The sequence below is a fragment of the Luteimonas sp. KH_071 genome, from assembly GCF_057838005.1.
The window spans coordinates 1190431-1247299 of sequence record NZ_CM174458.1; the positions used below are offsets into that span (position 1 = coordinate 1190431).

Here is a 56869-nt window from a genome sequence, read left to right on the forward strand (position 1 = left end):
TTCTTCTTCGGCTGGAACCGCCTGTCGAAGCTGCAGCATCTGGCGATCACCTGGCTGGTGGCGCTGGGCGCGAACTTCTCGGCGTTGTGGATCCTGGTCGCCAACGGCTGGATGCAGAACCCGGTCGGCGCGGTGTTCAATCCGGACACGATGCGCATGGAAATCACCGACTTCATGGCCGTGATCTTCAACCCGGTCGCCCAGGCCAAGTTCGTGCACACGGTGTCGGCTGGTTACGTGACCGGCGCGATCTTCGTGATGTCGGTCAGCGCGTTCTACCTGCTGCGCGGCAAGCACAAGGACATCGCACGGCGCTCGATCGCGGTCGCGGCGAGCTTCGGCCTGGCGTCTGCGCTGAGCGTCGTGGTGCTCGGCGACGAGAGCGGCTACGCGGCGACCGAACACCAGAAGATGAAGCTCGCCGCGATCGAGGCGATGTGGCACACCGAGCCGGCGCCGGCTGGCTTCACCGTGATCGGATTGCCGAACCAGGCGGGTCAGCACAACCGCTTCGAAATCAAGATTCCGTGGCTGATGGGCCTGATCGCGACGCGTTCGCTCGACGGCGAGATTCCCGGCATCCTGGAGCTGGTCGAGCGCGCCGAGCACCGCATCCGCGGCGGCCAGCTGGCCTACGCCGCGCTCGAGCGCCTGCGTGAAGACCGCACCGATACCGTTGCGCGCGCGGCATTCGATGCGCACTGGAGCGACCTCGGCCATGCGCTGTTGCTCAAGCGCTATCGCGACGACATCGTCAACGCCACCGAGCAGGAGATTTCCCAGGCCGCGCTCGACACCGTGCCGCGGGTCGCACCGCTGTTCTGGACGTTCCGCGTCATGGCCGGCATCGGCTTCTACTTGATCGCGTTCTTCGCCTTCGCGTTCTGGGTGGTCACGCGCAACCGCATCGAGGAGAGCCGGCGTTTCCTGTGGATCGCATTGTGGAGCCTGCCGCTGCCGTGGATCGCGATCGAATGCGGCTGGTTCGTCGCCGAATACGGTCGTCAGCCCTGGGCGGTGGAAGGTGTGCTGCCGACGTTCTATGCCGCGTCGGGTATCGCGCTCAAGGACATCCTGATCTCGCTGGCGGGCTTCGTGATCATCTACACGGGCCTGGCGATCGTCGCCGCGAAGCTGATGCTCAAGGCCATCGGCAAGGGGCCCGATGTGCTGGCACCGCCGGCGGGCGACGACGCGCCGGCCGCGATCGACGACGTTGCCCCGGACCTTGACGGTCGCGCGCTCGATCCCGCACCCGCCGCGCGCGCCTGACGCACCCACGTTTCCCGAGGATTTCCCATGGACTTCATTCCCCTCGACTACGCCACGCTGCGCCTGATCTGGTGGCTGCTGCTGGGCGTGTTGCTGATCGGCTTCGCGGTGATGGACGGCTTCGACCTCGGTGTCGGCACATTGCTGCCGTTCGTTGCGAAGACCGATGCCGAGCGTCGCATCGTCGTCAACACCATCGGCCCCGTCTGGGAGGGCAACCAGGTGTGGTTGATCCTCGGCGGCGGCGCGATCTTCGCCGCGTTTCCGCCGCTGTATGCGGTGAGTTTCTCGGGCTTCTATCTGGCGATGTTCCTGATCCTGTTCGCGCTGATCCTGCGGCCGGTCGGCTTCAAGTTCCGCGGCAAGGTGGAGGACCCGCGCTGGCGTGAGACCTGGGACTGGGCGCTGTTCGTGGGCGGCGCGGTGCCGGCGCTGATCTTCGGCGTCGCTGTCGGCAACGTGCTGCTGGGCGCGCCGTTCCACTTCACCCCCGAGCTGCGTGCGATCTACACCGGCGGCTTTTTCGATCTGCTGACGCCGTTCGCGTTGCTGGCCGGCCTGGTCAGCGTGAGCCTGCTGGTCGCCCACGGTGCGGCGATGCTGGTGATGAAGACCGACGGCCCCATTGCCATGCGCGCGGCGCGTTATGGCAGCGTTGCAGGCGTGCTGGCCGCGGCGCTGTTCGTGGCCGCCGGCGTGTTGATCGCGACGGGTATCGCGGGCTTCCGCGTGGATTCCGTGGTCGACACCGCGCTCGCGTCGAATCCGCTGCACAAGACCGTCAGCACGGCGCCGGGGCTGTGGATGGACAACTACCGCACCATGCCGTGGACGATGGCCGCACCGCTGCTCGGTGTGCTGGGCGCGCTTGCGTCGGCAGTGTTGCTGCGGCTGCGCCGCGGCGGTCTCGCGTTCGTCGCCTCGGGCGTCTCGATCGCCAGCGTGATTCTGACGGTGGGCTTCGCGATCTTCCCGTTCCTGCTGCCCTCGTCGACCATACCCGGCGCCGGGCTCACGCTGTGGGACGCGTCGAGCAGCCGGCTGACGCTGTGGATCATGCTGCTGGCGACCATCGTGCTCCTGCCGCTGGTGCTGCTCTACACCGCGTGGGTCTACCGCGTGCTGCGCGGCAAGGTCACAGACGCCAGCATCGCCGACACCCCCAACGCGTACTGAGCGCGCACCCAAGGAGCATCACCATGTGGTATTTCGCCTGGATTCTCGGCATCGGCCTCGCGGCAACGTTCGCGATCCTCAACGGCATGTGGTTCGAAGTGCGCGAGCAGCGCCGGGATGCGGCGCGCGGGGACTGAGCGGTTCGGCGGCAGTTCTTCCGCCCGCGGCTGGTGCAGGCCAGTGGCGTCACGCGTCGACGCCCCTCGGTTGCGCAGACTGTCGTCACCTACCAAGGAGGCACGACGATGAGCCGGGATCACACCCCAGACACCACGCGCGGCCCGCTGGAACAGACGCGCACGCCCGATGGTCCGAAAGCGCCGGGCGAATCGTCCGAGAAGCGCGATCAGGACCAGCGCAACGATCCGGAATCGATGCCGGGCGCGCTCGAAGGCAATCCGACACGGCGGGGTGGCGAAGGCTCGCCCAACAACCCGGGCAATCGCAGGCGCGACTGACGGCGCGTCTGCTGCGCGGTCATCCGGCGTGCGCGATGCACGTGTGCGCTGCGCAGCCGCTGGACGGCGAGTGCAGAGCGCTGGGTGCGATCTCCGGCGCCGTGCCGGAAGCACGCGCGGAGAAGTCGTCGCCATACAAAGGGGCACAAAAAAACCCGCGATTGCGGGTTTGATGTTCACGGCTGGTAAGGCTGTGATGACCTTGGTGCCCGGGAGAGGACTCGAACCTCCACGGAGTTGCCCCCGCTAGCACCTGAAGCTAGTGCGTCTACCAATTCCGCCACCCGGGCAGGTCAGGTCGACAATTCTGGGGTGCGGCCCATCGCCTGTCAATGCAACGACGGCCGTTGCGCATTCTCCGCGCCGCGCGACTCAGAACGGCTTGGTCAGGCCCAGCACCCCGATGCACAGGCCGACGAGGAACGTCACGGGCGCGGCGAAACGCAGCAGGGCGCGGGGCCTGGGCGGAGGTTCGACGGTCGCCAGTCGCCGCAGCGTGCGGCTCAGCCATGCGTGCAGGAACACCAGCGCACACACCATCGCAATCTTGACCCGCAGCCACGGCATCACCAGCCAGCCGGCCTGCAGCGCGATGGTCAGGCCGGCGCCCAGCGTGATCATCAGTGCAGGCGAGGTGACCCAGCGGTTCCAGCTGCGAAGGCTCGCCAGCAGCGATCGACCGGTGGGCGAGTCCAGCACATCATGGAGCGCGACCGCGATGCCACTGCCGACCATGCCGGTGAGCCACGTGGCCGCAGCCAGGATATGGAGCATCTTGAGCGTCAGGTAATCCATGCAGCGCTCCGCAGGCGGCGTACCCGTCGACAATGGCGCAAGGCAGGCGGAAAGAACATGCGCGATCGTACGGCGCATTCGGGAGATCCCGGTGAGGTGGCCCGCGAAGGCCTCGGCCCGAAACGCAGGCACAAAAAAACCCGCGATTGCGGGTTTGATGTTCACGGCTGGTAAGGCTGTGATGACCTTGGTGCCCGGGAGAGGACTCGAACCTCCACGGAGTTGCCCCCGCTAGCACCTGAAGCTAGTGCGTCTACCAATTCCGCCACCCGGGCAGGTCAGGGCGCGTATGTTGTCGATGCCCCCGGCGCTTGTCAACGGATTCGTGCACGCGATTCTCCGGGCATCGACGCCGGCCTCGCGGGCGAGCCTGTACCATTCCCGCAATGGCTAAACCTCCAAGCAAGCGCGGCAGCAGCCGCGGTACGCCCGGACCCGAGACGCAGGGGGCCGGCAAGCGCGGCACCGCCGCTCCGGCCCGCCCGAAATCGCACAGCGACCGCAAGGACGCCCTGCCGCCGTGGATGCCCGATCCGGCCCTGCAGCGCGCGCTGCGTTCCGGCGGCCCCAAGACCGGCGGACCGGCGCCGGCCGATCGCCGACCGGCATCGCAGGATCGCCCGCCCGCATCGCGCGGTGGACGCTTCGAAGACCCGCATGCCAACCGCGAGGCAGCGCGCTACGCGAACCCCATCGCGAGTCGCGAGGCAATCCTGCAGGTGCTCGTCGATGCCGACGGCCCGATGACGCCCGACGAGCTCGCGATCAAGCTCGCGCTCACCGAGCCCGACCGCGCCGATGCACTCGGCAAGCGCGTGGGCGCGATGCTGCGCGAAGGCCAGCTGCTGCAGAACCGACGCGGCGGCCTCGTGCCGGCCAAGCGCATGGACCTGATTCCGGGCACGGTGATCGCCAACCCGGAAGGCTTCGGGTTCCTGCGACCGGATTCGGGCGCGGGCGAGGACCTGTTCCTGCCGCCGGCCGAGATGCGCAAGGTCATGCACGGCGACCGCGTGCTGGCCAGCCTGACCAACGTCGATGCGCGCGGCCGTCGCGCCGGTGTAGTCGTGGAAGTGCTCGAGCGCCGCACGACGCGCCTGATGGGGCGGTTCTCGATCGAACACGGCATCAGCTACGTAGTGCCGGACGATAAGCGCATCCAGCGCAACATCCAGATTCCGGTGGACGCGCGCCAGGACGCGACGCACGGCCAGCTGGTGGTCTGCGAGATCACCGCGCCGGGCGATGCGCACCGCCCGCCGATCGGCCGCGTGCTGACCGTGCTGGGTGATGTGCTCAAACCGACGCTGGTGGTCGAGGCCGCCATCCACGGCCACAACCTGCCGCACGAGTTCTCGCAGGAAGTGCTCGACGAAGCCGCCGCGGTGCCGGTCGATGTCGAGGAGCGCATGGTCGGCGGTCGCGTCGACATCCGCGCGTTGCCGCTGGTGACGATCGACGGTGAGGACGCCAAGGATTTCGACGATGCCGTCTACTGCGAACCCAACCGCGACGGTTTCCGTCTCGTGGTGGCGATCGCCGACGTGTCGAACTACGTGCGTCCCGGCACACCGCTCGACGATGAAGCCCAGCTGCGCGCGACCAGCGTGTATTTCCCCGGTTTCGTCGTGCCGATGCTCCCCGAAACACTGTCCAACGGCATCTGCTCGCTGAAGCCCAAGGTCGATCGCATGTGCTTCGTCTGCGACATGCAGGTGATGCGCGACGGCTCGGTGTCGGAGTCGAAATTCTACGAAGCGGTGATGCATTCGCATGCGCGCCTGACCTACACCCAGGTGTGGAAGGCGGTCGGCGAACTCGACGAGGACACGCGCGCTGCGATCAAGCCGGTGCTGCCGCAGGTCGAGCGTCTGCACCAGCTCTACGCAGTGCTCGCCAAGGCGCGCGCCAAGCGCGGCGCGATCGAATTCGAATCCTCCGAAGTGCGCTTCGTGCTCGACAACACCGGCGAAGTCACCCAGGCCGGCATGCTCCAGCGCAACGACGCGCACAAGCTGATCGAGGAATGCATGATCGCGGCGAACGTCGAGGCCGCGCGCTTCCTGCTCGAAGCCGGCATTTCCGCGCCGTACCGCGTGCACGACAAGCCGCCGGAGGCCAAGTACGCCGACCTGCTGGAATTCCTCAAGGAGTTCTCGCTGCGTCTGCCGCCGTGGCCCAAGGTGCAGCCCAAGGATTTCACCGTCCTGCTGAAGAAGATCCGCGAACGCCCGGATGCGACGCTGCTCGAATCGGTGCTGTTGCGCAGCCAGAGCCAGGCGGTCTACACGCCCGAGAACATCGGCCATTTCGGTCTGGCGCTGGCGTCGTACGCGCATTTCACCTCTCCGATCCGCCGTTATCCCGATCTGCTGGTGCATCGCGCGATCAAGCACGTGCTGTCGGGCCAGCCGCTGGCGAAGTTCATGTACACGCCGCGTCTGATGGAAAGTCTGTCGCTGCAGTGTTCGGAGCGTTCGCGCCGCGCCGACGAGGCCGAGCGCGAAGTCGACGAGCGCTATCGCGCCGCGTGGATGGAGCAGCATGTCGGCGGCCAGTTCGACGGTGTGATCAGCGGCGTGACCAGCTTCGGCCTGTTCGTCGAACTCGACCAGTCGAAGGTCAACGGTCTGGTCCACGTGACCCAGCTGCCGAACGACTTCTACAGCTTCGATCCGATCCGCCGGATGCTCAACGGCCAGCGTGCCGGGCGGCAGTACCGCCTCGGCGACCGGGTGCGGATCATCGTGCTCAAGGCCAGCCTGGAAGACCGCAAGATCGACTTCCGTCTGGTCGATCCGGACTCCACTGTGCAGGGCGGCCCGAAGCCACTGCCGCCACGCGGCAAGCCGGCCAAGCGCGAGAAGAAGCCTTACTGATCAGACCGTTTCGCTAGAATGGCCGTCGTTCGCGGGGCCGGCGCGCAGGTGCCGGCCCCGTCGATGTTTCCGGACTCCAGCATTCCTTTCTTCGAATTCCCAGCCCCATGACCAATAAGCAGAACCAGTGGATCGTCGGCATCAATGCCGTGGCCGCGGCCGTCGAACACGACGCCGAGAACGTGCGCGAGGTGCTGCTGGAAGCCGGCGCGAAGAATCCGCGCATCGTCGAGATCGAATCGGCCGCGCGCCGCCGCGACATCGATGTGCGCCGGGTCAACCAGCAGGCGCTCGACGGCGTCGCCGGTGGCCTGCGGCACCAGGGCGCGGTCGCACGCTACGCCGCGGCGAAGACCTGGGACGAGAACGAACTCGAAGGCCTGGTCGAGGCTGCCGAAGGCAAGGCATTGCTGCTTGTGCTCGACGGCGTGCAGGACCCGCACAACCTCGGCGCCTGCCTGCGCAGCGCAGCCGCCGCCGGTGTCACCGCAGTCGTGATTCCGAAAGACAAGGCGGTGCAGGTCAATGCGACCGTGCGCAAGACCTCGGCCGGCGCCGCGGACAGCGTGCCGGTGGTGCGCGTGACCAATCTGTCGCGCACGCTGCGCGACCTGCAGAAGCTGGGCGTGTGGATCTACGGCCTGGCCGGCGAGGCGACCGCGACACTCTATGCAACCGACCTGCGCGGCAATGTCGCGCTGGTACTGGGCGGTGAGGCCGACGGCCTGCGCCGCCTGACCCGCGAACACTGCGACGGCCTGGTGACGATTCCGATGCCGGGCGGCGACGCACTGGGCGGCGTCGAAAGTCTCAACGTCTCGGTGGCGGCCGGCGTCACCCTGTTCGAAGCCGTGCGCCAGCGGCTGGGCTGAGCCCGCCGCTTGCCGCGGGCGGGGCATCGGCGGAAGATGCGCCGAACCTCTTCCCGTGGAGTACGCGATGGATCTGCAATGGCACCAGTGGTGCGGCATCGTCGGTGCGTTTCTTGTCGTCCTCGCGTACTTCCTGCTTCAGGTCACGCGCTTCTCGGGCGCGGGGCTGCCGTATCTGCTGCTGAACCTGTTCGGCGCGATCGGCATGGCGGTATCGCTGTATGGCACTTTCAGCATGCCGGTGTTGATCATGCAGTTGGCGTGGATTGCAATCAGCTTGTTCGGGATCGTCAGGACGCTGGGCGCGCGGGGGCGGATGCGCTCTGGCGTGTCATCCAGGTAAACGGCCCGATCGGCAGGCGTTGAGATCTGCGGGATGCCTTGGCTTTCCGCTGGGCGCGAGATGTCCTGCACTAGTGCAGGTGAGCCGAGAGACCGGGCAGACCTGGATAGGCGGCAGGCACAGCATTGCGCGTCCTGCTCCGCAGACACGCCCGGCGCGTCACGCGTTGCGGGTTACATCCCGGTAATCCGGACCCCCGAACCAGCGGCGATAATTTCCCCATACCAGGAAGCGGGGACGACCCCGCCACTCCATTCCACACAAGGGGACGGCCCCATCGCAAAGATGGAGGCATTCCCATGTCCTGGATCATTCTCGTGCTCGCCGGCCTGTTCGAAATCGGCTGGGCGATCGGTCTGAAGTACACCGAAGGGTTCACCAGGCTTTGGCCCACCGTCGGCACGGTCGCCGCGATGGCGATCAGTGTCGGTCTGCTGGGCATCGCGATGCGCGAGCTGCCGGTCGGAACGGCGTACGCGATCTGGGTCGGGATCGGCGCGGTCGGTACCGTGATTCTCGGCATGGTGCTGATGGGCGATGCCGCAAGTCCGGGGCGTCTGATCAGTCTCGGCTTGATCATTGCCGGCATCATCGGTTTGAAGCTCGCGAGCTGAGCGGACTCGATGCGCGCCGCGATATCGGCGCGCACCCGCCTGTCCCTGCCCAGGTGCGCGGACGCCATCGTAGCGGGCACGAAACGCATCGTTCCGTGACGAACCCGTACGCCGGTTCAGGCTGCGCTGGCGCGTGTGATCCGCATCGTCGACCATGGCCGACCCCACGTCGGTCCGTCGCGCACGGACTGCCCGTCCACGTCTTCGGAAATGCCTGTGCTGAGTGTCGTTGCGATCGTCCTTGCGTCCTATCTCGTCCTGCGTGTGGTGTTCCCCTTGCGCCTGCCGTGGCCGGTGCGGACTGCGCTGGCGTTTCTTGTCTACGGCCTGGCGTTGCACCATCGCATCGTCGCGCGCTTCGCCGGCAGCATGGCGTCGCCGGAGCTGCCGAAGCTGGTGCTCGCCGCGCTCGGCACGGGCTTCATCGCACTGCTGCTGACCGCAGTGTTCGTGTTGCTGCTGGACGTGGCGACATTGCTGGTCTGGGCGCTGCGTCGCCGGCGTGCGCTCGCGACCCTGCGCGAGCCGTGGCTGCGGCCGGGCGCGGCGATGCTCGCCCTGCTGCTGTCGGCCTATGGCACGTGGCAGGCGATGGTGGTGCCGCAGGTGCGGCAGATTGATGTCGCGATCGCCGGCCTGCCGGAGGCCTTCGATGGCTACCGCGTCCTGCAGCTGACGGACATCCACGCCAGTCGGCTGCTGACCGGTGACTGGGTCGCAGGCGTGGTCGCCGAATCCAATGCGCAGCAGCCCGATCTGATTGTCATCACCGGCGATCTCGTCGATGGCAGCGTCACTGCGCGCGCCGATGACGTGCGTCCGCTGGCGGACCTGCGTGCGCCCGACGGCGTCATCGCGATCACCGGCAACCACGAGTACTACGGCGACTATCGCGACTGGATGGCCGCATTCCGCGCGATGGACATGGCAGTGCTGGAGAACACGCACGTCCGTGTGGAACGCGACGGCGCTGCGCTGACCATCGCGGGTGTCACCGATCCGGTGGCCGGACGCTACGGTCAGGCGCTGCCGGATCTCGATGCCGCGCTCGCGGGTGCCGATCCACAAGCGCCGATCATCCTGCTCGACCATCGACCGGTCGAGGCGCGCGAAAGCGCCAAACGCGGCGTCGCGCTGCAGCTGTCGGGCCACACGCATGGCGGCCACATCACAGGCATGCACCGGTTGGTCGCACGCGCGAACGGGGGCTTCGTCTCCGGCCTGTATCCGGTAGACGGCATGCAGCTCTATGTCAGCAACGGCGCCGGTCTATGGCCGGGGTTCGCGACCCGGATCGGCGTGCCGTCCGAGATCGCGGTGATCACACTGCGACGCGCGGACGGCTGAGCACTGCGCGATTCAGTCGTTGGCGGCGGGCGACGCCATCTTCGGCCAGGCGTTTGCGATGCGGCAGAACAGCTGCGCGGTCAGCGTGGTGTCGTAGAGCGCGGAATGCGCCTGCGCCTGGTCCCACTGCAGGCCGGCGGCCTGCACCGCGCGCGCCAGCACCGTCTGCCCGTAGGCGACACCTGCAAGCGTGACGGTATCGAAGACGCTGAAGGGGTGGAACGGGTTGCGCTTGTGCTGCGTGCGCGCGACCGCGGCGTTGATGAAGCCGAGGTCGAAATGCGCGTTGTGGCCGACCAGGATCGCGCGCTGGCACTCGTGGTGACGCACGGCGTTGCGCACGTGATTGAAGATGTGCTCCAGCGCTTCGCGCTCGGGCTTCGCGAACCGGAACGGATGGTGGATGTCGATGCCGGTCACTTCGAGCGACTGCGGGTCGATGTGCGTGCCGTCCGCCGGCTCGACATGCGTATGCGCGGACGCGCCGGGCACGAGATTTCCGTCGGCGTCGATATTGAGCGGGATCGCGGCGATTTCGAGCAGCGCATGACGCCGCGACTCGAAACCACCGGTTTCGACATCGACGACCACCGGCAGGAAGCCGCGGAAGCGTCGGGACATGGGGATATGGGGCGTCGCGGCATCGTCGACCGATGCGCAGGCGGATATTGCGGCTTCACTCATGCGTGCAAGCCTAGCAGAGCCGGATGATATGGCTGGGTTCTCGAGGCGCTGGGGGCGTACGGATGAATCTCTGTTCCCGGGGTGGCACGCGCATCAGCACGGCAGAGACTCGGCTGTTGCAGCCCGCTTTTGTGGATTGACCAGCGCTGGAAGTGCGGCGAGGTGCTAGGCGCTTCCAGAGACGGAGGTTCATGCGGCAGCCTCTGTAGGCGGGCTCGCGGAGCCGGCACCTCTCACTCCAAGACAGGTCGACGCGCAACGCGCATCGGGTGAGGGTCTGCGCCCTGTACGCGCCCGCGCGTGCGCTACAGGCGGGACAACCCTTCGAAGCGGACGGGCGGTGCCCGCCGTTCGCAGATGTCGCCTGTTCCCCGCAAGACACGATCCACGCCGCCAACACCGCAAGCGGCGCGCCTCAATGCATCCGGATCAGCTCACCGTATTCGTGAAATCCCGCTTCTCGCGCGGCGGCAGCGGCTCGTCGCCCTTGACCATGAACCAGATGTTCTCCGCGATGTTCGTCGCGTGGTCGCCGATGCGCTCGATGTTCTTGGCCATGAACAGCAGATGCGTGCTGGGGGTGATCGCGCGCGGGTCTTCCATCATGTAGGTCAGCAACTCGCGGAACAGGCTGGTGTAGACCGTGTCGATCTCCGCATCCTGCGCGCGCACGCGCTGTGCGGCGTCCGGGTCGCTGTCGCGGAAGGCGACCAGGACTTCGCGCACCTGGCGTACTGCCAGCTGGCCGAGCACGGTGAGGCCACGGGTATAGGGCAGCGGCGGTGCGAGGTTCAGCGCGGTGGAGCGCTTGGCGACGTTCGCGGCGTAGTCGCCGATGCGCTCGATGTCGGCGGCGATGCGCAGGGCCGAAAGGATCTCGCGCAGGTCGCGCGCCATCGGGCCGCGCAGCGCCAGCTTCATGACGTCCTGGCTGACCTCGTGCTCGAGCGCATCGATCGCCTCGTCGTTGGCGATGATGCGTTCGGCGGCCTTGTCGTCGCGGCGCTCCACGACATCCAGTGCCGATTCCAGCTGCGCGGCGGCCATCTCACCCATCCGCAGGATCTCGTTGGTCAGACGACCGCGCTCGTCGTCGTAGCTCTTGACGATGTGGTCGTTCAGTTGGTTGGGCATGGTGACGTACCTGGAGAGGAGGTGGCGGCAGTGGAAGGAACTGCGATGACACGGAGGTCCGATAGTGAGCGCTCGTCCGGCCGCGCGCAGCGCGTGCGGTGTTCGGCAGGGCGCGCGGCAGTGCCGCGCAAGCAGCCCTGCCTCACCCAAATCGACCGGTGATGTAATCCTCGGTCTGCTGCTTCGAGGGATTGGAGAAGATCGTTTCGGTGGTGTCGTGTTCGATCAGGTCGCCGAGGTACATGAAAGCGGTGTAGTCCGAAACACGCGCAGCCTGCTGCATGTTGTGGGTCACGATGACGATCGTGTACTCCGTCTTGAGTTCTTCGATCAGCTGTTCGATGCGGCTCGTGGAGATGGGGTCGAGCGCCGACGTGGGCTCATCGAGCAGCAGAACATCAGGACGCAATGCGACGGCGCGCGCGATGCACAGGCGCTGCTGCTGGCCGCCCGACAGGCCGAGCGCGCTCTGGCCGAGCTTGTCCTTGACCTCGTTCCACAGCGCGGCCTGGGTCAGCGCCTGCTCGACGCGCACGTTGAGCTCGGCCTTGGACAGTTTTTCGTGATGGCGGATCGCATAGGCCACGTTCTCGAAGATCGTCATCGGGAACGGCACCGGCTTCTGGAACACCATGCCGACCTTGCTGCGCAGCCGGTTCATCGGGTACTTCGGCGACAGGATGTTCTCGCCGTCCAGCAGCACTTCACCGCTGGCGGTCATCTTCGGATACAGCGCGTAGATGCGGTTGAAGATGCGCAGCAGCGTCGACTTGCCGCAGCCCGACGGGCCGATCAGCGCGGTCACCCGCTTCTCGGGAATCTCCAGCTCGATGCCCTTGAGCGCATGGAAATCACCGTAGTGGAAATCCAGGCCGCGCGCGGCGATCTTCACCGGCGCCGGCGCCAGCACTTCACGTGCATGGGCGGCCAGGTGGATCCGTTGCGTCGGGGCGGTATGCAGGTCGTTCATGGACGGTCCGTTCGAAGAAGGGGCAGTGCGGGTCAGTCGTGGCTGATCCGCTTGCGCAGCAGGATGGCGCGGGCGAGGAGGCTGACGATGAGCACGAAGCTCGTGAGCACCAGTGCGCCGGCCCAGGCCAGCTGCTGCCAGGATTCATACGGGCTGCCTGCGTACTGATACATCACCACAGGCACGCTGGCCATCGGCCGCATGATGTCGCTGTTCCAGTACTGGTTGCCGAACGCGGTGAACAGCAGCGGCGCGGTCTCGCCGCTGATGCGGGCCAGCGCGAGCAGGATGCCGGTGACGATGCCGGCCGACGCGCTGCGGTAGAGCACCTGCACGATCACCTTCCAGTGCGGCACACCCAGTGACAGCGCGGCTTCGCGCATCTGGATGGGCACCAGCTGCAGCATCTCGTCGGTCGTGCGCACCACCACCGGCAGCACGATGAAGGCCAGCGCGATCGCACCGGCCAGCGCCGAGAAGCGGCCGCCGGTCTGCATCACGAACGCGGTGTAGACGAACAGGCCGAGCACGATCGACGGCGCGGACAGCAGGATGTCGTTGATGAAGCGCACGACGGTGCCGATCTTGCGGGCACGGCCGTACTCGGCGAGCCAGGTGCCGGCGGCCACGCCCATCGGCGTGCCGATGGCGATCGCCAGCGCGCACATCACCGCGCTGCCGAAGAAGGCGTTGGCCAGCCCGCCTTCCTGCATCGGCGGCGGGGTCATCTGGGTGAACAGCGCCCAGTTGATGCCGCCGGCCGCCTTGGACACCAGCGTCCACAGGATCCAGCCGAGGAAGAACAGGCCGAAGGCGGCGGTCAGGCAGCCCATGACGATGGCGACGCCGTTCTTGATCCGGCGTCGGGCATGGAGGCGGTCGGCGACCTGGCGCTCGCGTTCGGTGACGACACTGGCCATCACTTGCCCTCCTTGCGAGCGAGCTGCATCAGCATCAGGCGTGCGATCGCCAGCACCACGAAGGTCACGAGGAACAGCACGAAGCCGAGCAGCAGCAGCGCGGAGCGATAGGTCTCGGTGGCTTCGCCGAAATCATTGGCGATCAGCGCGGCGATCGTCGTGCTGGGCTCGAGCAGCGACGGGGTCAGGCGCACCGAATTGCCGATCACGAACGCGACCGCCATCGTCTCGCCGAGCGCGCGGCCGAGGCCGAGGAAGATGCCGCCGATCACCGCCGAGCGGGTGTAGGGCAGCACGATGTCCCAGCTCACTTCCCACTTGGTGGCGCCGAGTGCGTAGGCCGATTCCTTCAGGCGCGTGGGCACGGTCAGGAAGACCTCGCGCATCACCGACGAGATGAAGGGAATCACCATGATCGCGAGCACGAAGCCCGCGGTCAGCGTGCCGATGCCCAGCGGTGGGCCCTGGAACAGCAGGCCGATGCCGGGGATGGCGCCGAAGTAGTCATTGAGAAACGGCGTGACGTAGGTCGTCATCACCGGCACCAGCACGAACAGACCCCACATGCCGTAGATGATCGACGGAATGCCGGCCAGCAGCTCGATCGCCGTCCCCACCGGTCCGCGCAGCCAGCGCGGCGCGACTTCGGTGAGGAAGAATGCGATGCCGAAGCTCACGGGCACCGCAATGATCATCGCGATCAGCGCGGTGACGATGGTGCCCAGGATCGGCACCAGCGCGCCGTAGCGGTTCTCGACCGGATTCCAGTCGGCGCTGGTGAAGAACGACAGGCCCTGGGTGGCCAGCGCGTCGCGCCCGCCCCACAGCATCGACAGTGCGGCACCCGCGAGCGCGAGCATCGCGAACACGACGGTGGCGGCCAGCAACCAGCGGAAGATCCGGTCGTTGCGTGCGTCGCGGAGGTCGCGTTGCCGGGGAGCCGGCGTGGCGGAAAGGGTGGCGGCGGTCATCGGATCCCTTGTGTTCCGTCAGTCCCGCCGTGGCGGGACGTCAGTGCCATCTGTCTCGGTGCGATCGCGCGGCGCGCCGCCGGGCAGGCGACACGCCGCGCAAGGCATCACTGGTACTGGTACTCGGCGGCCCAGTAGGCCTCGATCTGCTGCACCAGTTCGGCGGGCAGCGGCACATAGTGCAGCTCGCTGGCCTGCGCCTGGCCGGACTCGAACGCCCACTTGAAGAACGCCAGCGTCGCCTGGCTGCGCGCGGCGTTGCGCGGCTGCTTCGGCATCAGCATGAAGTTGGTCGCGGTGATCGGCCACGCATCATCGCCCGGCGCATTGGTGATGACCAGGTTGAAGTCGGGAGCGCTGGCCCAGTCGGCATTGGCGGCCGCTGCGGCGAAGCTTTCCTCGCTCGGCTGGATCCAGTTGCCGGCCGCGTTCTGCATCGACGCGTACGGCATGTTGTTCTGCATCGCGTACGCCAGCTCGACGTAGCCGATCGAACCCTTGATCTGCTGCACGTAGGACGCCACGCCCTCGTTGCCCTTTCCGCCCACGCCGACCGGCCACTGCACCGAGGTGCCTTCGCCGATGCGCGACTTCCAGTCCGGGCTGACCTTGGACAGGTAGTTGGAGAAGTTGAAGGTGGTGCCGGAGCCGTCCGAGCGGTGGACCACGCTGATCTTGCCGGAGGGCAGGGTGACGCCCGGGTTCAGCGCCGCGATCGCGGGGTCGTTCCAGGTGCCCACCTTGCCGCTGAAGATGTCCGCCAGCAGCGGACCGGTCAGGCGCAGCTGGCCCGGCTGCATGCCGTCGATGTTGACCACCGGCACCACGCCGCCGATCGCCGACGGGAACTGGCCCAGGCCCGCGGCCTGCAGTTCTGCGCTGTCGAGCGGCTTGTCCGACGAGCCGAAATCCACGGTGCCCGACTTGATCTGGGCGATGCCGCCACCAGAGCCGATCGACTGGTAGTTGACCCGGTTACCGGTCGCCGCGTTGTAGTCGGCCGACCACTTGGACACCAGCGGGAAAATGAAGGTGGCACCAGCCCCGGTGATTTCCGCTGCGACGCGGTCGCTGCTGCCCTGTCCGGACGCGGCGCTGCCGTCGGCCGTCTGGCCGGAAGGCGTCTCGTTGTTGCCGCCGCAGGCGGCAAGGAAGAACAGGGAGGCAAGGGCGAGCGCACCGATTCGAACCGTCTGACGAGGCATCTGGAAACTCCATGAGGGATTGGCAACGCACGGCGTTGCCCGGTACGCGCATTTAATGATGTTTTTATTTCAGTCGTATGACGGTCAGTGACTGCAGCGCGACGCGCCCGGACGCGCCTCCCGCGCCATCGGCCGTCGCGGCCCGCTGTGGACGCGCACTTGACCTGAATGTCGCCGGATCCAGCCGTATCTCAGCTGTCTGACCGGCATGCTGTCAAGGTGGATTCGAGGCGTTTTACGCGCCGATGGGGCACATGCCACGCGTCGCCGTCCAGGGAGAGGATGGAGCGGCGCGCGCGGCATGCCACAGAGATTGAAGCGAAATGTGATGGCAGCCGTATGGAGCCCGTGTTGCACTCCCGTGACGTCGGGCCCCGATGGTCAGACCCTGCGGTTGGGTGCGCGTCAGGGTGGGTGACTCGGGAATGTCATAATCGCCGCCCCGTCTTCTGCGATGTCGAGTCCGTCGTGTATCGAGCCCCCCTCATGCGAACCATGCCGGCCCTCTCGTGTCTGGCCATCGGCATTGCGGTCTCCGGCGGTGTCCAGGCGTCCGAGCAGGACGAGCTGGCCGAACTCAAGGCGCAGTTGGCCGCGTTGCAGGCCAAGGTGGACGCCTTGGAGCAGCGGTCCGCGCAGCGCGAGCACCAGGAGCGCTCCGGAGTCGAGGCGTCCAGCGCGTCTCCGTCCGGTGCGCCGCTGCCGAACGATGCGGCGGCAGCGTCCGGGCCGTCGACGACCGTCGACACCCGCGGCGGTCTGGATGTGGCGAGCGCCGACGGGAATTTCGAGATGTCGCTGGGCGGTCGCATTCATTTCGATGCCTACGCCTTCGACCGCGACACCGCCGACGTGACCGGCACCAGCGATTTCCGCCGCGCGCGCCTGACCCTGCAGGGCAAGGCCTACGGCTGGGACTACAAATTCGAGCAGGATTTCGCCGCCGGCACCGGCCTCGAAGGCTTCCGCGACGTATTCATCGCCACGTCGGCGCTGGGCGGCAAGGTCACCATCGGCCACTTCAAGCCCTATCGCTCGATGGAGGAACTGACCAGCTCCAACGAGATCCTGATGATGGAGCGGCCGTTCGCCTCGGCCACCGGCCTGTTCAACGGCCGACAGTTCCAGCAGGGCGTGGGATACCTGCGCGCCGACAGCGGTTACACCGCCGGTTTCTCTGTGTTCAACCTGCGCAGCGCCTCGGGCACCCGCAACGAGGGCGTCGGCGCTGCCGGCCGCGTGACCTTCGCGCCGATCAACACCGAGACGAGCACGCTGCACGTCGGCGGCTGGGCCAGCCACGAGAACGTCAACCAGGGCTCGGCCGACATCGCCGCAACGGCCAACTACGCCGGGCGCCGTGGCCCGTCGCAGACCATCGCCACGACGACGTCGGGCAGCCGCAGCACCGTCGACGCCTACGGTCTGGAAGCGGCCGGCGCGTTCGGCCCGCTGTTCTTCCAGAGCGAATACGCCATCGCCAGCTTCGGGCAGCCGGCGGCGGCCGATCAGGACGTCACCACCTGGTATGTGCAGGGCAGCTGGCTGATCAACGGCGGCCACAGGGCCTACAAGGCAGGGACCGGCATCTTCGGCGCGCCGAAGGCTACCGACCGTGGCCTGTGGGAACTGACTGCGCGCTACGACACGATCGAGAACAAGAACCTGCTCGATCGCGAGGCGACCAGCTGGATCCTGGGCATGAACTACTACGTCAATCCGGCCTTGCGCTTCATGTTCAATTACACCAACGGCGACAACGACGTGACGGGCGACAAGACCAGCCAGTACGCGCTGCGGACACAGTTCGCGTTCTGATCGACACCGCTGTTCGTTCCGAAAGGCCCGCGGCCATCACCGCGGGCTTTTTGCGTTGAAGCGCGGTCGAAGTCGGAACGGCGCGATCGACCCGACGGGTGCCGGATGCATCGGCTCGCGAGGCGATCGCCGCGGTCCCGTCCGTGCAGGCGCGCGGCCGTTGCGTCCTTCTCTTGCATGCCGGCCCGGTTCGAACCCCGTCCTCCTGCAGGACGGTCGGCGCTCAGAGGACCGATGCCCCGCGCATGCCCACCGGGGTCATCGGGCGACGTCGAACCCGGCCTGCACCCGAAGCTGGCCCTCGCTTCTCGCCACGCTGAGCGTGGCCGGTGCCAGGCCGTGTCGCAGCCGCAGGTCGTCCAGCCAGCCGAACAGCTGCGGCGACGTGGCGGCGTCGGATTCGATGCCGAAGCCGTCGTCGCCGTGCGCGCGCTCGCGGCTCACCGCCAGGCCGGCGGTCTGCGCCGACGCCAGCACGGCGGCTTTCAGTGCGGCGGTGTCGACCGGCGGCGCGATGTCGCGTTGATCCAGCGTGCGCAGTTGCGCCAGCTGCAGCTCCGCCTGCAGCAGCGCCAGCGTGGCGCGCTCGTGGCGCAGCTGCGCGGCATCGGCCGCCTGGCGCACCGGCAGCATCACGCCGTACCAGAGCACGAACGCGGCGATCGCAGCGGTCATCAATCCCAGCATCCAGCGTTCGCGTGGCTCGCGCTGCTGCCACCAGCGCTGGACGCGCGACATGTCGATCTTCATCAGAGCGGCTCCACGGCAACGAGGCTGCGCAGGCCGGCCTCGACCGGCTGGCTGTCGAGCGGCACCAGCGCCAGCCCACGTTCGGCCAGTGGCTGACGCAACAGGTCGAGATCCTGCTCGCTGCCGTGGACCAGGCCGGCGCGCACGCCGGTGTCGGGCGTGAATTCGTAGCTGTCGAGCCGGGTGCCCGGCACCGTGCGCAGGGCGTCGAACAACGCGGCCGAGTGCGCGGCCAGCAGGTCCGGCGCCAGGCGCTGGCGGTAGTGCGCGCCGAGGGTGGCGCCGGTGAGGCCGGGGCGGTACGCGGCGGCGAGCGTGTCGGCGCGGTGTTCGAGCGAGCGCGCCGCCAGGCCGTGATACATCGCCTGCGCGCCGACCAGCAGTAGCGGAGACAGCAGGGCCAGCGCCGCCAGCCGACGCAGGCGCCGGCGTTGCCGGGGCACCGTCTCGTCGCGGCGCGCGTAGGGGCCCTGCAGCAGGTCGAGCGCGGGGACGGCCAGCGCATTGGCGGCGAACCGCGCGTCGCAGGCCGCCGGGTCCAGCCGGCGCAGGGGCCGGTCGCCGATGACCTGGAGCACCAGATCCGCTTCGGCGGCGAGCGCGAGGCGATGCCCGCGGGCCAGCAGCAGACCGTCGCGCTCGCAGACCTGCACGCCGTCGTCGTGCGGTGGATCGAGCAGCAGGCAATCGGGCACGGCGGCCACCGGGTGCAGCCCGAGCTGCGCTGCCTGGGCGAGCCATCCGCGCATCCGGGCATCGTCGACCGCGCCGAGCAGACGCTGCGAGTCGCCGGCCTCGGCGGCGCCGACCGCCACGTGCAGTGTGCCGACCGGTTGGGCGACGTGGTCCTGCAGCAGCAGGCGCGCGGCCGCGGCGGCCTGGGCCGCGCTGTGAGCAGGAAGATCCAGCCACAGCAGCCGCAGCGCGTCGGCCGGGACGACCAGGATGTCGCGCGCGCCGGGCTCGGCCGGCAGCGGATCGGCGGCATCGCATACGCGACGCGCACGGATCTGGCCACTGCTGTCGACGCTCAGGCAGACCGGGGCACGTGACGGATCGGCGCCCAGCAGCAGCAGGCGGAGGGGAGAGGACGGGGTGTTCATTCGTCGGGAGTCCAGCGGCGGACGATCAGGCGGGCGCGGTCGCCGTCGGCGTGCAGCAGTGCGCTGAGCACCGCCTGGGCGCCGGCGTACTCGACTTCGGTCTGGAGGGTGAACCAGCGGCTGCGCAGCTGGACCTGGTCATAGACCTCGCGCGGCAGTTCAGCGTCGCGCAACGCAGGCTGCGCCCAGAACACGGTCGCGTCCGGCCAGCCGCCGTCCGGACGCGCGGCGATCACGCGGCGCGCCTCGGCCGGGGTCAGGCGCCCCAGGCTCAGCATGCTCAGCACCGGGGCCTGGTCGAGGTCCAGCGCGTTGACGTTCACCGGCGACAGCTCGGCGCGGGGCAGGGCGCACACGTAGGGACGCAGGCGCGCGTAACTCGCGCCGTCGTAGCCGCGGATCGCACGCAGTTCCGACGGTTCGGCGAGCAGGGCACCACTGGTCCGGTAGCCGGGCTGCAGCGCGGCGTAGGTGGAATCCTCGGCGCCCAGCGGCGCGCGCTGCGCATCGCTGTCGATCCAGTCGGCCAGCGTGTCGGCCAGTGCCTGAGCCTGGGCGGCGGCGAATCCGAGCGCCTGCAGCAGCGCCACGTACTGGCTGACGCCGAGCTCTCGCCGTTGCCACTGCTCCGGTGCGCCGGTGACCACGCTGTTGAGGTTGAAGCAGGTGCTGCCGTCGCCCAGCCGTGCACGCACCAGGCCGAGGCTCTGGCCGTCTTCGACGATGGGGAACAGCAGCGGTTTGCCATTCCATTGCGCGGCATCGACGCCGCCGCGTTGCAGCTCGCCCAGCCGCTGCCGGGCCAGCGCCTCGCTGCCGAGCGCGTAGCGCTGCGCCTGCGCGATCGCATGCGCATTGCCGGTGCGGCGCAGACCGAAGCGGATGTCGTCCAGCATCGCCACCGCCAGCACGGTCATCACCGCGGTGAGCAGCAGCACCGAAAGCAGGGCCATGCCACGCTGTCGCACCGGCGCGCTCATTCCGCTTCGCCCGGCAGCAGGAACACCTGGCGCACGTGGCCGAAGTCGCGGACCTCCATCTCCAGCGCGACTGCCTGCGGCAGCGTATCGAGACCGCCGCCCCAGCCGTCGCTCCAGAAGCCGCGCGCGTAGTACGACGCACGCACAGACTCGACGCCGTCCAGCAGCACCTGCGGCGCGCCGGCCGACGTGCCGTCGAGCGCGGCGCGGGTGCTGCGCTGCAGGCTGCCGTCGGCGACGCGGTATTCCACGTACTGCATCGACGCGCGCGGCGCGCCATCGGTGTTCTCCCAGCCGCGGCGGACGAAGCCCAGCAGCGGTCGGCTGCGGTCGTCCGGCGGCGCGGCGGTGAAGGCGGACAGGTCGGCCACGCCGTCACTGCGCCGGGTGCGGCGCACGGCGGCCTGGCCGAGATCGGCCTTGAGCAGGGCATGCGCGCGCTGCAGTTCGGCGGTGCGGTCCATGCGTGCACGGATCACGCCCTGCTGGTCGGCCGTCCACGCCAGCACGCCGACCGCGGCCGCGGCGAGCATCGCGAAGATCGCCAGCGACACCAGCACCTCGATCAGGGTGAAGCCGCGTGCGCGCGAATGCGATGTACGGCTCATCGCAAGACCTCGGCACTGGCCACCTGCTGGCCGTCGTCGGCGAACACGGCGATGCGCACGCGGGTGAGGCCGGCGCCGGCGGGTTCGATCGCGCGCTGCCAGTGCCAGGCGCGATCGCCGAGCCGTTCGTCGCCCTGCGCCGCATCGGGTGTCGCATCGCCAAGCTGCGCCTCGACCGACAGGTTCTCGGCGACGATGCCGGCCAGCGCCCGGGTCTCGATCTGCAGCGCGCTGCGCGTGCTGCCGCCGCTGAGGTTGAGCAGGGCCACGACGACCAGCGCGAACACCGCCAGCGCGACCAGCAGTTCGATCAGCGAGAAGCCGCGCGCCGCGCGGGTCATTGCACGCGCACCGTGCCGGCGGCGTCGACCACGATCTCGGCCTGCAGGCCGTCGCGCGCCAGCCGCAGGCGCTGGGGTTCGGCGGCGCCGGTGGCGTCGAAGCGGAAGTCGAGCTGTTCCCGGCGTTCCGGCAGCGTCGCGATCACGCCGTCGGCCCAGGGGCGTGCGGAGAACGGCGCGTCGTCCAGCGGCTGCCACCGGCCGAAGTCGCGTCGGCTGAAGCGGTAGCCGCCGGCGTCGACGCTCACCTGCATCGCCCGTCCGCCGAGGATCGCTTCGTCGCGCGCGTGCTTGAGGTGCAGGCCGAACTGGTCGGCCTGGCGATGGAAACCGGCATTGCCGTCGGGCAGGGTCAGGGCCACCGCCGTCGTGGCCAGGCCGATGACGACCATGACCACGAGCAGTTCGATCAGCGTGAAACCGGCCTGCGCGCGTGGCATCGGTGATGCGTGTTACTGCCAGTTGCCGATGTCGGCGTTCTCGCCGTCGCCGCCCTCGACGCCGTCGGCGCCGAAGGAGAAGACGTCGAACGCGCCGCGTTGTCCCGGCATGCGGTACTGGTAGGGATTGCCCCAGGGATCGGCCGGCAGACGACGCACATAGCCGCCTTTGCGATAGCGCTCGGGACGGGCCAGTCCCGGCGGCTGCTGCTGCAGGGCCTGCAGGCCCTGTTCGGTGCGCGGATAGGTGAGGTTGTCCAGCCGGTAACTGTCGAGCGCCTGTTCCAGCAGGGCGACGTCGGCGCGCGCCTTCTCCACCATGGCGCGGTCCTGGCTGGGCAGCACGTTGATCACCACCACCGTGGCCAGCAGGCCCAGGATGACGATGACCACCATCAGTTCGATCAGGGTGAAGCCGCGCGCTCTGGCGACGAAGGGACGGGAACGACGAAGCATCATGGCGAAGAATTCCTGGTCGGTTACGAACGGGGGATCAGCCCAGCGCCATCGAGTTGAACTGCAGGATCGGCAGCAGGATGGACAGGACGATCATGGCGACCACGCCGCCGAGCACGATGATGATTCCCGGCTCGAGCAGGCTCAGCGTGGCGTTGGAAAAGGTGTCGATCTCGCGTTCGAGATAATCGGCGGCGCGGTCGAGCATCGGCGCCAGCCGGCCGCTGTTCTCGCCGCTGCCGGTCATGTAGAGCAGCGTGGGCGGGAACACGCCGGCGCGCTTCATCGCCGAGGACATGCTGCCGCCTTCGTCGATCGCGGTGACCATGGTGTCGGTGGCGGCGCGCAGCACGCGGTTGCCGACGGTGCGCGCGGTGATGGCCAGTCCTTCGATCAGCGGCAGGCCGCTGTCGAGCATGATCGCCAGGGTGCGCGACATGCGCGCGGCGTGCAGATCGCGCAGCACCCGGCCGAGCAGGGGCAGGCGCAACAGCCAGCCGTCGAAACGCAGCCGGACATCCTCGCGCTTGAGCAGCCGGACGAAGACGAGGCCGCCGACCACCAGCAGCGTGGCCACGAGCCAGCCCCACTGATTGATGAAATCGGACACACCGATGACCGCGCGCGTGAGCAGCGGCAATTCGCGGCCCATCGAGTCGAACTGTTCGACCACGCGCGGCACCACGAACGTCATCAATGCGATCACCACCGCCACCGCGGTCAGCGACAACGCGGCCGGGTAGACCAGGGTGCCGATCATCTTGCCGCGCACCTGCTGCTGGCGTTCGAGCAGATCGGCGAGGCGCTCGAGAATCTGCGGCAGCGCGCCCGAGCGTTCGCCGGCCGACACCATCGCCCGGTACAGCGGCGGAAACGCCTTGCCCTGCTGGGCCATCGCATCGGCCAGCCGACGACCCTCGAGCACCTGGGCGTGGGTGGCCATCACCACCCGGCGCACGCCGCGCCGGTCGCTCTGGCTGCCGATCGTGCGCAGGGCTTCCTCGATCGGCGCACTCGCCACGAGCGTCGACAATTGGCGGGTCAGCAGGGCGAGGTCCTTCGCGCCGAAGCGGCCGCCGCGTCCGCCCCGATGCTGCTGCATCGCAGGCTCGACCGAGACCGGCACGAGCTGCCGCTTTTCGAGCAGCGCACGGGCGTCGCGCGGCGTCGCGGCATCGACCGTGCCGGCTCGGGTGTGGCCGCGCAGGTCCAGCGCCGAGTAGTCAAACGCCGGCATCGTCCCGGGTCTCCTGACGGGTGACGCGCACGGCTTCTTCCAGCGTGGTCAATCCGGCGGCCACCGCGTCGCGCGCGGCGTCCGACAGCCGCCCCGCAGTGGCGAACGCCGCGTCGGCGATGGCGTCCTCGCCGGCGTCGCTGGCGATCAGGCGACGGATACGGTCGTCGACGGTGATCACTTCGTGGATGCCGATCCGCCCGGCATAGCCGGTGTGGTTGCAGCGCGGGCAGCCCACCGCGTCGTACAGCACGCCATCGACATCGCCGCCGAGCATCCCGGCGAATCCGGTGTGGGTGCGCGGCGTGCGGCAGTGCACGCAGAGCTTGCGCAGCAGCCGCTGCGCCATCACCAGGCGCAGGCTGGACGCGAGGAGGAAAGGCTCGATGCCGACATCGCGCAGCCGCGTGATCGCGCCGGCGGCGTCGTTGGTGTGCACCGTCGACAGCACCAGGTGGCCGGTGAGACTGGCCTGCACCGCGATCTGCGCGGTTTCGGCATCGCGGATCTCTCCGACCATGACGATGTCCGGGTCCTGGCGCAGGATCGCGCGCAGCCCCGCGGCGAAACTCATGCCCACGCGCGTGTTGACCTGGGTCTGGCCGACGCCTTCGACCGCGTATTCGACCGGGTCTTCGACGGTCAGGATGTTGCGCTCGCCGTCGTTGAGCGCGGTCAGCGCGGAATAGAGCGTGGTGGTCTTGCCCGAGCCGGTGGGGCCGGTGACCAGGATCACGCCGTTCGGCACCTGCAGCGCCTTGCGCAGCGACGCCAGCGTGGGCGCGGACATGCCGAGTTGTTCGAGCGACAGCGTGCCCTGTTCCTTGTCGAGGATGCGCAGCACGACCCGTTCGCCGCCGCGGGTGGGCAGGGTGCTCACGCGCACGTCCAGCGCCTTGGCGCCCATGACCAGCGACACGCGCCCGTCCTGCGGCACGCGCCGCTCGGCGATGTCGAGGCGCGCCATCACCTTCACGCGCGACACCAGCAGCGGCGCGATGCGCGCCGGCAGCGACACCGCCTCGCGCATCACGCCGTCGACGCGGAAGCGCACGCGCAGCGCGGATTCGAAGGATTCGATGTGCACGTCGGACGCGCCCAGGCGCGCGGCCTCGGCGATCAGCCCGTTGATCAGGCGGATGACCGGCGCATCGCCCTGGCTTTCCAGCAGGTCCGCGGCGGTGGGGATGTCCTCGACCAGCGAGTCGAGGTTGCCGTGCAGGTCCAGCTGCTCGACACCGGCGGCGTTGCCGAGGCCGACATCGGCGTAGATCTCCGACAGGCGCCGGTCGAAGACCGTCGCCGGAAGGGTCTCGACCTGCAGTGGCACGCCGACCGTGCGCCGGACTTCGAGCAGCGCCTGCGCATCGCCGCCTTCACGCATCGCCACCTGGGCCTGCGCGCCCGTGCCGAGCAGCAGCACGCCGTGTCGCTTGGCGAAGGCGTAGGCGAGCGTGGGCGCGTGCGTGTCCATCAGGGCGAGGGCGTCGCGGGCGGCGGCGGGGCCGGTGCGGCCGGCAAGGCGGGCGACACGGGCGCCGCGGTATCGAGGTAGTCGCGCACCAGCGCATCGAGTTCGACTAGCGCCGCCGGATCGCCGCGCAGGCCGGTCTCGCGCAGGTAGCCGTAGCGCTGCGCGGTGTGGCGCTGGGCATCGACGCCGTTGCGCACGATCGTCGGTCGCAGGAAGACCATCAGATTGGTCTTGGAACTGTTGCGCGAGCGGCTGCGGAACAAGGCACCGAGGCCGGGGATGTCGCCGAGCAGCGGGATCTTCTCAAGGCGCGCTTCGTTGCTCTGGTCGAGCAGGCCGCCCAGCACCACCATCGCGCCGTCGTCGACGACCACGTTGGTCTCGACCTCTCGCTTGTTGAGCACCAGCTCGTCGTTGTTCGAGCTGACGGTGCCGTTGACCGACGACACTTCCTGCTTGATGCCGAGCGTGATGCCACCGCCGCTGTTGATCTGCGGCCGCACGGTCAACTGGATGCCCACGTCCTGGCGGTCGATGGTGCGGAACGGATTGTCGTTGTTGCCGCTGAGGACCTCGCCGGTGGTGATCGGCACTTCCTGGCCGACCATGATCCGGGCTTCCTCGTTGTCGAGGGTCAGGATCGACGGTGTCGACAGCAGGCTGGAGCCGGCGTCGGTCTTGACCGCATTGATGATCAGGCCGAACAGCGTGTTGTCGCGTTCGGCGGCGAAGCCGAGCAGGCCGCCGCTGAGCCCGAGCAGGGCCTGGGCCGCAGCCTGGCGGGCGGCATCGCCCACGGCGTCGTCGCTCTCGCCGCCGCTGCCGCCGCGGCTGGCGAGGGCGCCGCCGGCCAGCGAGGCAATGCCGGGACCACCGTTGGAGAACTGGGTCAGGCCGATCGGAATCGTGCCGTCCTTGCCGGCGAGCAGCAGCTGGGCGCCGAGCCGACTCGCGGCGGAGTCGGAGATCTCGACCACCAGCGCCTCGACCAGCACCTGCTCGCGGCGCACATCGAGCTGGCGGATCACGTCGAGCAGGATCCGCTGGGTGCTGGGATCGGCGCTGATCACCAGCGAGTTGGCCCCCGGATAGCGGACGATCACCGGGCGCTTGCCGCCGGCCGGAGAAATGATCTGCAGGTTCTCGGCGTCGGCGGCCGCAGGCATGGCGGCGGCCATCGCGGCGCCCGCACCGGCGCCGCTGCCGTCGGGCGACTGGCCGATCAATTGCTGCAGTACCGGCAGCAGTTGTTCGGCGCTGGCGTGCTGCAGTTTCACCACGGCCACATCGCTGCTGCGCTCGGCGCGGCTGTCGAGCTCCAGTGCCATCCGCGCGACCCGCTGCACCATCGCCGGATTGCCGCGGATCACCAGCGAATTGCTGCTCTCCACCGGCAGCACCGACAGCGCGCCGTCGTTCTGCCCGGAAATGCCGAACAGGTCGACCAGCGTGGCGGCGAGCTCGCGCGCCGAGGTGTTGCGCAGGCTGACCGTGTCGATGCTGGCGCTGTCCTGGTCGATCTGCGACACCAGGCCGCGGATGCGGCGCAGGTTGTCGACGTAATCGGCCACCAGCAGGCTGTTGCCCTGGGGCAGCGCCATCACGACGCCGCCGCGGCCGATCAACGGCTTCAGCGTTTCGGCAGCGGCGCGCGCGTCGATGCGCTGCAGCGGGAACACGCTGGTGGCGTAGCCGAGCGGCGAGCCCGGCTGCTGCGCGGCGACGTCGTCGGGCACGATGCGATAGGTGGCCGTGCCTGCGGGCACCGCGATCAGCCCGTTGCTGCGCAGCACGGTGAGCAGCACGCCGATCAGGTCTTCGTCGGTCAGCGGCCGGTCGCGGCTGACGTTGACCGTGCCCTGCACGCGCGGGTCGACGATGAAGGTGGTGCTGGTGGCGCGCGCGACGTCCTGGATGAAGGCGGTGAGCTCGACGTTCTGCATGCGCAGCGCCGGCGCCTCGGCCTGCGCCTGGGCCGACAGCGGCGGGGTGGGGCAGGCCAGCAGGACGGCGGTCGCCAGCAGCAGCCGCGCCGGAATGCGGGTGCTCATGGCGCGCTGCCTCCGAGGCTCAGGGTGCGGGTCTGGCCGTCGCGCTCGAAGGTCACGACGGCTCTGGGATTGGATTTCAATTCGCTCGCCAGTGCGGTGATCACGCTGGGTGACAGGACCTGGCCGTTGACGGAGAGCAGCACGTCGCCGGGTTGCAGGCCGGCGGCGCGCAGCAGCATCTCGCTGTTGCCGCGCGGCAGCAGGGTGTAGCCGGAGAGGCGGCCATCGACGTTGCGCGCCTGCAGGCCGGCTTCGAGCAACTGCGCGGGATCGAAGTCCGGGCTGCTGGCCGATGCCGGTGCAGGCGTCGGCGCAGGCGGGGGTGTTGGCATCGAGGCGGGCGGCGCGTCGGCAGGTGCCTCCTGCGCGAGCGCCAGCCGCTGCCCGTTGCCCAGCTCGACGTGATCGGCCCTCACGGCCGCGAGCACCAGGCCGGGTGCCAGCGCATCGCCGACGCCATAGACCGATTGCGGCTCCCGGTCGCGGCCGAGAATGGCCGTGCCCCGACCGTCGGCCGCGGTTCGCAGGCCGAACAGGCGCCAACCGTCGGTCGCGACGGGCGCGGCCGATGCAACGCCAGCAAGAAACGGATCATGTGCCGCCAACTCCGGAATCTGTGAGGGGAGGCTGGTCACCTGCGGCGTGCCGGCGACGCTGGCCGGGGCCAGCACCAGCCACACCAGCCGGGCGAGCTGGGTCACCAGAACGAGCCACAGGAGAATTTCGGCCAACCTGGACCAGAGCCGCCGTGACACACCCGGAAACGCGAGGAAAGTAGGCAAGGCAGGCAGGCAGGTAACCGATTCATGACAGCATGAGTCAGATATATGACATTCCTGTTTCTGCGATTGCCCGGCCTGCAACGGAAAAGCCCGGCACTTGAGGCCGGGCTTTTCAGTTTTATGACTGTGGAGTCGATCAGAAGGCGAGACTCAGACTCACATCCCAGCTGATGCCCGGCTTGTAGGTGTACAGGTCGATGCGACCTCCGTCGCGTTCCTGGTATTCCTCATGGGACTTGTTGAGGATGTTGCGTGCACTGAAGCTCAGCGATGGCTTGAAGCCGCCCCAGCCGCCCAGATCGAGGCCCTTGCGCAGCACGAAGTCCAGCGTCGCGCCCGGGTCTTCCAGATAGTCGGGCTGGCCGGCACGCCCGCGGACACTGATCCGCTCGCTCACATAGTTCGCGATCAGCGTCGCCTGCAGGTCCGCACCCTCGTGCTCGATACCGAACTGCACGTTGGCGATGTGATCGCTCTGGCCCTGCATCCTGCTGCCGTCGGCGACGAAGCTGCGGGCGTCCTGCGGCACGCCGTTGAATCCCGGCGGGATCACCGTGTCGCCTGCCTCGGCATTCACTTCCGACGACGACCATGTGTAGTTCGTGGCGAGATACAGACGGCCATCGCCCAGCCAGCGGAGGTCGGGGGCGAAGTACTTCTTGAACTCCAGCTCGACACCGTAGAGCGTGGCTTCCGGCGCGTTGAGGAAGCCCTGGAACAGCTGGCTGCCACCGAACTCGCCGATGACCGCTTCCACCGGCTTGTCGATCTGCTTGTAGAACACGCCTGCGGTGAAATACTCGCCGGCATCGAAGAACCATTCGTAGCGCGCGTCGAGGTTGAGCAGCTCGCTGTCGACGAGGAACGGGTTGCCGAAGAACAGGCGGTCGTTGTCGGGGTCGGTGTACTGCTGCGGCGCCAGCTCGCGGAACTGCGGCCGGGCGATGGTCTTGCTCGCGCCGAAACGCAGCTGTTGGTTGTCGGCGAGGTTCCACGTGACCGTTGCCGCCGGCAGCACGTAGTCGTTCTCCAGCGGCGGCGCTGCGAAGATGCCGCCGACACGCGCGCCGCTGAAGATGTCCAGCGGGTGCACGGCCTGGGTGGCATCTTCGTAGCGCAGACCGACGGTCGCGCGCCACGCCGGGCCGATCTCGCCTTCCAGCTGCACGTAGGCAGCCTTGTTCGTGAGCGTGCCGTCGTAGGCGGATTCGCCGTTGTTGTTCGGCGTGATCTCGTTGAGGGTCAGGACGCCGTTCTGGAAGTTGTAGTCCGAGAACAGGTAGTCGACGCGCTGGTACTGGTTGTAGACCGGCAGTCCGCTGCCGAGCGCCTCGAAGCGGAACGTGCGCTGCACCGCGGCGCGATCGTTGTCCGAATACGCAATGCCCGCGCTCAATGTCAGCTCGCGCTCGGTCGGCAGGCGCCAGTCGAGGTCGATACCGCCACTGGCCACTTCGTCATCGACCGCGCCGAAGCGCAGCGCGTTGTTGCCGCTGCCGTGGATCCAGGTGCCGTCGACCAGTGCATAGCGCACGCTGGTCTCGTACGGCGTTGTGCGCCGGGCCTTCGAATAGGCCAGGCGCCAGCCGAGTTTGAGATCGCCGTATTCGCCGAAGCTGCTCTTGCCCGCCAACTGGTTGTTGACCAGCTGGCGCTCCAGCCACAGCGTGCCGTCTTCGCGGATGTCGACGCCGACGTTGAAGTTGTAGCCGTCGCGGGACTTGGCTTCCTTGATCGTGTCGTGGACGTAGAGCGTGTTCCAGGACACCGAGTGGTTTTCGCTTTCCAGGCCCAGGCCGAACAGGCCGTTGACCCGCGCGTTCATGCGGGTGGTGGCGAAGTCGTAGTCGTTGTAGATGTCCGCGCCATCGGTGGTGAAGATGCCATCCTGCTGCTTGCCGGTGCGGGTGCGCCATTCGTTGTCGAAGCTGACCACGCCGATCACCCCGAGCCGGAGATCGTCGGCGATGTCGAACGCGGTGCCTGCACTCACGCCGATCTTGGTGTCGGGGTCGATCCGGCGCTTCTCCTGCAGCAGGAACAGGTTGGGATTGTTCAGCGCGCTGCCGTAGGCGGCCAGCCACTCGCGGCTGTAGTTCGCGCTGGTGATCGGCTGGCCGCTGCGGATGATTTCGTCGGGCAGGTCGCGACGGCCGGTGTCGTAGCCCGTCCAGTCCCGGTTGCTGCCGTAGTAGGTGAGGCCCGGTGACCGGGTGGTGACCGAGTTTCCGCCCACGCCGACGTTGAACTTGAGGAACGGCGCATCGGGAACGGTCAGACCTTGCAGGTCGATGACGCCGCCGCCGAATTCGCCTGGATACTTGACCGAGTACGTTTTCTGCACGGTCACGCCGGCCAGCGCCTCGGCCGGGAACAGGTCCAGCGGCACCACACGCTGCAGCGGCTCGGGAGACGGGAGCGGCGAGCCGTTGAACAGCGCGCTCGAATAGCGTTCGCCAAGTCCGCGCACGTAGACGTATTTGTCGCCGACGACGCTCAGGCCGCTGACCCGGACCAGCGCCGCGGCGGCATCGCTGTCGCCGGTGCGCTCGAAGTCCTCACGGGTCACGAAGCTCGAGACGGCGGCGGTATTGGCCATCGGCTCGGGAATGTATTCGCCGCGGACGCTGACCGCGTCCAGTTCGGATGTCCGCTCCGGCGCGGTCGACGTGCTTTGCGGCACTTGCGTGGCCTGCGGCTCCTGCGCTGCGGCGGGCATCGCCAGCGCCGCGCCGATGGCCAGGCAGATGCTGGTGCGCGTGATCCGGCCGCGACGCCGCGGGAGGACGCGCAGCGGGGAAAGTCGGGTGTTGGAAGACGTCATGGGTATAGGCCTTGGCTGCTTCGGGCAGTCTAGAAAAGGGCGTCCAAACGAGATGCGGCGGCTTTGGGCCGCCGCATCTTTTTCGATCATGGATGGTCGATCGGACCGGTCAGAGGCCGACGGTCCAGCCGGTCCACCAGGCGTCGTTGGCGTCGCGCGCCGCACCGATGTAGTTCACGTCCTGGAAGGCCGGATACTTGGCCCGCACCGCGACCGGTGCCACCGCGTTTTCGTTCGCGCCGGTGATGTACGCCGTGCTCAGCGTCGAGGCGCCGAACACGGTGCCCGCCTTGTTGGCGGCATCGACATAGACGGTGGTGGCCGCGTTGCGGTCGCGCTTGTCGCAGGTGAAGTAGTTCGACAGCAGTTCGATCCGGCTGTTGGTGCCCGAAATGTCGAAGCACACGTCGGCCTGCTTCTGGTTCGGGCCGGCCGGGGCCGTCACGAACACGCTGTTCCAGATCGATGCGTTGGTGCCCTGGTTGATCTTGACCAGCGAGTCCAGCGTGGGATCGGTGGTGTAGACGGTGAAGTTGGACACCTTCGGCGTCGAGGTCGGCTGGCGGTCGAGCGCGGACCACTCGAAGATCGAGCCCGAATCGGCCACGCCCTTGACCGACGGCGTCTTGCGCACGATCAGGCCGAACTGGATACCACCGCTCCAGCCCCAATCGGTGTCGAGCGAGTCGTCGTCGGCCTCGGTGATGACCACGTGGCTCATGTTGACCGTGCCGCCGAAGATCTCGATGCCGTCGTCGCCGCTGTAGTGCGACTGGAAGTAGCTGATCTTGGTCTCGTTGCCGACGCCGACCAGGGTCAGTGACTGCAGCTCGTTGCCGTCACCGATGACATTGCCGGAATAGCGCACCTGCACGTAGCTCATCTCGCCGCTGTTGTCGTTCGGCGCATTGCCGCCGCCGAATGCATTGCTGACGCCTTCCACAGCGCCCTGGCAGGCCGCCGTACCCGGCGTCGCATTGCCGATACAGGCATTGATCGGCGCGCGGCCCATCAGCACGATGCCTGCCCAGTCGAACTTGGCGCCGCGACCTTCGAGATCGGCCAGCGAGGTGAAGACGATCGGCGCATCGCGGGTGCCCAGGGCATAGATCTGCGAGCCGCGCTGGATCAGCAGCACGTCCGGGCCGTTGCGGCCGAACAGGGTCACGCCCGGCTCGATGTACAGCCGGCCGCGCCTGGAGGCGTCGTTGACCGCCGCATCGCCCAGCTGGTCCTGACCCACGCTGACCTGCCCCTGGATCTGGTAGGCCACGCCCGCGACATTGCGCAGGGTCAGATCCCCGAGGATGCTGCTGGGCAGGCGGCAGGCGCGCAACGTGTTGTTGACAACGGTGCCCTGGTTGACGGTGCCGTCCGGGCAGCTGGCGGCGGGGCCAGCGGTCGGCGGCGGCGTGGTGGTCGGCGGCGGCGCGGTGGTCGGCGGCGGCGCGACGACAGGCGGGTTGGCCGGCACGCCCGGGGAGGCGACTTCATCGGCACCGTTGCCGCAACCGGCAAGCGCGAAGACGGCGCCGAACGCCATCAGCAGGGTTTTGGAATTGTTGCGGACAGACATCGTGAAGAATCTCCGGTCGAATGTGGTGCGTGCGGGAACGGCGCGTGGTGGGGTGGTGTAGCTGACGCTTAACGTTTTAGTCAGGTTCGATGACATTCCGATGACCGGCGCCGGGGCGTCGCCCGCAGTCGCGCCCCGCATGGCTGCCGTGACTGGCGACAGATTCGGGCTGTCATGTGTCAGGGATATGTTGGAAATGCGACGGTCACCCCGGCGGTCGCGATTGCGGGGGCACATCGCCCAGGGAGCTGCCGAACGTGACAGCAAGACAATTGAGTGCCGAGCGGGAACAGTGGGTGGTCGAACAGGCGATGGCGGGCGCCGACCCTGACAGCGTGCTCAAGCGCCTGCGTGCCGAGGGTTGGGACGAGCAGGCGGCGATCGATGCAGTGCAAGCTGCGGTGTCGGATTTCATCGAGCGCAATGCACGGCAGACCGGACTGCCGCGCCCGGTCCGTGTGCCGGTGCCGGCCGAGCCCAACGGCGCCACGCAGCTCGATGCCGGCGACCGCCAGGTGCAGGTCCTGGCGAGTCTGATGCTGCCGCGCGTCGTGGTGCTTGGCGGACTGCTCGCCGATGACGAGTGCGATGCGCTGATCGAGCTTGCCCGCGCGCGGCTGCGCCGTTCCACCACCGTCGATCCCGAATCGGGTGGCGACCAGGTGCATGCCGATCGCACCAGTCGCGGCACCTGCTTCACCCGTGGACAGAACGCGCTGTGCGCGCGCATCGAAGCCCGCATCGCGCGTCTGCTCGACTGGCCACTCGATCACGGGGAGGGCCTGCAGATCCTCAACTACGGCCCCGGCGCCGAGTACCGGCCCCATCACGACTATTTCGATCCGGCCGAGCCCGGCAGCCAGGTCCATCTTGCGCGCGGCGGTCAGCGGGTGGCGTCGGTGGTGATGTATCTCAACACCCCGAAGCGGGGCGGGGCGACCACGTTTCCCGACGTCCACTTCGAGGTGGCCGCGGTCAAGGGCAACGCGGTGTTCTTCAGCTACGACCGCGCCCATCCGATGACCCGCACGCTGCATGCGGGGGCGCCGGTGATCGAAGGCGAGAAATGGATCGCCACCAAATGGTTGCGCGAGGGGCATCACGACTGACGCGTCGACGCATGAGCCGCTGCGCTTGCCGTGCGCGACATCGGCGCGGCGACGCGCTCAGCACCCCAACGCATCATCCCGCCCGGTGCGCCCCGGCGGACGGTCGGGTGCCGGCATCGGGTAGCATGCGCGGCCGTGTCGCCACCGGGCGCGACACGCCAGCCCGGGAGTTCGAGTGACCGCACCGACCATGTTCCGCCGCCTGCGTCCGGCGGCCCTGCTTCTGTCCGCCCTGTTGCCGGGCCTCGTCTTCGCCCAGGCGGCCGAACCGGTCGATCTCGACGTCGTCGCGCAGATCCGCCACGAAGCGTTCAACCGGTCGCAGGTCGCCGCCAACCTCAAGGAGCTGACCGAGACCATCGGTCCGCGCCTGACCAATTCGCCGGCCTATGTGCGCTCGAGCGAGTGGGCGCGCAACAAACTCACCGGTTACGGCCTGACGAATGTGCAGGACGAGGTCTACGACGAGGCCTTCGGCCGCGGCTGGGAATTCCGCGCATCGCGCGTCGAACTGCTGACCCCGCGCGAGCTGCCGATCCATGCGCTGCCCAAGGCGTGGACGCCCGGCACCGATGGTCCGGTCGAAGGCGAACTGGTGCGCGCGACGTTCAAGACCGTCGAGGACATCGAGAAGCAGCGCGGCAAGCTCGCCGGCAAGATCGTGCTGCTCGATGAAGCGCGCGCCTACAAACCGGCCGACAAGCCAGACTTCCGCCGCCACACCGAAGAAGACCTCGGCGAGCTGCAGACCTTCCCGGTGCCGGAGGATCGCGATCCCGAAGCGCAGAACAAGCGCCTCGACGAGTACCGCAAGCGCCAGGAGCTGGTTCGCGCGCTCAACACCTTCTTCGCCGAGGAGGGCGTGCTGGCGACGCTGTCGATCAGCTCCTGGGACAACGGCATCGTCCGCGTGATGGGCGGCGGTGGCCGCAAGGCCGGCGATCCCGAAGGCGTGCCGGATCTCGTCGTCGCCGCCGAGCACTACAACCAGCTGGTGCGCGCCGTCGACAACAAGCAGGCGCCGCGTCTGCGTGTCGACGTGCAGGCACGTTTCACCAGCGATGCCGACCTGCCGGCGACCAACACGTTCGCCGAACTGCGCGGCAGCTCGAAAGCGAACGAGACGGTGATCATCGGCGCGCATCTCGATTCCTGGCACACCGGCACCGGCGCGGCCGACAACGGCGCGGGCGTGGTCGTGATGATGGAAGCCATGCGCATCCTCAAGGCGATCGACGCGCGCCCGAAGCGCACGATCCGCATCGCGTTGTGGGGCGGCGAAGAACAGGGCCTGCACGGCTCGGCCGGCTATGTCGCGAAGTACCTGGCCGACTGGCCGGCGCCCACCGATCCCGAGCAGATCGCCCTGCCGCGCGCGTTCCAGCGCGGCACCGGTCCGCTGCAGCGCCGCGCCGGCTACGACCGGTTTTCGACCTACTTCAATTTCGACAATGGCACCGGCCGCATCCGCGGCATCTACGCCCAGGAAAACCACGCGGCCGTGCCGGTGTTCCGTGCCTGGCTGGAACCGTTCGCCGATCTCGGCGCGACGGTCGTGACCACGCGCAACACCGGCAGCACGGACCACATTTCATTCGATCGCGTCGGACTTCCGGGCTTCCAGTTCGTGCAGGACCCGGCCGACTACTTCAGTCACGTCCACCACACGCATCTCGACACCTATGACCACGTGGTGCCGGACGACCTCAAGCAGGCCGCGGCGATCATCGCGTCGTTCGCGTATCACGCCGCGATGCGCGACGAGCGCCTGCCGCGCAAGCCGTTCACCGATCGGGACGAGTGATGGGTGGGAAGCGCGGCGGTGGAGATTCCGCCGCGCTTGCCAATCGGTCGCCAGAGCTCTCGATGTCGTCATTCCCGCGAAGGCGGGAATCCAGGGACCTCCGCTCAGATTGCGTGAGCGTTGTCGTGTGAGCCTGTCGTTCGGCTGTAAAGAGGTGAGCTTCCCGATACGGTGGTGCGTGAGAGCGGGGATTCCGCACGTGATGCATGACAGGCGTTTGCAGCATATGCGCCCGGCTGCGAAAGTCCTTGGATTCCCGCCTACGCGGGAATGACGGGTAAGAAGAAGTGGCGAAACTTCCGTCTGAAGAAGAACGACTCCGGCGATGCCGGCGAGCGTCGGGGCTAACTCACAACCCCCACCGTCTTGTCCTTGAACCGGCATAGATCCCGCACCACGCACTTCGGGCAATCCGGTTTGCGTGCCTTGCAGGTGTAGCGCCCGTGCAGGATCAGCCAGTGGTGCGCGCCGAGCAGAAATTCCTCGGGCACCACGCGCATCAGCCGATCTTCGACCGCGCGCACGTCCTTGCCCGGCGCGAGCCCCGTGCGGTTGGACACGCGGAAGATATGCGTGTCCACCGCGATCGCTGGCTCGCCGAAGACCGTGTTGAGCACGACGTTCGCGGTCTTGCGGCCGACGCCCGGCAATGCTTCGAGCGCGGCGCGGTCGTTCGGCACCACACCGCCGTGCTGCTCGACGAGGATGCGGCAGGCCGCGATGACGTTCTTCGCCTTCGCGTTGAACAGGCCGATTGTCGAGATATGGCGCTTGAGCGCGTCCTCGCCGAGGTCGAGGATCGCCTGCGGCGTGTTCGCCACCGGATACAACCGGCGCGTGGCCTTGTTGACGCCGACATCGGTCGCCTGCGCCGACAGGATCACCGCGACCAGCAGTTCGAACGGCGAGGTGTACTCGAGTTCGGTCGTCGGTTCCGGATCGATCTCGCGCAGGCGCGACAGGAATTCGTGGATCTCCACGCGCGTCATCGTCGGGCCGCGCCGTTTCGGCGCGGAGGTGTTCGCGGGCGCGCTCACGGCGTGCCGCCTGCCGCCCGCGCCTTGGCGCGGGCGAGGATCGCCGCCGCGTTGGACGGCAGGGCGGGACGCGCCGGCGCGGCATCGGGCGCCGGAGCGGCCGGCGCCGGGATGCGTCGCGCAGCCTCGCGTTCCTCGGCGCGGCGGGCGAGCCGCGCATTGCGCGACACGTAGCGCGCACGCGCGGCCCACGCGGTGCGCAGGCGTACACGCACATCCAGCAGCAAGGCGCGTGCTTCGGCATCCAGCACGTCGGCGCAGGCGTCTGGCCAGGCGTCCATCAGACCTGCGTCGATGGCAGTGTCGACATCGTCAACGCGCAACAGCGCGACGAGATGTTCGAGTGCGTCGAGCGACGGTGCGCTGGCGTCGGGTGGGCGGTGCGGCATGACGTGCATGCGACTCAGCGGTTCTTGAACTCGGGCTTGCGGCGTTCGAGAAACGCACGCGTACCTTCGCGCATGTCTTCGGTCGCGAACATCAGCCCGAACTGCGCGGCTTCGAACGCGAGCCCTTCGCCGATCGCACTTTCGCCACCGGTATTGATGCAGTCGAGCACACCGCGCAGCGCGAGCGGTGCGGCGTTCGCCAGTTGCTCGGCCAGTGCCATGGTCTGCGCCTGCAGTTCGGCGGCCGGCGCGACGCGGTTGACGATGTTCAGTGCCAGCGCACGCTCGGCGTTGATCGGCGCGCCGGTCAGGCACAGTTCCAGCGTGGCCGCGCGGCCGGCCAGACGCAGCAGGCGCTGGGTGCCGCCGAAGCCAGGAATCAGGCCGAGATTCACCTCCGGCTGGCCGACCTTGGCGGTGTCGGCGGCGATCCGCAGATGGCAGCACATCGCCAGTTCCAGCCCGCCGCCCAGCGCGAAGCCGTTGACCATCGCAATGACCGGCTTGGGCAGCGTTTCGACCCGGCGCATCATCGCCTGGCCGCGCAATGCGAAATCGCGACCTTCGACGGGGCGCAGATCGGCCATCTCGGCGATGTCCGCGCCGGCCACGAACGCCTTGGGCCCGGCGCCCGTCAGTACCACCACGCGCACGGTATCGGCAGACGCGGCGTCGTCGAATGCACAGTGCAGCGCATCCAGCGTCGCCGAGTTCAATGCGTTCAGCTTGTCCGGGCGATTCACGGTGATGACGCGTACAGCGCCGTGGTCTTCGATCAACAGCGGGGATTCGGACATGGAGACTCCAGGCGCAAAGGCGCCGCCCGGGAACTTGTCGGGGCGGCCGCGGTCTAGTTGGGGGTCGTCAGTGGCGGTTAAGCCCTTCGGCCGCTATCCTAGCGCGTCCATAGGGGGCGGTTCGACCGCCCCTTCGCGCGACAGGCGATATCGAAATCTGACCTAGCGGAGATCCACGGAATGAAGTTGCGTTTTATTGCGGCCGCAGTCGCGGCCATCACGTTCAGCGGCGCGGCGTTTGCGCAGCAGGCGGCAGCCCCCGCGGCTAACGCGAACGATCGCACCACGCTCAGCTACGCGTTGGGTTTCGACCTCGGCAACCGCCTGGCGGAAACCGGCGAGTCGGTCGACGTCAACACGATCATCAAGGGCCTGCAGGATGGTCACGGTCGCAAGGACCCGACCTATACACCCGAGCAGATGGGCACCGCCTACAACGGCTTCCAGCAGCGCATGCAGGAAAAGATCGTCGCTGAGCGTCGCGCGGCCCTGACCCAGAACGAGGGTCAGGCCACCACGTTCATCAACGAGTACAAGGCGCGCGAAGGCGTGGTCTCGCTGCCGAGCGGCGTGATGTACCGCGTCGTCGAAGCAGGCGCCGGCGCCAAGCCGACGGCTGCAAGTACGGTCGAAATCGCCTACCAGGCGCTGATCGTGCCGGCCGGGATCGGTCTGAGCCAGGAAGACAAGAGCCCCGCGTTCCGCGTTTCGGAGGCCCCGATCGCCGGTCTTCGCGAAGTGCTGCCGCTGATGCCGCTCAATGCGGTGTACGAGGTGGTGTTCCCGCCGGGCAAGTTCGTCACCGGTGAAGGCACGCAGGAAATCGCCCGCCAGCCGGTCGGCGTGATGGTGAAGCTGCTCAGCAGCCGCTGATCCGCACTGCGACACGCGTAACCCGACGCCGACGTGCATGCACGTCGGCGTCGTCGTATGTGGCATCCGCTCGCATCGACGCGAAGCGCACGCGCCTGATCGCATGCGCGGCGCCTGCGACGGCGCGCCGGTAGAATCAGCGCATGGACGAACGCCCACGCGCCGTGCTCACGCCCTGTACCGGCGTCTGCACCCTCGACGAACACGGCACCTGCCACGGCTGCCTGCGCAGCCTGGCGGAGATCGGTGGCTGGCTGCAGATGAGCGAGGCGCAGCGCCAGTGGCTGATGGATGTCGAACTGCCTGCGCGCGAGGCCGCGCGCGGATGAGCGTCGTGTTCGACACCGGTTTCGATACCGACAGCCTGTCGCGTGCACTGCATCCACTGGATGCGCCGCCGCCGGCGCGCGGCTGGAATTTCGAGGAACTCGATGGCCTGCTGGACGGCACGGTCGTGTTGCGCGAGGCCGCGGTGCTGGTCGGCCTGGTGCGCCGCGCCGAGGGTCTGCAGGCCGTGCTGACCCGCCGCACCGACACGCTGCGGCATCACGCCGGACAGGTCAGCTTTCCGGGCGGTCGTGAAGAACCCGGCGATGGCGGGCCGCTGCAGGCGGCGCTGCGTGAAGCCTGCGAGGAGATCGGCCTGGCCGCGTCGCAGGTGCGGCCGCTGGGCTATCTCGATCCACTCGCGACGATCACCGGGTATCGCGTCACGCCGGTCGTCGCGCTGCTTGATCCCGATTTCGAGGCGGTGCCCGAACCCGGCGAGGTGGCCGAGGTGTTCGAGGCGCCGCTGGCGTTTCTGATGGCGCCGGCCAGCCTGCGTCACGTCGATATCGAGTTTCGCGGCCGCATGCGGCATGTGCTCGAGTACGACACCCTCGCCGCTGCGCCCACCCATCGCATCTGGGGCGCCACAGCGTCGATCCTGCTCAACCTGCGCAACCGTCTGGAGCGTGCGTGAGTTCGCATTGGACCACGCTGGTGGATGCGTCGACGCTCTCGGCATCGCTCGGTGCGCCCGATCTACGCATCGTCGATTGCCGCTTCACGCTGGCGGTGGCGGGCGCGTCGGATGGCGATGGTGAATCGGCATGGCGCGAGCGCCATATTCCGGGCGCGGTGTACGCCCATCTCGAGCGTGATCTGTCGGGTCCGAAAGCGCCGGACCTCGGCCGTCATCCATGGCCGGCTGCCGAAGCGTTCACCGCGACGCTGTCGCGTCTGGGCATCGGGCCGGACATGCAGGTCGTCGCCTACGACGACAGCGACGGCGCATTCGCCGCGCGCCTGTGGTGGCTGTTGCGCAGTTTCGGTCACCGGAACGTCGCGGTACTCGATGGCGGCTGGACGGCGTGGCGCGCGTTGGAGCTGCCGGTCGAGACGACGGTGCCGCAGGTCGCAGCTGCACCCCTGATTGCAGGCGACTTCGATGCGACGCACCTGCTGCGCGACGCCGCGGCCGTGCAGCGCCATCTCGATGCCGGTGGTCTGCTGATCGATGCCCGCGCGGGTTCACGTTTCCGCGGCGAGGTCGAACCGCTGGATCCCCGTGCCGGCCATGTGCGGGGCGCGCGTAACCGGCCGTATGCCGACAACCTCGACGGCGGACGTTTCAAATCGGCCGACAGGCTCGCGTCGGAGTTCGATGCGCTGCTCGGCGGACATGCGCCGACCGATGTGGCAGTGATGTGCGGCTCGGGCGTCACCGCATGTCATCACCTGCTGGCGATGGCGCATGCCCGGCGCGATGGCGCGAAGTTGTATGCCCCGTCGTGGAGCGGATGGGTGGATGCGCCCGAGCGTGAGGTCGCGGTCGGTGAAGCCTAGCGGGCCGATTGTGTCCCAAGTGGTGCACTGGACGTTGCTGCAAGGCGCTGGATCCCGGCGTTCGCCGGGATGACGGGAATTTTTTTGCGTCGCCCCGGCGAACGCTGGGTCCAGCGCCCCTGCTCTGATGACGGTCGGAATCCGCTCGTCTTGAAACTGGCTGGTGCCCGATTCTCAACGCCCCAGCCGCGCCACCAGCGCCCGCAATCCCGCCTGCGTATCCGGCGCATTCCACGCATCGACGAAGCGGTCCAGCTCGATGTTCTGCGCCGACAGCGCCTCCACCAGATCCGCCCGTGCGATCGCACGCGTTTCGAGCATCGGAGCGCGGGGCAGGGCGAGCAGGGATTCGAGCCAGAGACGTGCGCGCAGTGGCACTTCGTCGATACCGGCCAGTTCGTCGACCAGCCCCAGACGCAATGCCTCGTCGGCATCGACCAGCACACCGCCGACCAGCAGGCGCTCCGCCTGGCGTGCACCGATCGTGCGGCGCATCAGTCGTTGAATCCCATCCGGCGCCACCAGGCCCACCTGCGTTTCGTTGAGGCCGATGCGGTACGCACCCGAAGCCATGACGCGGTAGTCGCAACACAGCGCCAGCACACAGCCACCGGCCGGCGCATGACCGGCGATCGCGGCGACGACGGGCATCGGTGCGCCGGCCAGGGCGCGCGCGGCGGCGAAGAACGCGTCCCAGGCGTCGCGCAACGACGCCGTATCGGGCAGCGACAGCAGATGCGGCACGTCGAGGCCGCCGGAAAACACCTTCGGGCCACCGGCGAGCACCACGCCGCCCACGCCATCCGCGGCCGCGCTTTCGATTGCATCGCGCAGCGCCAGGCACAGCGCCGGATCGAGTGCGTTCGCCGGTGGGCGGGCGAGCCTGAGCTCGCGGATCGGGCCGAAATCCTGCGTCTCGATCAGTGCGGTCATCGCGTCGGGTCCGTGCGAGAAGAATCCGCATGGTAGCCGTTGGTGTGTGCCTGCCCGTATGCGATCCGGACGTACATCCGGAATCGCGGACAGGGCCGCTGACCGCTCAACCGTCAGCCAGCGCCTTGGTGCGTACCGACTCGGGCAGTGCAGTCGGGCGGCCCGTGCGGCGGTCGATCCAGACGATGACCACGTGGCCGTCGGCGTGCAGTGTGGCGCCGTCGTCGGAGACGATGCGGTGGCCGATGGTCACGCTCGAGTTGCCGAGGCGATCGGCCAGCAGTTCGACGAGGATCTTCGCCGGATACGGAATCGGCACCTTGTAGTTCATCTGCACGGCGGCGAGCAGCGGCGCGGTCTCGTCGGTGACCCAGGGTTCGCCGACCGTATCGAACCAGCGGATGCGCGCCTCTTCGAGATAGGTCATGAAGTTGGAATTGTTGACGTGGTTGAACGCATCGAGATCGCGCCAGCGCAGCTCGATCGGCATCCGGATCAACACTTTCGACTCACTCATGCTTTGTTTCCCTTCTTCCTGGTCGCCTGCTTCGATGCGGGTTTCTTCGTGGTCTCCTGCGTCGCCTCATCCGTGTCCGGATCGACGTGCTTGGAGCCGGCCTTCATCAGCTCGGCGCGCACCTTCGCATCGGCCTCGGCCGCCTTGGTGGACGCACCCTTGCGCGGCAACGGCTTGGGCAGGTGCGTGGTCGACTTGCGCGCCAGCTTGCGTTCCGGCTTCGGCGCCGCCGGTTCCGGCAGCTTGGCGTCGAGCAGGCGTGCAAGGAAGTGGCCGGTATGCGACTGCGGCATCGCCGCGACCTGCTCGGGCGTGCCCTCGGCAATGATCTGGCCACCGCGATGTCCGCCCTCCGGGCCGAGATCGATGACCCAGTCCGCGGTCTTGATGACGTCGAGGTTGTGCTCGATCACGACCACCGTGTTGCCGTCGTCGCGCAGCTTGTGCAGCACGGCGAGCAGATGTTCGATGTCGTGGAAATGCAGACCGGTCGTCGGTTCGTCGAGGATGTAGAGCGTGCGTCCGGTGTCGCGACGCGAGAGTTCCTTCGACAGTTTGACGCGCTGCGCCTCGCCGCCCGACAGCGTGGTCGCGCTCTGGCCGAGCTTGACGTAGGCCAGGCCCACATCGACCAGCGTTTCGAGCTTGCGCGCGATCGGCGGCAGGTTCTCGAACAGGCCCAGCGCGTCCTCGACCGTCATGTCCAGCACGTCGTGGATGCTGTGGCCCTTGTAGAGGATCTCCAGCGTCTCGCGGTTGTAGCGCTTGCCGTGACACACGTCGCAGGGCACGTAGACGTCGGGCAGGAAGTGCATCTCCACCTTCAGCAGGCCGTCGCCCTGGCAGGCCTCGCAGCGCCCGCCACGCACATTGAAGCTGAAACGCCCGGCCGCATAACCGCGCGAACGTGCTTCGGGCACCTGCGCGAACAGCTCGCGCAGCGGCGTGAACAGACCCGTGTAGGTCGCCGGATTCGAGCGCGGCGTGCGGCCGATCGGCGACTGGTCGATGTCGACGACCTTGTCGAACAGATCCAGCCCTTCGATCTCGCGATACGGCGCCGCCTTGTGCGAGGCGCCGTTGATTTCGTTCGCCGCCAGCGAATGCAGGGTGTCGTTGATCAGCGTCGACTTGCCCGAGCCGGACACGCCGGTGATGGCGGTGAACAGCCCGGAGTGAATTGTCAGGTCCACGTTCTTGAGGTTGTGGCCGGACGCGCCGAGCAGCCTGAGCTGCATCTTCGGATTAGGTTTGTGGCGCTTGGCCGGAATCTCGATGCGCTTGCGACCGCTGAGGTACTGGCCGGTCAGCGAGCGCGGCGCCTTGAGCACGTCCTCGTACGAGCCCTGCGCGACGACTTCGCCGCCGTGCACGCCGGCGCCCGGGCCGATGTCGACGATGTGATCAGCCAGGCGGATCGCATCCTCGTCGTGCTCGACGACGATGACCGTATTGCCCAGATCGCGCAGCCGCGTCAGCGTGCCGAGCAGGCGTTCGTTGTCGCGCTGGTGCAGGCCGATCGACGGTTCGTCGAGCACGTACATCACGCCGACGAGGCCGGCGCCGATCTGCGACGCCAGGCGGATGCGCTGTGCTTCGCCGCCGGAGAGCGTATCGGCCTTGCGTTCCAGCGTGAGGTAGTCGAGGCCCACATCGACCAGGAAGCTCAGCCGCTCGCCGATTTCCTTGACGATCTTGGTCGCGATCTCGCCGCGCCAGCCGGGCAGTTCCATCGTGTTGAAGAACGTCAGCGCTTCATCGATCGGCAGCACGACCAGCGATTGCATCGGCCGGTCGGCGACGAACACATTGCGCGCCGAACGGTTGAGGCGCGCGCCGCCGCAATCCGGGCACGGACGCTCGCTGATGTACTTGCCCAGTTCCTCGCGCACCGCCGACGACTCGGTCTCGCGGTAACGGCGCTCGAGATTCGGCACGATGCCTTCGAAGCGGTGCTTGCGCTGGGTGCGCGCGCCCGAATCGGTGATGTAGGTGAAGTTGATCGTCTCGGTGCCGCTGCCGAACAGCACCGCATCACGCGAGGCCTGCGGCAGTTCCTGCCACGGTGTATCGACGTCGAAGCCGTAGTGTTTGGCCAGCGACTGCAGCAGTTGGAAGTAGTACGCATTGCGGCGGTCCCAGCCGCGCACGGCGCCGGCCGCGAGCGACAGCTCCGGATGCACGACCACGCGATCGGGATCGAAGAACTCGCTCACGCCCAGGCCGTCGCAGGTCTGGCAGGCGCCGATCGGCGAATTGAACGAGAACAGGCGCGGCTCGAGCTCGGGCAGCGCGTAATCGCAGACCGGGCAGCTGTACTTGGACGAGAACAGATGCGGCGCGATCGACGCATCGTCGATCGCCTGCACCGACACCATGCCTTCGCCAAGCTTGAGCGCGGTTTCGAACGATTCGGCCAGGCGCTGCTTCATGTCCTCGCGGACCTTGAAGCGGTCGATCACGGCTTCGATCGTGTGCTTCTGCCGCAGCGCGAGCGTCGGCAGGCCATCGATCTCGTAGAGCGCGCCGTCGACGCGCACGCGCACGTAACCCTGCGCACGCAGCTGCTCGAACACCTGGGCATGCTCACCCTTGCGTTCGCGCACTACCGGCGCGAGCAGCATCCAGCGCTGCTCGGGATCGAGCGTCAGCACGTGGTCGACCATCTGGCTGACCGTCTGCGCCTCCAGCGGGTAGCCGTGATCCGGACAGCGCGGACTGCCGACGCGTGCGTAGAGCAGGCGCAGGTAGTCGTAGATCTCGGTGATCGTGCCGACCGTCGAACGCGGGTTGTGCGAGGTCGACTTCTGCTCGATCGAAATCGCCGGCGACAGCCCTTCGATGTGGTCGATGTCGGGCTTTTCCATCACGCTGAGGAACTGGCGCGCATACGACGACAGCGACTCGACGTAGCGGCGCTGTCCTTCGGCATAGATCGTGTCGAACGCGAGCGACGACTTGCCCGAGCCCGAAAGACCGGTGATGACGATCAGCTGGTCGCGTGGCAGGTCGAGATCGATGTTCTTGAGGTTGTGGGTACGGGCACCGCGAATGCGGATGGTGTCCATCGCCATCGGCGTCAGATCCAGGTTGTGGAACAGGGGGGAGGAAACACGGTCGACGCGGGCCGGGGAACGGCCAATCGGTCAGACTACCGAGCCGGTGATTTGGGGGCAAATTCCGGAAAGGCCAGCGTAGTGGGAGTCTGTCTCATCCCGTGCGAATGGCGTGTGGGTCGCGGCGGGTGCAGGTCCGGCGTCGGCCGCGTCTTCCGGATCGTCCAGGCCGAGGCGATCCCGGGGCGGGTCGTCCCGAGTATCCGCGGCCCCGCGTCGCAACGCGCAAGGGTCGGGCGGACGCCGCCGCTTGGCCCGTTTCGCCCGGTTTGACCCTAATCCACTGAATCCTCTACAATTCCGCTCCTGTCCGCCCTCGCTGGCGGCAGGCAACAAGAATAACTACAGAACCAACACCGATACGAGAGGCTCCACATGTACGCAGTACTGGTCACCGGCGGTAAGCAATACCGCGTGGCGCAGGGCGAAACGCTCCGCGTCGAGAAGCTCGAAGCCGAAGCCGGCAACGAGATCACGTTCGACAATGTCCTGATGCTCGGCGACAGCGACGGCATCAAGCTCGGCGACGCGCTCAAGGGCGCCAGCGTCACCGCCAAGGTCGTCAGCCATGGCCGCGCCGACAAGATCCGCATCATCAAGTTCCGTCGCCGCAAGCACTCCATGAAGCAGCAGGGACATCGTCAGTACTACACCGAAATCGAGATCACCGGCATTGCCGGTGGCAGCAAGTAAGGAGCAGCAGGCATGGCACATAAAAAGGGCGTAGGTTCTTCGCGCAACGGCCGCGACTCCAACCCGAAGTATCTCGGCGTCAAGATCTACGGTGGCCAGGCGATCGAAGCCGGCAACATCATCGTGCGTCAGCGCGGCACCCAGTTCCATCCGGGCGCCGGCGTCGGCCTCGGCCGTGACCACACGCTGTTCGCGCTGGTCGACGGCAAGGTCAACTTCGCGACCAAGGGTCCGAAGAACCGCCGCACCGTCAGCGTGCTCGCCGAGGCCTGAGCCTCCCGCGACGCGTGACACCGGAAAGCCCCGCTTCGGCGGGGTTTTTCGTTGATGGTGGCCACGTGATGGTCATCGATTGTCTGGCCGGCCGCGCGTGATGCGATCCGTCGCGATGTCGCCCTCGGGTAAGCTGGCCGGTGATGTGCGTGGTATCCACCGCGTGTCCCGAATCCGTGTGTCCCTTATTTCCGTTCCGCTTTCCGGTTGCCTGTCATGAAGCTCGTCGACGAAGTCGAAATCACTGTCACCGCCGGCAATGGCGGCAATGGCTGCGTCGGATTCCGGCGTGAGAAGTTCATTCCGCTCGGCGGCCCCGATGGCGGCGACGGCGGCAATGGCGGCAGCGTGCTGATCGTCGCCGACGAGAACCTCAATACGCTGGTCGACTTCCGCCACCAGACGATGTTCCGCGCCGGGCGTGGCGAGAACGGCATGGGCCGGCAGATGTACGGCAAGGGCGGCGACGACAAGGTCATCGTGGTCCCCGTCGGCACGGTGGTGCACAACGTCATGACCGACGAGGTGATCGGCGACCTGACCGAGCACGGTCAGAGCCTGCTGGTCGCGCGCGGGGGGCAGGGTGGTCTGGGCAACATGCATTTCAAGAGCTCGACCAACCGTTCGCCGCGGCAGTCCACGCCGGGTGAAGCCGGTGAAGAGCGCACGCTGCGTCTGGAGCTCAAGCTGCTGGCCGATATCGGTCTGCTCGGCTTTCCCAACGCCGGCAAGAGCACGCTGATCCGTGCGGTGTCGGCCGCAACGCCGAAGGTCGCGGATTACCCGTTCACCACCCTGTATCCGAATCTCGGCGTCGTCAGCGTCGAGCCGGCGCGCAGCTTCGTGATCGCCGACATTCCGGGTCTGATCGAGGGGGCGGCCGACGGCGCCGGGCTGGGCGCATTGTTCCTGCGCCACATCCAGCGCACCCGCCTGCTGCTGCACCTGGTGGAGATCGCCCCGCTCGATGGCACCGATGCGGTGGACCAAGTGCGTGCGATCGAGCGCGAGCTCGAAAAGTTCGATGTCGCGCTACTCGACAAGCCGCGCTGGCTGTTGATCAACAAGGCCGACACGCTGATGCCGGAAGAGGCCGAAGCCGAGGCTGCCCGCATCATCGACACCCTTGGCTGGACCGCGCCATGGTTCCTGATCTCGGGCCTCGCCCACGACGGCACCCGTGAGGTCATGTTGAAGGTGCAGTCCACCCTCGACGACATGGATCGCGAAGAGCGCGAGGCGGCGGACGCGGTCTGATCCGGGCGGGCGGCGGATGTGCGCTGCCCACGCGCCTGTTCTGTCGTGTCATCGCTGGGTGTGACTAGGCCGCGCGCGCGCGGCGCTGCAAGAGCACCCCGCGCGAACGCGTTCGTTCTCCGGCGCGCTCGATCCCGGTTCGTCCAATCGGCTCCCGAATCGCGAGTTGCGGCAGTGCGCGCCTGGCCGCGCGCGTGGGCTGACGAATCTGCAGCGCCCATCGCAATCCGCGCTGACGCCCAGGTAAGGGCGCGCGTTATCGGTCAACGCGTTTGCAGCGGTGTGCAAAATCACGGCACCGACACTTCGCGCACGCCGGGGCGACGCGATTTCCTCTGGATTCCGACGGAGTGCTGGCAACTCTGCGCACACGCACGTGCTTTCAATCACGCAATGACGTTTCCGCGTCGCGCGCATGGCCGGGCCACATGCGATCCGGCTCACAAAAAACCCGGCCTGGGGCCGGGTTTTTTTCGCATCGACCGCCGAAGCGGCCGTTCAACAATCAGGCCGCGGCCTTGATCGCCTTGATGCGTGCGGTCAGGCGGCTCTTGTGACGGGCTGCCTTGTTCTTGTGGATCAGACCGCGCGAGCTGAAACGGTCGAGGATCGGCTGGGCGACGTTGAACGCCTCCTGTGCGCCGGTGGCGTCGTTGGATTCGAGCGCCTTGAGCACTTTCTTGACGGCGGTGCGGAGCTGCGAGCGCTGGGCGGAGTTGCGCGCATTGCGCACAACGGTCTGCTTGGCGCGCTTCTTGGCGGACTTGATGTTTGCCACGATGGATTCCTGGAAGCTGGACGTGTGAAAATCCGGCTTGGCCGGACGAACTGGAAATTTGAGCAGGAAATTATGGGTCTTTCAGATACTTGCGTCAACCGGCCCGGCCTGAACGGCACGATCTGGTGACGGCCCCCGATCCGGCGGCCGCCAGCCCGGCCCCGAAGAAGCGCGGTGGGCTGCTGCGTTCGAGCGCAGTGTTCAGCGCGATGACCCTGATTTCGCGGATCGCCGGCTTCGCCCGCGACATGCTGCAGGCCACCTTGTTCGGTACCGGCGCGACCAATCCGGCGATGAGTGCGTTCATTGTCGCCTATCGCATCCCGAATTTCCTGCGCCGGGTGTTCGCCGAAGGCTCGATGGCGATGGCCTTCGTGCCGGTACTCAACGAGATCAAGGAGCGCGGGGACAGGGCCGCACTGAAATCGTTCATCGACCACATGGCCGGTGCGCTGTGTGCGGTGGTTCTCGTGGTCTGCGCGGCAGGGATGTTGCTGGCGCCGGTGATCGCACGCGTGTTTGCCCCGGGCTGGGAAGACCAGCCGGAACTGTTGGCCCAGACCGCGCTGATGTTGCGCATCACGTTCCCGTATCTGCTCTTCATCTCGCTGATGGCGCTGTCGGCCTCGATCCTCAACAGCCACGGCAGGTTCGCGCTTCCCGCCTTCACTCCGGTCCTCCACAACCTGACCATGATCGCGGCGATGCTGTGGCTGGCCCCGCGCTTCGCGCTGCCGCCGGAAGGCCTGGCGTGGGGTGTCCTGATCGCCGGGTTCCTGCAGCTCGCCCTGCTGTGGCCCGCACTCGGTCGTCTCGGATTGCGCCCGCGCTTCCGGCCCGGGTTTCGGCATCCCGAGGTGCGCAAGGTGGGCCGGCTGATGCTGCCGACGCTGTTCTCCTCGTCGGTGGCCCAGGTCAATCTACTCGTCGGCACCGCGTTCGCATCGCTGCTGGCTGCGGGCAGTGTGGACTGGCTGTACTACTCCGACCGCCTGATCGAGTTTCCGCTGGGCCTGTTCGGCGTGGCGCTGGGCACGGTGATCCTGCCGCACCTGTCGCGCCGGCATGCGGCCGAGGACGCGACCGGCTACAACCAGTCGCTGGACTGGGGCTTGCGCATGGCGCTGCTGGCCGGCGTGCCGGCGGGCCTGGGCCTGCTGCTGCTGGCCGAGCCGATCACGGCCACGGTCTACAACTACGGCGCGTTCGGCGCTGACGACACGCGCATGGCGGCGATCAGCCTCACTGCGATGAGCCTCGGCGTGCCCGCCTTCATGCTCAGCAAGGTGCTGGCGCCCGCGTTCTACGCGCGGCAGGACACCAAGACGCCCATGCGCGCGGCGATCTGGACGGTCGCGGCGAATGTGCTGCTGACCATTGCGCTGACCACGCCGCTGTGGCTCTACGACATCCCCGGCGCGCACGGCGGTATCGCACTGGCCACGGCGCTGGCGGGCGTGGTCAATGCGGCGCTGCTGTGGCGGTATCTCCGCCAGCGCGGGATCTTTACCCCTGAGCCCGGCTGGGCGACCTACGCGCTGCGCCTGGCCTGCGCCTGCGCGGCGATGGCGATCGCGGTGCTGGGTCTGCGGTTCTGGATCGGGGCGTGGACCGATATCCAGGGCGCGCTGCACCGCATCGGCTGGCTGGTGCTGGTGATCGGGGCAGGCGGGGCGACGTATGTCATCGCGATGGTCGCGCTGGGCCTGCGGCCGCGACATCTGCGCCACTGAGTGCGAACTGCGCGCGAGCGCCTGACCCGGGCCGGACCGGGGGCCGGCTATACTTGCCGGTCACTTTTTTCCTGCGGGCGCCACTGGTGCGCCCGCCGCAACGGACCCACATGAGCAGGCTGTTCCGCGACATCGCCGGCGGGCCCCTCTGTGCCGGCGGCAGCGTGGTCTGCATCGGCGCGTTCGACGGGCTGCATCTCGGGCACCAGGCGCTGGTGCGCCACGCCATCGCGCGTGCGCACACGCTGGGCGTCGATGCAGCCGCGCTGAGTTTCGAGCCACTGCCGCGCGAGTTCTTCGCTGCCGCGTCGCCGCCACCGCGTCTCGGGCCGGTACGTGCGAAGTTCGAGGGTCTGCGCGGAATCGGCGCCGACGTGGTCGGCCTGCTGCGCTTCGACGCGCGCATGGCGGCGATGTCGCCGGAGGCTTTCGTCGACGCGGTGCTGGTGCAGCGCTTGCGCGCGCGCGAAGTCTGGGTCGGCCCGGGGTTCCGCTTCGGCCACAGGCGCGCGGGCGATCTGGCGACGCTGCAGGCACTCGGGCGCGAGGCGGGGTTCATCGCCGGCGAGATCGAGCCGCTGGTCGTTGATGGCGAGCGGGTGTCGAGTACCCATATCCGCACCGCGCTGGTCGCCGGTGATTTCGAACACGCCGCGCGCCTGCTCGGACGGCCGTACGCGGTGTCGGGTCGCGTGGTGCGCGGCAAGCAGCTCGGTCGCACGCTGGGCTATCCGACCGCGAACCTGCGCTTCGGCGGCAAGGTGCCGGCGCTGCGCGGCATCTACGCCACGCGCGTGCACGGCATCGGTGACGCCCCGAGGCCGTCGGTGTCGAGCTTCGGCACGCGGCCGACGGTCGGCGGCGTCGAGCCGCTGCTCGAAGCGCATCTGTTCGATTTCGACGGCGATCTCTACGGACGCCGCATCGAGGTCGAGTTCGTCGCGCGCCTGCGCGACGAGGAAAAGTTCGACGACCTGCCGAGTCTGGTCGCGCAGATGGATCTCGACGCCGCAAAGGCCCGGGCCGTCCTCGCCGCGCCGCATTCCCTACGATTTGAAACGCAACGACAGGACTACGCGTGAGCGCAGACGCCAGCAATTCCAATCCCTACAAGTCGACGATCCACCTGCCGGCGACCGACTTCCCGATGCGCGGTGATCTGCCCAAGCGCGAGCCGGCGATGCTGGCGCGCTGGGAAGAAGAGGGCCTGTACGCGCAACTGCGTGCGCATGCGCGCGGACGGCCGCAGTTCGTGCTGCACGACGGCCCGCCGTATGCGAACGGCTCGATCCATCTGGGCCATGCGGTCAACAAGATCCTCAAGGACATCATCGTCAAGTCCAAGGGCATGGCGGGTTTCGATGCGCCCTACATCCCTGGCTGGGACTGCCACGGCCTGCCGATCGAGATCGCGATCGAGAAGAAGTGGGGCAAGGTCGGCGTCAAGCTCGATGCGGTCGAATTCCGGCAGAAATGCCGCGAATACGCCAACGAGCAGATCGACATCCAGCGCCGCGACTTCAAGCGCCTCGGCGTGCTCGGAGATTGGGACAACCCGTATCGCACGCTCGATTTCCGTTTCGAGGCAGACGAGATCCGCGCGCTGGCCAAGGTCGTCGACAACGGCCATCTGACCCGCGGCGTGAAGCCCGTGCACTGGTGTTTCGACTGCGGCTCGGCGTTGGCCGAAGCGGAGATCGAATACGCCGACAAGGTCTCGCCCGCGGTCGACGTCGCCTACGTCGCGCGTGATTCGGCCGCAGTCGCGCATGCGTTCGGCGCGACGCTGCCGAGCGATGTCGACGTCGCGCTGCCGATCTGGACGACCACGCCGTGGACGTTGCCGGCGTCGCTGGCGATTTCGCTGGGCGCCGATCTCGAATACGCGCTGGTCGAAGGCCCGGTGGCGCAGGACGGCCGTCGTCGCTGGCTGGTGCTGGCCGATGCATTGGCCGAGCGCGCGCTGCATCGCTATGGCGTCGAGGGCGATGTGGTCGTGCACGGTCGCGTGGCCGGCAGCGCGCTGGAGCATCTGCTGCTCGCGCATCCGTTCTATGCCGAGCGCGACATCCCGGTGATCCTCGGCGACCACGTGTCGGCCGAAGACGGCACCGGCGCGGTGCACACCGCGCCCGGCCACGGCCAGGAGGACTACGTCGTCGGCAAGGCCTACGGCCTGCTCGATCGCTATACCGCGGCCCAGCTCAACCCGGTCGACGGGCGCGGCGTCTATCTGCCGTCGACCCCGCCGATCGGCGACACCGTGCTCGCCGGCCTGCACATCTGGAAGGCCAACGACGTGCTCGTCGATGCGCTGCGCGCGCAGGGCAGCCTGCTCGCGTTCGCGAAGCTCGAGCACAGCTATCCGCATTGCTGGCGTCACAAGACGCCGATCGCGTTCCGCGCCACGCCGCAGTGGTTCATCTCGATGTCGCAAGCCAACCTGCGGAGCGACGCGCTGGCCGCGATCAAGGACGTCACGTGGTATCCCGAGTGGGGCCAGGCGCGCATCGCCGGCATGGTCGAAGGGCGCCCGGACTGGACCATCTCGCGTCAGCGCACCTGGGGCGTGCCGATCGCGCTGTTCGTGCATCGCGAAACCGGCGAGCCGCATCCGCGCAGCACCGAGCTGATGCGTCTGGTTGCCGATCGCGTCGAGCAGCACGGCGTCGACATCTGGTACACGCTCGACGCAAGCGAGTTGCTCGGCGACGAGGCCGCGGATTACGACAAGATCACCGACATCCTCGATGTCTGGTTCGATTCCGGCGTGACCCACGAGTGCGTGTTGCTGGCGCGTGGTTACCAGAAGCCGGCCGACCTCTACCTCGAAGGCTCTGACCAGCACCGCGGCTGGTTCCAGTCCTCGCTGCTGACAGGCGTGGCGATCGACAAGGCCGCGCCGTACCGGCAGTGCCTGACGCACGGTTTCACCGTCGACGAGCACGGCCGCAAGATGTCGAAGTCGCTCGGCAACGGCATCGAGCCGCAGGACATCATGAAGACGCTGGGCGCCGACATCCTGCGCCTGTGGATCGCCTCGGCCGACTACAGCAACGAGATGTCGCTGTCGCAGGAGATCCTCAAGCGCACCGCCGACGCCTACCGCCGCATCCGCAACACCGCGCGCTTCCTGCTCGGCAACCTGGCCGGCTTCGAGCCCGCGCGTGATCTCGTCGCGCCGCAGGATATGGTCGCGCTGGACCAGTGGATCGTGCATCGCGCGGCCCAGCTGCAGGCGCGCATCGAAGATGCCTACGCGCGCTACGACTTCGCCGAGATCGTGCAGGCGCTGTCGAACTTCTGCAGCGTCGATCTGGGTGCGCTGTACCTCGACGTCACCAAGGACCGGCTGTACACGATGCCCGAGCATTCGGTCGGCCGGCGCAGCGCGCAGACCGCGATGTACCACATCGCCGAAGCGTTCACGCGCTGGCTCGCGCCGGTGCTGAGCTTCACCGCGGAAGAGCTGTGGAGCCATCTGCCGCCGCCGGCGGAGGGCGCGCGCGAGGCCAATGTGCAGTTCGCGACCTGGTACACGGGCTTGCGCGAACTCGACAGCGATGCCGGCTGGTCGGCGCAGGATTTCGACCGCGTGCTGGAACTGCGCGAGCGCGTGTCCAAGGTGCTCGAACCGATGCGCGCCAGTGGCGAGATCGGTGCGGCGCTGGATGCCGAGATCGAACTGCGTTGCGGCGTGTCGGATGCGAACTGGCTGTCGCCGGTGGTCGACGAACTGCGCTTTCTGCTGATCAGCGGCGACGTGACGATCGTCGATGACCCGGCCGCGACCGCGATCGGCATCACCGCGCGCGTGACCGGCAAGCCCAAGTGCGTGCGCTGCTGGCAGCGTCGCAGCGATGTCGGTACGCATGCTGATCACGCGGAGTTGTGCGGCCGCTGCGTGGAGAACATCGCGACTGATGGTCGCGACGGGCAGGGCGAGCTGCGGAGGTGGTTCTGATGACCCGGGTGACGCCCAACGCGCTGCCGTGGCTGGTGCTCTCGGCAGTGGTGATCGTGCTCGACCAGTTGACCAAGTACTGGGTGCTGACCGCGCTGCCCGAATACACCGCGATCCCGGTCATCGAGGGCTTCTGGAATTGGTATCGCACCTACAACACCGGCGCGGCATTCAGTTTCCTCGCCGATGCGGGCGGCTGGCAGAAGTGGTTCTTCACCATCCTCGCGATCGTGATCTGCGGCACGCTCGGCTGGTGGCTGGCCAAGACCCCGCGCCGCGACTGGCGCACGGCGCTGCCGTTCGCGCTGGTGATCGGCGGCGCACTGGGCAACGTCATCGACCGCCAGATCCACGGCCACGTCGTCGATTTCATCCAGTGGCACTGGCAGGACTACTACTGGCCGGCGTTCAACCTGGCGGACGCGGCGATCGTGGGTGGCGCGATCGGCATCGCGCTGTTCGGGTTCTTTCCGGCGAAGAAGAAGTAAGGCGGCGCATGCTTCGCTCCTTCCCCCGCGTGCGGGGGAAGGTCGGGATCGGGGCGAACGATCCGATTTCGGATTGTCGCCGTAGGCGATAGGCGAAACGTTCAACGTTCTTCGCCTGATAAGGCGATCTCCTGTCCCAACGCTCTGCCCCCACCCAACCCTCCCCCGCGCGAGGGGAAGGGCTTTAAGCCGGTAGCCGATCGAGATATGAACCGTTCTGGCCGCCGGGCGGGGGGGCTTGTGCGCGCAACCGCCGGACACGCCGTCCTGCCTCCATTCCGTTTCGCAGCCGCGGCCTCCGGTAAACTGCGCATCTCATGGATATCGTCCTCGCCAACCCCCGCGGCTTCTGCGCCGGCGTCGATCGTGCGATCGAGATCGTCAAGCGTGCGATCGAGACGCTCGGCGCGCCGATCTACGTACGCCACGAAGTCGTGCACAACCGCTTCGTCGTCGAAGATCTCAAGCGCCGTGGCGCGATCTTCGTCGAGGAGCTCGACGAAGTGCCCGACGGCGTCACCGTGATCTTCAGCGCGCACGGCGTCTCGCAGGCCGTCCGTGAGGAAGCCGCGCGTCGCGGACTCAAGGTGTTCGACGCAACCTGTCCGCTCGTGACCAAGGTCCATCTCGAAGTCGCGCGCCACTGCCGCGCCGGGCGCGATGTGGTGCTGATCGGCCACGAGGGCCATCCCGAAGTCGAAGGCACGATGGGCCAGTGGCGCGCCGAAGCGGGCACCGGTTCGATCTATCTGGTCGAGGACGAAGCCGATGTCGCCGAGCTGATCGTCAACCAGCCGGAGAATCTCGCCTACACCACGCAGACCACCCTCTCGGTGGACGACACCCGCGGTGTCATCGCGGCGCTGCGCGAGAAGTTTCCGGTGCTGCAGGGGCCGAAGAACGACGACATCTGCTACGCCACGCAGAACCGCCAGGACGCCGTGCGCGACCTTGCGCGCGAATGCGATCTGGTGCTCGTCGTCGGCTCGCCGAACAGTTCGAATTCCAATCGTCTGCGCGAGCTGGCCGAGCGCGACGGCGTGGAGGCCTATCTGATCGACGGCGCCGAGGAGATCGACCCGCGCTGGGTGGAAGGACGCCGTCATATCGGTGTGACCGCCGGTGCATCGGCCCCGGACATCCTCGTGCAAGGCGTGCTCGACCGCCTGCGCGAACTTGGCGCGGACGGCCTGCGCGAGCTGTCGGGCGAGCCGGAGAACATGGTCTTCGCCCTGCCCAAGGAGCTGCGCCTGCAATTGGTCGATTGACCGCGGGCCCCGCGCTCCCTAGAATTCGCGTCCCAAGCCGGAATAGCTCAGTTGGTAGAGCGGCGCATTCGTAATGCGTAGGTCGTAGGTTCGATTCCTATTTCCGGCACCAGGTTCAAGAAAAAGGCGGCCCTCGGGTCGCCTTTTTTGAGTTCGGCGCGCTCAGCCCATTTCGACGCGATCGCGCCCCGCCGCCTTGGCGCGATACAGCGCGGCGTCGGCGTCCCGGACCCAGTCGGCCAGCGTGCCCTGGCTGCTGCGGGTGTCGGCCAGGCCCACGCTGACCGTGCATGTCAAGCCGGGCTCGGCCTCGAACGTCAGGCCGGACACGCCGACGCGCACGCGCTCGGCGATCGACACCGCACGCTCGCGATCCGACGACGTCAACAGCAGCGCGAACTCGTCGCCGCCGAAGCGGGCGGGCACATCGTCGCGGCTCGCGAAGTCACGCAACACATCGCCCACGCGCCGCAGCACCACATCGCCCATGCCATGCCCGTACCGGTCATTGGTGGTCTTGAACTGGTCGATGTCGATCAGCAACAAGGCGGCCTGTCGACCGCTGCGTTGGAACAGCTTGAACGCGTGTGCGGCGCGTGCGTCGAAATGGCGGCGGTTGGGCAGATCGCTGGCCGCATCGGTGCGCGTGGTGCGCTCGAGCTCGCGGTTCTGCCGCGCGATCGTGCGGCCGAGCCGCCAGGTCACCACGCTCAATGCGAACTGGTAGCCGAACATCAACGGCAGGCAGGCGATCAGTGTCCGCAGCGAAGTGTCCGGCGCGAACGGCCGCCCCATCAGCAGCCAACTCACCGCGAAGCCAACGAGCAGCGCCGGCAACGCCCGTGACAACAGACGCCATCCCCCCGCAGCGAACCGGTCGGCCGTCAGCACGGTCAACAGCACTGCCGAAGGCAGCAGATTGACGCCCATGATCGCAATCCAGATGCCGCCTGCGGCAGCGTCCAGGACCAGGTTCCGGTATTCCACCGCGGCCGGATCGCGCGCGCGTCGTGCCAGCAGCCAGGCGAGCTGCGGCCAGAGCAGTGCGTTGAGCAGCAGGGCAACCCATGCCCAGGTCGGCGCGCCTGTCTCGTGCAAGACCGAGCCGATCGGCACCGCGCAGAGCAGGGTGCCGAGCATGCGCATGCGATGGATGCGGGTCACGAATCGCAGCGCAGGCGTGCGTGATCGGTCGGCGATGTCGTCGTAGTAGGGCACCAGCGTGAGCGGCTCGCGTCATCGTGGGGAACGTGCCGGGAAATTGTAGGGCCAACGCGAAGATGCGGCCTGGATTGTGTGACGTGTGCCGCAACGGCCATGACGTTCGGCTCATGCACGTCGATCGCCGGAACTCTGTACGCAGTCGTCAGGTCTCCGATGCTGCGACCAGGCTCCGCTATGCTGCGGCGACTTCCGTTTTTGCAAGCACGCCGTGGCCAAGACCGCTTCCAAAGCACGCACCGCCTTCGTCTGCAACGAGTGCGGCGCCGATTTCAACAAATGGCAGGGCCAATGCAGCGCCTGCGGCGCCTGGGACTCGATCTCCGAGATCGTGCTCGAAAGCGCGGCCGCGGCGAGTTCGCCCGCGTCGCGTCGCAGCGGCTGGGCGGGCAAGATCGATGCGCCCAAGGTCATGGCGCTCAAGGATGTGCAGCAGGGCGAGGACGTGCGCGTGTCGACCGGCATCGGCGAGTTCGATCGCGTGCTCGGCGGTGGTCTGGTCGAAGGCGCCGTCGTACTGGTCGGCGGCGATCCGGGCATCGGCAAGTCGACGCTGCTGCTGCAGGCGCTGGCACAGATGGCCGGCACCCTGCCGGGCCTGTACGTCACCGGCGAGGAATCGCTGGCGCAGGTCGCGGGTCGCGCGGTGCGACTCGGGCTGTCACTCGATGGTCTGCATGCGCTTGCCGAGACCGGCATCGAACGCATC

At 67.8% G+C, this 56869-nt stretch carries 50 protein-coding genes, 3 tRNA genes and 2 pseudogenes (2 of these 55 running past the window's edge); 25 read left to right on the forward strand and 30 right to left on the reverse strand.

What is annotated here, in order from left to right; all coding sequences use genetic code 11:
• From AC3IRM_RS05485 to AC3IRM_RS05500, 4 genes are all read left to right on the forward strand, one after another.
• Nucleotides 1–1272, forward strand: the 3' portion of a protein-coding gene (locus AC3IRM_RS05485) for a cytochrome ubiquinol oxidase subunit I (protein ID WP_489205226.1). 345 nt of this gene lie to the left of the window's left edge; 1272 of the gene's 1617 nt are visible here — the last part of the coding sequence; the start codon falls outside the window, past its left edge; its stop codon occupies nt 1270–1272.
• Nucleotides 1273–1299: 27 nt separating this feature from the next.
• Complete coding sequence (gene cydB / locus AC3IRM_RS05490) at nt 1300–2448, forward strand: cytochrome d ubiquinol oxidase subunit II (RefSeq protein ID WP_489205227.1); 1149 nt, start codon at nt 1300–1302, stop codon at nt 2446–2448.
• Between the two features lie 23 nt (nt 2449–2471).
• Entirely contained in the window at nt 2472–2585 is a 114-nt protein-coding gene (gene cydX / locus AC3IRM_RS05495) for a cytochrome bd-I oxidase subunit CydX (RefSeq protein WP_310237574.1), read from the forward strand.
• Nucleotides 2586–2693: 108 nt separating this feature from the next.
• Nucleotides 2694–2906 (forward strand): hypothetical protein, encoded by a 213-nt coding sequence (locus AC3IRM_RS05500; RefSeq protein ID WP_489205228.1) that lies wholly within the window; start codon nt 2694–2696, stop codon nt 2904–2906.
• A 203-nt stretch (nt 2907–3109) separates the two neighbouring features.
• Here AC3IRM_RS05500 and AC3IRM_RS05505 read toward each other — a convergent pair.
• The 3 genes from AC3IRM_RS05505 to AC3IRM_RS05515 all read right to left on the reverse strand — a co-directional run bounded on the left by AC3IRM_RS05505 (nt 3110) and on the right by AC3IRM_RS05515 (nt 3976).
• Nucleotides 3110–3196 (reverse strand) — tRNA-Leu (locus tag AC3IRM_RS05505).
• Nucleotides 3197–3278: 82 nt separating this feature from the next.
• The gene (locus tag AC3IRM_RS05510; protein ID WP_489205229.1) at nt 3279–3701 is read right to left on the reverse strand and encodes a CopD family protein; all 423 of its coding nucleotides are present in this window, start codon (nt 3699–3701) and stop codon (nt 3279–3281) included.
• Nucleotides 3702–3889: 188 nt separating this feature from the next.
• Nucleotides 3890–3976: transfer RNA gene (locus AC3IRM_RS05515), tRNA-Leu, on the reverse strand.
• A gap of 111 nt (nt 3977–4087) precedes the next feature.
• Here AC3IRM_RS05515 and rnr point away from each other — a divergent pair.
• The 5 genes from rnr (at nt 4088) to AC3IRM_RS05540 (ending at nt 9756) form a co-directional block, all read left to right on the forward strand.
• The gene (gene rnr / locus AC3IRM_RS05520) at nt 4088–6580 is read left to right on the forward strand and encodes a ribonuclease R (protein WP_489205230.1); all 2493 of its coding nucleotides are present in this window, start codon (nt 4088–4090) and stop codon (nt 6578–6580) included.
• 107 nt (nt 6581–6687) lie between these two features.
• A complete protein-coding gene (gene rlmB / locus AC3IRM_RS05525) occupies nt 6688–7452 on the forward strand; it encodes a 23S rRNA (guanosine(2251)-2'-O)-methyltransferase RlmB (protein WP_489205231.1) in 765 nt (254 codons plus the stop codon).
• Between the two features lie 67 nt (nt 7453–7519).
• Nucleotides 7520–7795, forward strand: coding sequence for a CBU_0592 family membrane protein (locus AC3IRM_RS05530; RefSeq protein ID WP_489205232.1), 276 nt, complete (start codon nt 7520–7522; stop codon nt 7793–7795).
• Nucleotides 7796–8094: 299 nt separating this feature from the next.
• A complete protein-coding gene (sugE, locus tag AC3IRM_RS05535) occupies nt 8095–8409 on the forward strand; it encodes a quaternary ammonium compound efflux SMR transporter SugE (RefSeq protein WP_489205233.1) in 315 nt (104 codons plus the stop codon).
• A 210-nt stretch (nt 8410–8619) separates the two neighbouring features.
• Complete coding sequence (locus AC3IRM_RS05540; protein WP_489205234.1) at nt 8620–9756, forward strand: metallophosphoesterase; 1137 nt, start codon at nt 8620–8622, stop codon at nt 9754–9756.
• A gap of 12 nt (nt 9757–9768) precedes the next feature.
• Here AC3IRM_RS05540 and rnt read toward each other — a convergent pair whose 3' ends face one another.
• The 6 genes from rnt to pstS all read right to left on the reverse strand — a co-directional run bounded on the left by rnt (nt 9769) and on the right by pstS (nt 15640).
• The gene (gene rnt, locus AC3IRM_RS05545; RefSeq protein ID WP_489205235.1) at nt 9769–10440 is read right to left on the reverse strand and encodes a ribonuclease T; all 672 of its coding nucleotides are present in this window, start codon (nt 10438–10440) and stop codon (nt 9769–9771) included.
• A 429-nt stretch (nt 10441–10869) separates the two neighbouring features.
• Nucleotides 10870–11574: a phosphate signaling complex protein PhoU gene (gene phoU / locus AC3IRM_RS05550; protein WP_489205236.1), complete on the reverse strand. Its 705-nt coding sequence runs from the start codon at nt 11572–11574 to the stop codon at nt 10870–10872.
• A 142-nt stretch (nt 11575–11716) separates the two neighbouring features.
• Entirely contained in the window at nt 11717–12544 is an 828-nt protein-coding gene (pstB, locus tag AC3IRM_RS05555) for a phosphate ABC transporter ATP-binding protein PstB (RefSeq protein WP_489205237.1), read from the reverse strand.
• A gap of 32 nt (nt 12545–12576) precedes the next feature.
• A complete protein-coding gene (pstA, locus tag AC3IRM_RS05560) occupies nt 12577–13464 on the reverse strand; it encodes a phosphate ABC transporter permease PstA (protein ID WP_489205238.1) in 888 nt (295 codons plus the stop codon).
• Nucleotides 13464–14435 carry a phosphate ABC transporter permease subunit PstC gene (gene pstC / locus AC3IRM_RS05565; protein WP_489205239.1) on the reverse strand — a complete coding sequence of 324 codons (972 nt, stop codon included), beginning with the start codon at nt 14433–14435 and terminating at the stop codon, nt 13464–13466. The genes pstA and pstC overlap by 1 nt, the downstream gene beginning before the upstream one ends.
• Nucleotides 14436–14542: 107 nt before the next feature.
• Nucleotides 14543–15640 carry a phosphate ABC transporter substrate-binding protein PstS gene (pstS, locus tag AC3IRM_RS05570; RefSeq protein ID WP_489205241.1) on the reverse strand — a complete coding sequence of 366 codons (1098 nt, stop codon included), beginning with the start codon at nt 15638–15640 and terminating at the stop codon, nt 14543–14545.
• Between the two features lie 495 nt (nt 15641–16135).
• On the opposite strand from pstS, the gene AC3IRM_RS05575 reads away from it, so the two are divergent.
• Nucleotides 16136–17458 (forward strand): OprO/OprP family phosphate-selective porin, encoded by a 1323-nt coding sequence (locus tag AC3IRM_RS05575; RefSeq protein WP_489205242.1) that lies wholly within the window; start codon nt 16136–16138, stop codon nt 17456–17458.
• Between the two features lie 258 nt (nt 17459–17716).
• Here the strand turns inward: AC3IRM_RS05575 and AC3IRM_RS05580 are convergent, their stop codons facing one another.
• The 13 genes from AC3IRM_RS05580 to AC3IRM_RS05640 form a co-directional block, all read right to left on the reverse strand.
• Nucleotides 17717–18208: a type II secretion system protein M gene (locus AC3IRM_RS05580; RefSeq protein ID WP_489205243.1), complete on the reverse strand. Its 492-nt coding sequence runs from the start codon at nt 18206–18208 to the stop codon at nt 17717–17719.
• The gene (gspL, locus tag AC3IRM_RS05585; RefSeq protein WP_489205244.1) at nt 18208–19311 is read right to left on the reverse strand and encodes a type II secretion system protein GspL; all 1104 of its coding nucleotides are present in this window, start codon (nt 19309–19311) and stop codon (nt 18208–18210) included. Before gspL ends, AC3IRM_RS05580 begins: the two co-directional genes overlap by 1 nt.
• Entirely contained in the window at nt 19308–20291 is a 984-nt protein-coding gene (gspK, locus tag AC3IRM_RS05590) for a type II secretion system minor pseudopilin GspK (RefSeq protein WP_489205245.1), read from the reverse strand. The genes gspL and gspK overlap by 4 nt, the downstream gene beginning before the upstream one ends.
• A complete protein-coding gene (gene gspJ, locus AC3IRM_RS05595) occupies nt 20288–20899 on the reverse strand; it encodes a type II secretion system minor pseudopilin GspJ (RefSeq protein WP_489205246.1) in 612 nt (203 codons plus the stop codon). Before gspJ ends, gspK begins: the two co-directional genes overlap by 4 nt.
• Nucleotides 20896–21240: a type II secretion system minor pseudopilin GspI gene (gene gspI, locus AC3IRM_RS05600; protein WP_489205247.1), complete on the reverse strand. Its 345-nt coding sequence runs from the start codon at nt 21238–21240 to the stop codon at nt 20896–20898. The genes gspJ and gspI overlap by 4 nt, the downstream gene beginning before the upstream one ends.
• Entirely contained in the window at nt 21237–21680 is a 444-nt protein-coding gene (locus AC3IRM_RS05605) for a GspH/FimT family pseudopilin (RefSeq protein ID WP_489205248.1), read from the reverse strand. Before AC3IRM_RS05605 ends, gspI begins: the two co-directional genes overlap by 4 nt.
• Before the next feature lie 12 nt (nt 21681–21692).
• Complete coding sequence (gene gspG, locus AC3IRM_RS05610) at nt 21693–22136, reverse strand: type II secretion system major pseudopilin GspG (protein ID WP_489205848.1); 444 nt, start codon at nt 22134–22136, stop codon at nt 21693–21695.
• Between the two features lie 37 nt (nt 22137–22173).
• Nucleotides 22174–23373 carry a type II secretion system inner membrane protein GspF gene (gene gspF / locus AC3IRM_RS05615; RefSeq protein WP_489205249.1) on the reverse strand — a complete coding sequence of 400 codons (1200 nt, stop codon included), beginning with the start codon at nt 23371–23373 and terminating at the stop codon, nt 22174–22176.
• Nucleotides 23360–24847, reverse strand: coding sequence for a type II secretion system ATPase GspE (gene gspE, locus AC3IRM_RS05620; protein ID WP_489205250.1), 1488 nt, complete (start codon nt 24845–24847; stop codon nt 23360–23362). Before gspE ends, gspF begins: the two co-directional genes overlap by 14 nt.
• A complete protein-coding gene (gspD, locus tag AC3IRM_RS05625; RefSeq protein ID WP_489205251.1) occupies nt 24847–26898 on the reverse strand; it encodes a type II secretion system secretin GspD in 2052 nt (683 codons plus the stop codon). Before gspD ends, gspE begins: the two co-directional genes overlap by 1 nt.
• Nucleotides 26895–27629, reverse strand: a complete 735-nt coding sequence (locus AC3IRM_RS05630) for a type II secretion system protein N (RefSeq protein WP_489205252.1) — start codon at nt 27627–27629, stop codon at nt 26895–26897. The genes gspD and AC3IRM_RS05630 overlap by 4 nt, the downstream gene beginning before the upstream one ends.
• A 187-nt stretch (nt 27630–27816) precedes the next feature.
• Nucleotides 27817–30504, reverse strand: a complete 2688-nt coding sequence (locus tag AC3IRM_RS05635; protein ID WP_489205253.1) for a TonB-dependent receptor domain-containing protein — start codon at nt 30502–30504, stop codon at nt 27817–27819.
• 109 nt (nt 30505–30613) lie between these two features.
• Nucleotides 30614–32080, reverse strand: a complete 1467-nt coding sequence (locus AC3IRM_RS05640) for a hypothetical protein (RefSeq protein WP_489205254.1) — start codon at nt 32078–32080, stop codon at nt 30614–30616.
• Between the two features lie 257 nt (nt 32081–32337).
• Here AC3IRM_RS05640 and AC3IRM_RS05645 point away from each other — a divergent pair, with 257 nt between their 5' ends.
• Complete coding sequence (locus AC3IRM_RS05645; protein ID WP_489205255.1) at nt 32338–33189, forward strand: 2OG-Fe(II) oxygenase; 852 nt, start codon at nt 32338–32340, stop codon at nt 33187–33189.
• Between the two features lie 190 nt (nt 33190–33379).
• Nucleotides 33380–34993: a M28 family metallopeptidase gene (locus AC3IRM_RS05650; protein WP_489205849.1), complete on the forward strand. Its 1614-nt coding sequence runs from the start codon at nt 33380–33382 to the stop codon at nt 34991–34993.
• A gap of 344 nt (nt 34994–35337) precedes the next feature.
• Here the strand turns inward: AC3IRM_RS05650 and nth are convergent, their stop codons facing one another.
• Genes nth through AC3IRM_RS05665 form a run of 3 tightly spaced genes read right to left on the reverse strand, consistent with a single transcriptional unit; the run spans nt 35338 to nt 37216 of the window.
• On the reverse strand, nt 35338–35982 hold the full coding sequence (nth, locus tag AC3IRM_RS05655; RefSeq protein WP_489205850.1) for an endonuclease III: 645 nt from the start codon (nt 35980–35982) through the stop codon (nt 35338–35340).
• Nucleotides 35983–36026: 44 nt separating this feature from the next.
• Nucleotides 36027–36419: a hypothetical protein gene (locus AC3IRM_RS05660; protein ID WP_489205256.1), complete on the reverse strand. Its 393-nt coding sequence runs from the start codon at nt 36417–36419 to the stop codon at nt 36027–36029.
• 14 nt (nt 36420–36433) lie between these two features.
• Entirely contained in the window at nt 36434–37216 is a 783-nt protein-coding gene (locus AC3IRM_RS05665) for an enoyl-CoA hydratase-related protein (protein WP_489205257.1), read from the reverse strand.
• A gap of 180 nt (nt 37217–37396) precedes the next feature.
• On the opposite strand from AC3IRM_RS05665, the gene AC3IRM_RS05670 reads away from it, so the two are divergent.
• The 3 genes and pseudogenes from AC3IRM_RS05670 (at nt 37397) to AC3IRM_RS05680 (ending at nt 39919) form a co-directional block, all read left to right on the forward strand.
• The gene (locus AC3IRM_RS05670; RefSeq protein ID WP_489205258.1) at nt 37397–38089 is read left to right on the forward strand and encodes an FKBP-type peptidyl-prolyl cis-trans isomerase N-terminal domain-containing protein; all 693 of its coding nucleotides are present in this window, start codon (nt 37397–37399) and stop codon (nt 38087–38089) included.
• A gap of 143 nt (nt 38090–38232) precedes the next feature.
• Nucleotides 38233–39053: pseudogene (locus tag AC3IRM_RS05675) on the forward strand (NUDIX hydrolase).
• A complete protein-coding gene (locus tag AC3IRM_RS05680; RefSeq protein ID WP_489205259.1) occupies nt 39050–39919 on the forward strand; it encodes a sulfurtransferase in 870 nt (289 codons plus the stop codon). The pseudogene AC3IRM_RS05675 and the gene AC3IRM_RS05680 overlap by 4 nt, the downstream one beginning before the upstream one ends.
• A 174-nt stretch (nt 39920–40093) precedes the next feature.
• On the opposite strand, the gene AC3IRM_RS05685 is transcribed toward AC3IRM_RS05680, so the two are convergent.
• The 3 genes and pseudogenes from AC3IRM_RS05685 to uvrA form a co-directional block, all read right to left on the reverse strand.
• A complete protein-coding gene (locus AC3IRM_RS05685) occupies nt 40094–40852 on the reverse strand; it encodes an enoyl-CoA hydratase/isomerase family protein (protein ID WP_489205260.1) in 759 nt (252 codons plus the stop codon).
• Between the two features lie 106 nt (nt 40853–40958).
• On the reverse strand, nt 40959–41369 hold the full coding sequence (locus tag AC3IRM_RS05690) for an acyl-CoA thioesterase (protein ID WP_489205261.1): 411 nt from the start codon (nt 41367–41369) through the stop codon (nt 40959–40961).
• A 214-nt stretch (nt 41370–41583) separates the two neighbouring features.
• Nucleotides 41584–44443: pseudogene (uvrA, locus tag AC3IRM_RS05695) on the reverse strand (excinuclease ABC subunit UvrA); the annotation flags it as partial.
• 417 nt (nt 44444–44860) lie between these two features.
• Between uvrA and rplU the strand changes: the two are divergent.
• The 3 genes from rplU to cgtA all read left to right on the forward strand — a co-directional run bounded on the left by rplU (nt 44861) and on the right by cgtA (nt 46708).
• Nucleotides 44861–45178, forward strand: a complete 318-nt coding sequence (gene rplU, locus AC3IRM_RS05700) for a 50S ribosomal protein L21 (protein WP_489205262.1) — start codon at nt 44861–44863, stop codon at nt 45176–45178.
• Between the two features lie 12 nt (nt 45179–45190).
• The gene (gene rpmA / locus AC3IRM_RS05705; protein ID WP_159679374.1) at nt 45191–45451 is read left to right on the forward strand and encodes a 50S ribosomal protein L27; all 261 of its coding nucleotides are present in this window, start codon (nt 45191–45193) and stop codon (nt 45449–45451) included.
• A gap of 216 nt (nt 45452–45667) precedes the next feature.
• Nucleotides 45668–46708 carry an Obg family GTPase CgtA gene (gene cgtA / locus AC3IRM_RS05710; protein ID WP_489205263.1) on the forward strand — a complete coding sequence of 347 codons (1041 nt, stop codon included), beginning with the start codon at nt 45668–45670 and terminating at the stop codon, nt 46706–46708.
• 505 nt (nt 46709–47213) lie between these two features.
• Here the strand turns inward: cgtA and rpsT are convergent.
• Entirely contained in the window at nt 47214–47486 is a 273-nt protein-coding gene (rpsT, locus tag AC3IRM_RS05715; RefSeq protein WP_232136107.1) for a 30S ribosomal protein S20, read from the reverse strand.
• A 179-nt stretch (nt 47487–47665) separates the two neighbouring features.
• Between rpsT and murJ the strand changes: the two genes are divergently transcribed.
• From murJ to AC3IRM_RS05745, 6 genes are all read left to right on the forward strand, one after another.
• Nucleotides 47666–49219: a murein biosynthesis integral membrane protein MurJ gene (gene murJ / locus AC3IRM_RS05720; protein WP_489205851.1), complete on the forward strand. Its 1554-nt coding sequence runs from the start codon at nt 47666–47668 to the stop codon at nt 49217–49219.
• A 110-nt stretch (nt 49220–49329) separates the two neighbouring features.
• A complete protein-coding gene (locus AC3IRM_RS05725; RefSeq protein WP_489205264.1) occupies nt 49330–50301 on the forward strand; it encodes a bifunctional riboflavin kinase/FAD synthetase in 972 nt (323 codons plus the stop codon).
• A gap of 65 nt (nt 50302–50366) precedes the next feature.
• Entirely contained in the window at nt 50367–53183 is a 2817-nt protein-coding gene (gene ileS, locus AC3IRM_RS05730; protein WP_489205852.1) for an isoleucine--tRNA ligase, read from the forward strand.
• Complete coding sequence (lspA, locus tag AC3IRM_RS05735; RefSeq protein WP_310237675.1) at nt 53183–53671, forward strand: signal peptidase II; 489 nt, start codon at nt 53183–53185, stop codon at nt 53669–53671. Before ileS ends, lspA begins: the two co-directional genes overlap by 1 nt.
• A gap of 317 nt (nt 53672–53988) precedes the next feature.
• Nucleotides 53989–54939: a 4-hydroxy-3-methylbut-2-enyl diphosphate reductase gene (ispH, locus tag AC3IRM_RS05740; RefSeq protein ID WP_489205265.1), complete on the forward strand. Its 951-nt coding sequence runs from the start codon at nt 53989–53991 to the stop codon at nt 54937–54939.
• 36 nt (nt 54940–54975) lie between these two features.
• Nucleotides 54976–55051, forward strand: a tRNA-Thr gene (locus tag AC3IRM_RS05745).
• Nucleotides 55052–55101: 50 nt separating this feature from the next.
• Here AC3IRM_RS05745 and AC3IRM_RS05750 read toward each other — a convergent pair.
• Nucleotides 55102–56157 (reverse strand): diguanylate cyclase, encoded by a 1056-nt coding sequence (locus AC3IRM_RS05750; RefSeq protein ID WP_489205266.1) that lies wholly within the window; start codon nt 56155–56157, stop codon nt 55102–55104.
• A gap of 214 nt (nt 56158–56371) precedes the next feature.
• On the opposite strand from AC3IRM_RS05750, the gene radA reads away from it, so the two are divergent.
• Nucleotides 56372–56869, forward strand: the 5' end (the start) of a protein-coding gene (gene radA, locus AC3IRM_RS05755; protein ID WP_232136102.1) for a DNA repair protein RadA. Its footprint extends 891 nt past the window's final position; the window shows 498 of its 1389 coding nt (coding positions 1–498); its start codon is at nt 56372–56374; its stop codon lies off the right edge, out of view.

Coding starts and splice junctions, on each gene's coding strand:
- cydB (WP_489205227.1), top strand. CDS start 1,300: ATGGACTTCATTCCCCTCGACTACGCCACGCTGCGCCTGATCTGGTGG.
- cydX (WP_310237574.1), top strand. CDS start 2,472: ATGTGGTATTTCGCCTGGATTCTCGGCATCGGCCTCGCGGCAACGTTC.
- AC3IRM_RS05500 (WP_489205228.1), top strand. CDS start 2,694: ATGAGCCGGGATCACACCCCAGACACCACGCGCGGCCCGCTGGAACAG.
- AC3IRM_RS05510 (WP_489205229.1), bottom strand. CDS start 3,701: ATGGATTACCTGACGCTCAAGATGCTCCATATCCTGGCTGCGGCCACG.
- rnr (WP_489205230.1), top strand. CDS start 4,088: ATGGCTAAACCTCCAAGCAAGCGCGGCAGCAGCCGCGGTACGCCCGGA.
- rlmB (WP_489205231.1), top strand. CDS start 6,688: ATGACCAATAAGCAGAACCAGTGGATCGTCGGCATCAATGCCGTGGCC.
- AC3IRM_RS05530 (WP_489205232.1), top strand. CDS start 7,520: ATGGATCTGCAATGGCACCAGTGGTGCGGCATCGTCGGTGCGTTTCTT.
- sugE (WP_489205233.1), top strand. CDS start 8,095: ATGTCCTGGATCATTCTCGTGCTCGCCGGCCTGTTCGAAATCGGCTGG.
- AC3IRM_RS05540 (WP_489205234.1), top strand. CDS start 8,620: ATGCCTGTGCTGAGTGTCGTTGCGATCGTCCTTGCGTCCTATCTCGTC.
- rnt (WP_489205235.1), bottom strand. CDS start 10,440: ATGAGTGAAGCCGCAATATCCGCCTGCGCATCGGTCGACGATGCCGCG.
- phoU (WP_489205236.1), bottom strand. CDS start 11,574: ATGCCCAACCAACTGAACGACCACATCGTCAAGAGCTACGACGACGAG.
- pstB (WP_489205237.1), bottom strand. CDS start 12,544: ATGAACGACCTGCATACCGCCCCGACGCAACGGATCCACCTGGCCGCC.
- pstA (WP_489205238.1), bottom strand. CDS start 13,464: ATGGCCAGTGTCGTCACCGAACGCGAGCGCCAGGTCGCCGACCGCCTC.
- pstC (WP_489205239.1), bottom strand. CDS start 14,435: ATGACCGCCGCCACCCTTTCCGCCACGCCGGCTCCCCGGCAACGCGAC.
- pstS (WP_489205241.1), bottom strand. CDS start 15,640: ATGCCTCGTCAGACGGTTCGAATCGGTGCGCTCGCCCTTGCCTCCCTG.
- AC3IRM_RS05575 (WP_489205242.1), top strand. CDS start 16,136: ATGCCGGCCCTCTCGTGTCTGGCCATCGGCATTGCGGTCTCCGGCGGT.
- AC3IRM_RS05580 (WP_489205243.1), bottom strand. CDS start 18,208: ATGAAGATCGACATGTCGCGCGTCCAGCGCTGGTGGCAGCAGCGCGAG.
- gspL (WP_489205244.1), bottom strand. CDS start 19,311: ATGAACACCCCGTCCTCTCCCCTCCGCCTGCTGCTGCTGGGCGCCGAT.
- gspK (WP_489205245.1), bottom strand. CDS start 20,291: ATGAGCGCGCCGGTGCGACAGCGTGGCATGGCCCTGCTTTCGGTGCTG.
- gspJ (WP_489205246.1), bottom strand. CDS start 20,899: ATGAGCCGTACATCGCATTCGCGCGCACGCGGCTTCACCCTGATCGAG.
- gspI (WP_489205247.1), bottom strand. CDS start 21,240: ATGACCCGCGCGGCGCGCGGCTTCTCGCTGATCGAACTGCTGGTCGCG.
- AC3IRM_RS05605 (WP_489205248.1), bottom strand. CDS start 21,680: ATGCCACGCGCGCAGGCCGGTTTCACGCTGATCGAACTGCTCGTGGTC.
- gspG (WP_489205848.1), bottom strand. CDS start 22,136: ATGCTTCGTCGTTCCCGTCCCTTCGTCGCCAGAGCGCGCGGCTTCACC.
- gspF (WP_489205249.1), bottom strand. CDS start 23,373: ATGCCGGCGTTTGACTACTCGGCGCTGGACCTGCGCGGCCACACCCGA.
- gspE (WP_489205250.1), bottom strand. CDS start 24,847: ATGGACACGCACGCGCCCACGCTCGCCTACGCCTTCGCCAAGCGACAC.
- gspD (WP_489205251.1), bottom strand. CDS start 26,898: ATGAGCACCCGCATTCCGGCGCGGCTGCTGCTGGCGACCGCCGTCCTG.
- AC3IRM_RS05635 (WP_489205253.1), bottom strand. CDS start 30,504: ATGACGTCTTCCAACACCCGACTTTCCCCGCTGCGCGTCCTCCCGCGG.
- AC3IRM_RS05640 (WP_489205254.1), bottom strand. CDS start 32,080: ATGTCTGTCCGCAACAATTCCAAAACCCTGCTGATGGCGTTCGGCGCC.
- AC3IRM_RS05650 (WP_489205849.1), top strand. CDS start 33,380: ATGTTCCGCCGCCTGCGTCCGGCGGCCCTGCTTCTGTCCGCCCTGTTG.
- nth (WP_489205850.1), bottom strand. CDS start 35,982: ATGACGCGCGTGGAGATCCACGAATTCCTGTCGCGCCTGCGCGAGATC.
- AC3IRM_RS05660 (WP_489205256.1), bottom strand. CDS start 36,419: ATGCCGCACCGCCCACCCGACGCCAGCGCACCGTCGCTCGACGCACTC.
- AC3IRM_RS05665 (WP_489205257.1), bottom strand. CDS start 37,216: ATGTCCGAATCCCCGCTGTTGATCGAAGACCACGGCGCTGTACGCGTC.
- AC3IRM_RS05670 (WP_489205258.1), top strand. CDS start 37,397: ATGAAGTTGCGTTTTATTGCGGCCGCAGTCGCGGCCATCACGTTCAGC.
- AC3IRM_RS05685 (WP_489205260.1), bottom strand. CDS start 40,852: ATGACCGCACTGATCGAGACGCAGGATTTCGGCCCGATCCGCGAGCTC.
- AC3IRM_RS05690 (WP_489205261.1), bottom strand. CDS start 41,369: ATGAGTGAGTCGAAAGTGTTGATCCGGATGCCGATCGAGCTGCGCTGG.
- rplU (WP_489205262.1), top strand. CDS start 44,861: ATGTACGCAGTACTGGTCACCGGCGGTAAGCAATACCGCGTGGCGCAG.
- rpmA (WP_159679374.1), top strand. CDS start 45,191: ATGGCACATAAAAAGGGCGTAGGTTCTTCGCGCAACGGCCGCGACTCC.
- cgtA (WP_489205263.1), top strand. CDS start 45,668: ATGAAGCTCGTCGACGAAGTCGAAATCACTGTCACCGCCGGCAATGGC.
- AC3IRM_RS05725 (WP_489205264.1), top strand. CDS start 49,330: ATGAGCAGGCTGTTCCGCGACATCGCCGGCGGGCCCCTCTGTGCCGGC.
- ileS (WP_489205852.1), top strand. CDS start 50,367: ATGCGCGGTGATCTGCCCAAGCGCGAGCCGGCGATGCTGGCGCGCTGG.
- lspA (WP_310237675.1), top strand. CDS start 53,183: ATGACCCGGGTGACGCCCAACGCGCTGCCGTGGCTGGTGCTCTCGGCA.
- ispH (WP_489205265.1), top strand. CDS start 53,989: ATGGATATCGTCCTCGCCAACCCCCGCGGCTTCTGCGCCGGCGTCGAT.